Origin of the sequence: uncultured Chitinophaga sp., from assembly GCF_902168175.1 — a bacterium.
GTDB lineage: Bacteria > Bacteroidota > Bacteroidia > Chitinophagales > Chitinophagaceae > Chitinophaga.
On the sequence record NZ_CABHOU010000025.1, the window covers coordinates 576,715 to 634,385 of the forward strand.

General features: G+C 46.8%; 55 protein-coding genes and 1 tRNA gene (2 of these 56 only partly in view). 25 read left to right on the top strand and 31 right to left on the bottom strand.

Features of this window, described 5'->3' with window-relative positions; all coding sequences use genetic code 11:
* Positions 1-581: the 5' portion of an NIPSNAP family protein gene (locus QZT80_RS05920; protein ID WP_295119051.1), read on the bottom strand. Its footprint begins 202 nt before the window's first position; only the first 581 of its 783 coding nucleotides appear in the window; it begins with the start codon at positions 579-581; its stop codon lies beyond the left edge, outside the window.
* A 111-nt stretch (positions 582-692) separates the two neighbouring features.
* Between QZT80_RS05920 and QZT80_RS05925 the strand changes: the two genes are divergently transcribed.
* The 3 genes from QZT80_RS05925 (at position 693) to QZT80_RS05935 (ending at position 6,594) form a co-directional block, all read left to right on the top strand.
* The gene (locus QZT80_RS05925) at positions 693-959 is read left to right on the top strand and encodes a hypothetical protein (RefSeq protein WP_295119054.1); all 267 of its coding nucleotides are present in this window, start codon (positions 693-695) and stop codon (positions 957-959) included.
* Positions 960-1,026: 67 nt separating this feature from the next.
* The gene (locus tag QZT80_RS05930) at positions 1,027-4,005 is read left to right on the top strand and encodes a prolyl oligopeptidase family serine peptidase (RefSeq protein WP_295119057.1); all 2,979 of its coding nucleotides are present in this window, start codon (positions 1,027-1,029) and stop codon (positions 4,003-4,005) included.
* A 384-nt stretch (positions 4,006-4,389) separates the two neighbouring features.
* Positions 4,390-6,594, top strand: coding sequence for a hypothetical protein (locus QZT80_RS05935; protein WP_295119060.1), 2,205 nt, complete (start codon positions 4,390-4,392; stop codon positions 6,592-6,594).
* A 226-nt stretch (positions 6,595-6,820) separates the two neighbouring features.
* On the opposite strand, the gene QZT80_RS05940 is transcribed toward QZT80_RS05935, so the two are convergent.
* Positions 6,821-7,348, bottom strand: a complete 528-nt coding sequence (locus tag QZT80_RS05940; protein ID WP_295119063.1) for a DinB family protein — start codon at positions 7,346-7,348, stop codon at positions 6,821-6,823.
* Between the two features lie 172 nt (positions 7,349-7,520).
* On the opposite strand from QZT80_RS05940, the gene QZT80_RS05945 reads away from it, so the two are divergent.
* Both QZT80_RS05945 and QZT80_RS05950 read left to right on the top strand, forming a co-directional pair.
* On the top strand, positions 7,521-8,936 hold the full coding sequence (locus QZT80_RS05945; RefSeq protein ID WP_295119066.1) for an aldehyde dehydrogenase family protein: 1,416 nt from the start codon (positions 7,521-7,523) through the stop codon (positions 8,934-8,936).
* A gap of 58 nt (positions 8,937-8,994) precedes the next feature.
* A complete protein-coding gene (locus QZT80_RS05950) occupies positions 8,995-9,801 on the top strand; it encodes an AraC family transcriptional regulator (RefSeq protein WP_295119069.1) in 807 nt (268 codons plus the stop codon).
* Here the strand turns inward: QZT80_RS05950 and QZT80_RS05955 are convergent.
* Complete coding sequence (locus QZT80_RS05955; RefSeq protein WP_295119071.1) at positions 9,791-11,230, bottom strand: IPT/TIG domain-containing protein; 1,440 nt, start codon at positions 11,228-11,230, stop codon at positions 9,791-9,793. The genes QZT80_RS05950 and QZT80_RS05955 overlap by 11 nt on opposite strands.
* A gap of 249 nt (positions 11,231-11,479) precedes the next feature.
* Here QZT80_RS05955 and QZT80_RS05960 point away from each other — a divergent pair, with 249 nt between their 5' ends.
* From QZT80_RS05960 to QZT80_RS05970, 3 genes are read left to right on the top strand one after another with little or no spacing between them, the layout of a single operon-like run.
* Complete coding sequence (locus QZT80_RS05960) at positions 11,480-11,812, top strand: YegP family protein (RefSeq protein ID WP_295119074.1); 333 nt, start codon at positions 11,480-11,482, stop codon at positions 11,810-11,812.
* 39 nt (positions 11,813-11,851) lie between these two features.
* Entirely contained in the window at positions 11,852-12,226 is a 375-nt protein-coding gene (locus QZT80_RS05965; protein ID WP_295119076.1) for a hypothetical protein, read from the top strand.
* A 12-nt stretch (positions 12,227-12,238) separates the two neighbouring features.
* Entirely contained in the window at positions 12,239-12,589 is a 351-nt protein-coding gene (locus QZT80_RS05970) for a DUF4180 domain-containing protein (RefSeq protein WP_295119079.1), read from the top strand.
* Here the strand turns inward: QZT80_RS05970 and QZT80_RS05975 are convergent.
* The 10 genes from QZT80_RS05975 to QZT80_RS06020 form a co-directional block, all read right to left on the bottom strand.
* Positions 12,586-12,864 (bottom strand): hypothetical protein, encoded by a 279-nt coding sequence (locus QZT80_RS05975; protein WP_295119082.1) that lies wholly within the window; start codon positions 12,862-12,864, stop codon positions 12,586-12,588. The genes QZT80_RS05970 and QZT80_RS05975 overlap by 4 nt on opposite strands.
* Before the next feature lie 456 nt (positions 12,865-13,320).
* Positions 13,321-13,983 (bottom strand): peroxiredoxin, encoded by a 663-nt coding sequence (locus tag QZT80_RS05980; RefSeq protein ID WP_295119085.1) that lies wholly within the window; start codon positions 13,981-13,983, stop codon positions 13,321-13,323.
* A gap of 98 nt (positions 13,984-14,081) precedes the next feature.
* Positions 14,082-14,726 carry a Crp/Fnr family transcriptional regulator gene (locus QZT80_RS05985; RefSeq protein ID WP_295119087.1) on the bottom strand — a complete coding sequence of 215 codons (645 nt, stop codon included), beginning with the start codon at positions 14,724-14,726 and terminating at the stop codon, positions 14,082-14,084.
* A gap of 213 nt (positions 14,727-14,939) precedes the next feature.
* Positions 14,940-15,698: a hypothetical protein gene (locus QZT80_RS05990; protein ID WP_295119089.1), complete on the bottom strand. Its 759-nt coding sequence runs from the start codon at positions 15,696-15,698 to the stop codon at positions 14,940-14,942.
* A 29-nt stretch (positions 15,699-15,727) separates the two neighbouring features.
* A complete protein-coding gene (locus tag QZT80_RS05995) occupies positions 15,728-16,627 on the bottom strand; it encodes a hypothetical protein (RefSeq protein ID WP_295119091.1) in 900 nt (299 codons plus the stop codon).
* Positions 16,627-17,862 (bottom strand): hypothetical protein, encoded by a 1,236-nt coding sequence (locus QZT80_RS06000; protein WP_295119094.1) that lies wholly within the window; start codon positions 17,860-17,862, stop codon positions 16,627-16,629. The genes QZT80_RS05995 and QZT80_RS06000 overlap by 1 nt, the downstream gene beginning before the upstream one ends.
* 3 nt (positions 17,863-17,865) lie before the next feature.
* The gene (locus QZT80_RS06005; protein ID WP_295119097.1) at positions 17,866-18,270 is read right to left on the bottom strand and encodes a hypothetical protein; all 405 of its coding nucleotides are present in this window, start codon (positions 18,268-18,270) and stop codon (positions 17,866-17,868) included.
* Between the two features lie 87 nt (positions 18,271-18,357).
* Entirely contained in the window at positions 18,358-18,684 is a 327-nt protein-coding gene (locus QZT80_RS06010; RefSeq protein WP_295119100.1) for a YegP family protein, read from the bottom strand.
* Between the two features lie 18 nt (positions 18,685-18,702).
* On the bottom strand, positions 18,703-19,797 hold the full coding sequence (locus tag QZT80_RS06015; RefSeq protein ID WP_295119103.1) for an SUMF1/EgtB/PvdO family nonheme iron enzyme: 1,095 nt from the start codon (positions 19,795-19,797) through the stop codon (positions 18,703-18,705).
* Between the two features lie 20 nt (positions 19,798-19,817).
* Positions 19,818-20,759, bottom strand: coding sequence for a caspase family protein (locus tag QZT80_RS06020; protein WP_295119106.1), 942 nt, complete (start codon positions 20,757-20,759; stop codon positions 19,818-19,820).
* A 247-nt stretch (positions 20,760-21,006) separates the two neighbouring features.
* Here QZT80_RS06020 and QZT80_RS06025 point away from each other — a divergent pair, with 247 nt between their 5' ends.
* From QZT80_RS06025 to QZT80_RS06045, 5 genes are all read left to right on the top strand, one after another.
* Positions 21,007-21,513, top strand: a complete 507-nt coding sequence (locus QZT80_RS06025; protein ID WP_295119109.1) for a hypothetical protein — start codon at positions 21,007-21,009, stop codon at positions 21,511-21,513.
* 136 nt (positions 21,514-21,649) lie between these two features.
* Positions 21,650-22,225, top strand: a complete 576-nt coding sequence (locus tag QZT80_RS06030) for a hypothetical protein (RefSeq protein ID WP_295119112.1) — start codon at positions 21,650-21,652, stop codon at positions 22,223-22,225.
* Positions 22,195-23,016 (top strand): ATP-binding protein, encoded by an 822-nt coding sequence (locus QZT80_RS06035; RefSeq protein ID WP_295119114.1) that lies wholly within the window; start codon positions 22,195-22,197, stop codon positions 23,014-23,016. The genes QZT80_RS06030 and QZT80_RS06035 overlap by 31 nt, the downstream gene beginning before the upstream one ends.
* Positions 23,013-23,681 (top strand): response regulator transcription factor, encoded by a 669-nt coding sequence (locus QZT80_RS06040; RefSeq protein WP_295119117.1) that lies wholly within the window; start codon positions 23,013-23,015, stop codon positions 23,679-23,681. Before QZT80_RS06035 ends, QZT80_RS06040 begins: the two co-directional genes overlap by 4 nt.
* 69 nt (positions 23,682-23,750) lie before the next feature.
* Positions 23,751-24,164: an ADP-ribosylation/crystallin J1 gene (locus tag QZT80_RS06045; protein WP_295119119.1), complete on the top strand. Its 414-nt coding sequence runs from the start codon at positions 23,751-23,753 to the stop codon at positions 24,162-24,164.
* Between the two features lie 91 nt (positions 24,165-24,255).
* Here the strand turns inward: QZT80_RS06045 and QZT80_RS06050 are convergent.
* A tRNA-Met gene (locus tag QZT80_RS06050) sits at positions 24,256-24,329 on the bottom strand.
* A 66-nt stretch (positions 24,330-24,395) separates the two neighbouring features.
* Positions 24,396-26,501 (bottom strand): thiamine pyrophosphate-dependent enzyme, encoded by a 2,106-nt coding sequence (locus tag QZT80_RS06055; RefSeq protein ID WP_295119122.1) that lies wholly within the window; start codon positions 26,499-26,501, stop codon positions 24,396-24,398.
* A 77-nt stretch (positions 26,502-26,578) separates the two neighbouring features.
* On the opposite strand from QZT80_RS06055, the gene QZT80_RS06060 reads away from it, so the two are divergent.
* Entirely contained in the window at positions 26,579-27,016 is a 438-nt protein-coding gene (locus tag QZT80_RS06060; RefSeq protein ID WP_295119125.1) for a MarR family transcriptional regulator, read from the top strand.
* A gap of 60 nt (positions 27,017-27,076) precedes the next feature.
* Here the strand turns inward: QZT80_RS06060 and QZT80_RS06065 are convergent, their stop codons facing one another.
* The 4 genes from QZT80_RS06065 to QZT80_RS06080 all read right to left on the bottom strand — a co-directional run bounded on the left by QZT80_RS06065 (position 27,077) and on the right by QZT80_RS06080 (position 30,122).
* On the bottom strand, positions 27,077-27,688 hold the full coding sequence (locus tag QZT80_RS06065; RefSeq protein ID WP_295119128.1) for a fumarylacetoacetate hydrolase family protein: 612 nt from the start codon (positions 27,686-27,688) through the stop codon (positions 27,077-27,079).
* 199 nt (positions 27,689-27,887) lie between these two features.
* A complete protein-coding gene (gene pth / locus QZT80_RS06070; protein ID WP_295119131.1) occupies positions 27,888-28,457 on the bottom strand; it encodes an aminoacyl-tRNA hydrolase in 570 nt (189 codons plus the stop codon).
* A gap of 84 nt (positions 28,458-28,541) precedes the next feature.
* The gene (locus QZT80_RS06075) at positions 28,542-29,132 is read right to left on the bottom strand and encodes a 50S ribosomal protein L25 (RefSeq protein WP_295119134.1); all 591 of its coding nucleotides are present in this window, start codon (positions 29,130-29,132) and stop codon (positions 28,542-28,544) included.
* 42 nt (positions 29,133-29,174) lie between these two features.
* Positions 29,175-30,122, bottom strand: coding sequence for a ribose-phosphate pyrophosphokinase (locus tag QZT80_RS06080; protein WP_295119137.1), 948 nt, complete (start codon positions 30,120-30,122; stop codon positions 29,175-29,177).
* 140 nt (positions 30,123-30,262) lie between these two features.
* Between QZT80_RS06080 and radC the strand changes: the two genes are divergently transcribed.
* Entirely contained in the window at positions 30,263-30,982 is a 720-nt protein-coding gene (gene radC / locus QZT80_RS06085) for a DNA repair protein RadC (protein WP_295119139.1), read from the top strand.
* 159 nt (positions 30,983-31,141) lie between these two features.
* Here the strand turns inward: radC and QZT80_RS06090 are convergent, their stop codons facing one another.
* Positions 31,142-32,125: a Gfo/Idh/MocA family oxidoreductase gene (locus QZT80_RS06090; RefSeq protein WP_295119141.1), complete on the bottom strand. Its 984-nt coding sequence runs from the start codon at positions 32,123-32,125 to the stop codon at positions 31,142-31,144.
* Between the two features lie 312 nt (positions 32,126-32,437).
* Between QZT80_RS06090 and QZT80_RS06095 the strand changes: the two genes are divergently transcribed.
* The gene (locus QZT80_RS06095; RefSeq protein ID WP_295119142.1) at positions 32,438-33,880 is read left to right on the top strand and encodes a glycoside hydrolase family 140 protein; all 1,443 of its coding nucleotides are present in this window, start codon (positions 32,438-32,440) and stop codon (positions 33,878-33,880) included.
* 151 nt (positions 33,881-34,031) lie between these two features.
* On the opposite strand, the gene QZT80_RS06100 is transcribed toward QZT80_RS06095, so the two are convergent.
* The 4 genes from QZT80_RS06100 to QZT80_RS06115 form a co-directional block, all read right to left on the bottom strand.
* Positions 34,032-34,715, bottom strand: coding sequence for a 2-C-methyl-D-erythritol 4-phosphate cytidylyltransferase (locus tag QZT80_RS06100; protein ID WP_295119145.1), 684 nt, complete (start codon positions 34,713-34,715; stop codon positions 34,032-34,034).
* Positions 34,716-34,780: 65 nt separating this feature from the next.
* Entirely contained in the window at positions 34,781-35,830 is a 1,050-nt protein-coding gene (gene queA, locus QZT80_RS06105; protein WP_295119148.1) for a tRNA preQ1(34) S-adenosylmethionine ribosyltransferase-isomerase QueA, read from the bottom strand.
* A 64-nt stretch (positions 35,831-35,894) separates the two neighbouring features.
* Entirely contained in the window at positions 35,895-37,646 is a 1,752-nt protein-coding gene (locus QZT80_RS06110) for an ABC transporter ATP-binding protein (protein WP_295119150.1), read from the bottom strand.
* Positions 37,646-38,416 (bottom strand): AMP nucleosidase, encoded by a 771-nt coding sequence (locus QZT80_RS06115; protein ID WP_295119153.1) that lies wholly within the window; start codon positions 38,414-38,416, stop codon positions 37,646-37,648. The genes QZT80_RS06110 and QZT80_RS06115 overlap by 1 nt, the downstream gene beginning before the upstream one ends.
* Positions 38,417-38,480: 64 nt before the next feature.
* Between QZT80_RS06115 and QZT80_RS06120 the strand changes: the two genes are divergently transcribed.
* Positions 38,481-38,924: a type I restriction enzyme HsdR N-terminal domain-containing protein gene (locus tag QZT80_RS06120; protein ID WP_295119156.1), complete on the top strand. Its 444-nt coding sequence runs from the start codon at positions 38,481-38,483 to the stop codon at positions 38,922-38,924.
* 403 nt (positions 38,925-39,327) lie between these two features.
* Here QZT80_RS06120 and QZT80_RS06125 read toward each other — a convergent pair whose 3' ends face one another.
* The 5 genes from QZT80_RS06125 to QZT80_RS06145 form a co-directional block, all read right to left on the bottom strand.
* Positions 39,328-44,229, bottom strand: coding sequence for a PKD domain-containing protein (locus tag QZT80_RS06125; RefSeq protein WP_295119159.1), 4,902 nt, complete (start codon positions 44,227-44,229; stop codon positions 39,328-39,330).
* A 230-nt stretch (positions 44,230-44,459) separates the two neighbouring features.
* Positions 44,460-45,899, bottom strand: a complete 1,440-nt coding sequence (locus QZT80_RS06130) for a Glu/Leu/Phe/Val dehydrogenase (protein WP_295119162.1) — start codon at positions 45,897-45,899, stop codon at positions 44,460-44,462.
* Positions 45,900-45,935: 36 nt separating this feature from the next.
* Complete coding sequence (locus QZT80_RS06135) at positions 45,936-46,166, bottom strand: CcmD family protein (protein ID WP_295119165.1); 231 nt, start codon at positions 46,164-46,166, stop codon at positions 45,936-45,938.
* Positions 46,159-46,794, bottom strand: a complete 636-nt coding sequence (gene ccsA, locus QZT80_RS06140; protein WP_295119168.1) for a cytochrome c biogenesis protein CcsA — start codon at positions 46,792-46,794, stop codon at positions 46,159-46,161. The genes QZT80_RS06135 and ccsA overlap by 8 nt, the downstream gene beginning before the upstream one ends.
* A gap of 387 nt (positions 46,795-47,181) precedes the next feature.
* A complete protein-coding gene (locus QZT80_RS06145) occupies positions 47,182-47,844 on the bottom strand; it encodes a heme exporter protein CcmB (RefSeq protein ID WP_295119170.1) in 663 nt (220 codons plus the stop codon).
* An 88-nt stretch (positions 47,845-47,932) separates the two neighbouring features.
* On the opposite strand from QZT80_RS06145, the gene accC reads away from it, so the two are divergent.
* Complete coding sequence (gene accC, locus QZT80_RS06150) at positions 47,933-49,408, top strand: acetyl-CoA carboxylase biotin carboxylase subunit (protein ID WP_295119172.1); 1,476 nt, start codon at positions 47,933-47,935, stop codon at positions 49,406-49,408.
* Positions 49,409-49,479: 71 nt separating this feature from the next.
* Positions 49,480-50,016, top strand: a complete 537-nt coding sequence (locus QZT80_RS06155) for a GtrA family protein (RefSeq protein ID WP_295119175.1) — start codon at positions 49,480-49,482, stop codon at positions 50,014-50,016.
* Here QZT80_RS06155 and QZT80_RS06160 read toward each other — a convergent pair.
* Positions 49,998-50,567: a thymidine kinase gene (locus QZT80_RS06160; RefSeq protein ID WP_295119177.1), complete on the bottom strand. Its 570-nt coding sequence runs from the start codon at positions 50,565-50,567 to the stop codon at positions 49,998-50,000. The two genes, QZT80_RS06155 and QZT80_RS06160, sit on opposite strands and share 19 nt — an antisense overlap.
* Before the next feature lie 91 nt (positions 50,568-50,658).
* Between QZT80_RS06160 and QZT80_RS06165 the strand changes: the two genes are divergently transcribed.
* Positions 50,659-51,516, top strand: a complete 858-nt coding sequence (locus QZT80_RS06165) for a hypothetical protein (RefSeq protein ID WP_295119180.1) — start codon at positions 50,659-50,661, stop codon at positions 51,514-51,516.
* Here QZT80_RS06165 and QZT80_RS06170 read toward each other — a convergent pair.
* Entirely contained in the window at positions 51,486-52,754 is a 1,269-nt protein-coding gene (locus QZT80_RS06170; protein ID WP_295119183.1) for a glycosyltransferase N-terminal domain-containing protein, read from the bottom strand. The genes QZT80_RS06165 and QZT80_RS06170 overlap by 31 nt on opposite strands.
* Positions 52,755-52,860: 106 nt before the next feature.
* Between QZT80_RS06170 and QZT80_RS06175 the strand changes: the two genes are divergently transcribed.
* The 5 genes from QZT80_RS06175 to rfbC all read left to right on the top strand — a co-directional run.
* A complete protein-coding gene (locus QZT80_RS06175) occupies positions 52,861-53,988 on the top strand; it encodes a DegT/DnrJ/EryC1/StrS aminotransferase family protein (RefSeq protein ID WP_295119185.1) in 1,128 nt (375 codons plus the stop codon).
* A 7-nt stretch (positions 53,989-53,995) separates the two neighbouring features.
* Entirely contained in the window at positions 53,996-55,306 is a 1,311-nt protein-coding gene (locus tag QZT80_RS06180) for a UDP-glucose/GDP-mannose dehydrogenase family protein (protein ID WP_295119188.1), read from the top strand.
* A 13-nt stretch (positions 55,307-55,319) separates the two neighbouring features.
* Positions 55,320-56,267, top strand: a complete 948-nt coding sequence (locus QZT80_RS06185) for a UDP-glucuronic acid decarboxylase family protein (protein WP_295119191.1) — start codon at positions 55,320-55,322, stop codon at positions 56,265-56,267.
* A gap of 76 nt (positions 56,268-56,343) precedes the next feature.
* Positions 56,344-57,399, top strand: a complete 1,056-nt coding sequence (gene rfbB / locus QZT80_RS06190; protein ID WP_295119194.1) for a dTDP-glucose 4,6-dehydratase — start codon at positions 56,344-56,346, stop codon at positions 57,397-57,399.
* 10 nt (positions 57,400-57,409) lie between these two features.
* Positions 57,410-57,671 carry the beginning of a dTDP-4-dehydrorhamnose 3,5-epimerase gene (rfbC, locus tag QZT80_RS06195; protein WP_295119197.1) on the top strand. It continues 299 nt past the right edge of the window, so the window shows 262 of its 561 coding nt (coding positions 1-262); its start codon is at positions 57,410-57,412; its stop codon lies off the right edge, out of view.

A 57,671-nucleotide genomic window follows, 5' to 3' on the forward strand; every position in this document is an offset into this window, starting at 1 on the left:
TAAAACACAGCATTGAATCCCAGCTTCTTAAAAATGCCTATCTCATCACCCTTATTGAACATATCTACCTTATTACGGAAATACTTTTCGGTAGGACCTTCGTAACTGCGTAACTCGTACACACGGTCGCTTTTAGGGGAGGTAAGCTGCGGCATAGCCATGGCCGGCATGCCTTCGAACGCCTGCAACAGTATAGATTCGAGGCGGGCGAAGGGCACATTTGTGTATTGCGCATCGAGGTAATCTTTACCGGCTTCGAGGTATGTTTTATCGGCAGCCAGTTGCGATTCCAGTTTGGCAAACTGATCGGCGGTGCGGAAAGGGATCAGCACATACACACGCAGATCAGCTGTGTCCTGCGTTACCGGCTTAAATACGCCCACCTGTTTAATACCGGCGCGGTGCAGGGCAGGCAGATAAGCATCTTTTAAATATCCTGTTACCCTCTGTTCCTGCCCGGCAGTTTTAAGATGATAGATTTTGATCTGGTAAAACTGCCTGGCCGGGCCTTTATCGCCCGCCATTACCAAGCCAGCGCTCAGCATGCAGCAAAACAGCAGCAACCACGTGGATGTTCTCATTTTCATAAAATTGATAAAAAGGTGTGCTGAAAAATAGCGTAAAATTTCCGTGTATACCAGCCATTTATCAAAAAGCTTTCAAATACGGCCGCTGCCCCCTAACTTGCGGTTATGAAGATAGCACAGGATAAATGGAAACACTTTTACGTAGGTATTGTGATGGGTATAGTGTTACAAGCCGCCGCCGCATGGCTGCTCCCCTCCCTGTTATGGGCAGTTATCGCTTCCCTGGCTGGTTCAATAGCCATTGCATATGGCTTCGAACTATTTTCGCTGTATACGGGTAAAGGCCATTATGAAGTAATGGATGCCATAGCCTCTGTGCTGGGCGCCATACCGGGCATAGCGATGGCCTGGACTTACCAGTATTACGCGTAGCCGCTTTTACACCATTTTTCGTTATCTTCCGTACCTGTCAACTTCCAAACCTGCCATAAACGTAACTATGATCAAGAAAAAGACATTACTTTTTGTGCCACTACTATTGGCACAACTGGCCGTAATTGCGCAACCCGAGAGCGATACGGCTAAAACTCCCCGGCCTATGAGCTGGAAAGACATTCCCTCCTGGCGCGCGATTTCGCCTTACACCGTTACCCTTTCGCCGGACGGCAAATGGGTAGGTTATGCACTGTTGGCGCGCGAGGGCGATGGCGATCTCTATATTAAAAAAGTAAAAGACACGGCTCAGAAGGTATATGCCTTAGGCAGCCCTGCTTTCCCCTCTTTTAGTTTTTCGGAAGATGGGAAATGGCTGGCTTACAAAGAAGCTGTTCCTTTTAAAGAAAAGAAAGCGGCCGCCAAAATACCTGGCAAACAACTGTTCGAAAAGTTGCACCTGGTGGAATTGTCGACGGGAAAGAAAACAACTTTCGAAAAATCAGGCAGCTTTGCCTTTAACGGCAAAACTGCCAGTCACCTCGCCATCAATGTTACCAAAGAACGCAGCGGCCCTCCCCGGCCCGACGAAGCACAGGGCAGCGATTTGCTGATCGTTGAATTATCGTCCGGCAAAAGCCAGAACATTGGTAACGTAAGCGAATTTGCATTCAACAAACAGGGTAACCTGCTGGCTTACACCATAGATGCTGCAGGCCAGGCAGGCAACGGTGTTTACCTGTATACACCAGCCAATCGCAGCACCTCGGTGTTGGATAACGACAAGGCCACTTATAAAAGCCTGGGCTGGACGAAAGACGGTGACGGCTTTGCCCTGTTGAAAATGGTGAAGGATGAAAAGTTCAAAAGCGATAAAGGAGCCGTGATCGGTGTAAAGAATTTTGCCGGCACGCCAACAGTTACGATTTACGAAGCCGCAAAAGACTCCGTAGCGTTCCCGAAAGGCATGACCATCAGCGCTAACCGCAAACCTGTATGGGGTGAATCGCTGGACCGCCTGTACTTCGGTATTGCCGCGCTGGAGCCAGCTAAAAAGGATGCGCCTAAAACCGATACCGCTAAAAAAACACCACCCACCAAGCCTTCGAAAGAAGCTGAATTGGCCAGGATCGAAAAGCTGAGAGGTGATACCAGCATCAAATCGATCGACGACCTGAAGAAGGCACTCGCGAAACTGGATACCAGCAAAGGCCCGGCACCAGCAGCACCGGCGGTTAACAAGGATGATATCGCGAAACCCGATATGGCCATCTGGCACGGTGGCGACAAACGCCTCCAGAGCCGCCAGCAGGTGCAGGCCATGGGTGATAAAAACTATACTTACGCTGCCGGTTACGACGTGGCGGACAAGAAATTTATCCGTTACAACGATAGCAGCATCCGCTCGGTAAATGCATTACCCAAACAATTGTACGCTTATGCTTACGACGACCAGCCCTACGAACTGGACCAAAACCTCGATGGTCAGAACTATGCCGATGTGTATGTGATCGACCTGAAAACCGGTAGTAAAGAAAAGCTGTTCGAAAAGTTTTATGTACCGTCTTACAGCGCTATGCCAACCCCCTCGCCAGATGGGCTGAAATTCACTTATGGTAAAGACGGGCATTATTACGTGTACGACATCCCTTCGAAAACGAGCATCAACATCACCCAAAACATACCTACTTCTTTTGTAGATACTGATGATGATCACAACGTGAAGAAACCGCTTACCCCCGTTATCGGCTGGAGCAACGACAATAAATACGTGTTGATCCGCGACCTCTGGGATATATGGCAGATACCTGCAAACGGCAAAGGCAGTGCCGTTAACCTGACTGCTAACGGCCGTACTGAGAAAATACGTTACACCAACCGCTACTCAGTAGACCCGGATGAAAAAGGTATTGATCTTAAGAAACCCATTTATGTAAGGCAATACGGTGAGTGGAACAAGAAAACCGGTATCGTACGTTTACAGGCCGGCAAATCCGGAGGCACTGTACTGGCCTGGGATGATGCTGCAATCAGCTCGCTCAGCAAAGCTAAAAATGCCGATGTATACATGTACGCGAAAGAAACGTTTAACACGCCTACCGAATTTTTCGCAGGCGACGAATTGTTGAAAAATGTTGAACAGGTTACAAAGAACACACCTGACGCCGCTAAATACACATGGAGCGCCGGTACCCAGCTCGTGGATTACGTTTCAGACAAAGGCGACACGCTGCAGGGAGCATTATTTTTACCTGCGGGTTATGTAAAAGGACAAAAATATCCTACCGTAGTATATTATTACGAGAAACTCTCCCAATCACGTAACAGCTACGCGGCGCCCGACTTTTCCGGCACCGGCTGGAACCCGAACATGTATACCAGCAACGGCTATGCTGTATTTATCCCGGATATCGTTTACAAAATGGACGATCCCGGTATGAGCGCTGTTTGGTGCGTATTACCGGCTGTAAAAGCGGCTATTAAAACGGGTGTGATCGACGAGGAACATATCGGTATTCACGGGCATAGCTGGGGTGGTTATCAAACTGCGTTCCTTGCCACTCAAACTAATATGTTTAAAGCGGCAGCAGCAGGTGCAGCACTTACGAACATGGTAAGCATGTACGATCTTATTTACTGGAACAGTGGCGGCGGCAACATGTCTATCTTCGAAGCATCGCAGGGCCGTTTTACCGGTGCGCCCTGGGAAAACTGGGATTCGTACCTGCGCAACTCGCCCATCTATCATGTTAAAAAAGTAAACACGCCGCTGTTAATCCTGCATAATGATAAAGATGGCGCAGTAGACTTTACACAGGGCGTTGAGTTTTACAATGCGTTACGCCGTCTTAAAAAACCGGTAGTAATGGTGCAGTACAAAGGAGAGAACCATGGTCTGAGCAAACCGGAAAACAGGAAAGACTACAGTGTGAGAATGATGGAATTCTTCGACTACCACCTGAAAGGAAAACCAGCCCCACAGTGGCTTAAACAAGGCATCGACCACCTGAAGCTGGACGATGAACTGGAAGAGCGGAAATTTTGATTAGCATATCATCATAGTAAAAAAGAGCAGGCTTTAAGGCCTGCTCTTTTACTTTAAAAACATCTATACTCACTGCTTCCCTTCCTTTACTCTTTCCAACCCATCATGCAGTATCACTGCCGGGCATAAAGATGATACCGTTAAGAAACCGATGTGGCAACACACATCTATCCCCCTAAAAATCACGTAATTATACGCGTTGTCGTTTCGAATTATTACCTACATTTGCAATTCAGAGCATTGGCAAATAACAGCAGCTTAGCAAAGAATAGCACCCCAAATTATCTTCCTTGATTTAATACGTATATCGGACCTGTCTCCCCAAAAACTTACTACGGACAGGCGACGCTTGTTTTTTTTACGATAACCTCAAAACTCCAGCACATGGAAAAACTGAAGATCCCGAATCTTTCGGCGATACAACTGTCGGAATTGCTCAGTACACGGCAAACCTTCCTGCTGACCCGTTTTTACCTGAAAGCGGCAGCCCAGCAAAGCATTACGCATTGGGAAGAAATCACCTGCGTAGGTTACCACCCCGACAAAGGGAAACTGGAAGCCATTGTGAGCATCAAACAATCTGTTGGTTACAGCGGAGGCCTTTGCACCAACGGCTCTAAAGAGTACGTTCGTTTCTTCGTTGACTTTAAAGATGGCAGCGGCTTTCAGGACATGGGTTACACCAGCTTTAAAGTAGCCGACATTTCTGAAGTGCCCCCCGGCCCGCAGCACCCGCTGAAGTACATGACGCATTTGTTTATCGACGACGAAAAGTACCGTCGTTTCCTGAACTGCGACACCGCCGTGGTGCCCACCGTACGCGCCGTACTTCAGTGGAACAGCATCCCTTCTTCTAACCCCAACGACATTCCGTACTACGGTAATGTGCTGAATGCCGATATCCAGTTAAAGAGAAGAAGGCTTTTTATCTGGAAAGATATTTTTGATGCCCTGCAGGTAAAAGAGCTGCCGGACTTCCTCAAAAACATCAACCTGAAAGAAGAAGTAAAGATCCCCCTGCCTCCCCTTCCCCCCATTCAAACATTAGCCGCGGCTTATAAAAAAGCCCAGGTGCCCGATCATCGTACTTTCTTTTCGGCCGTGGCGCCATCTATTAAAAATGGTACCAAGTTTAAGAGCCTGGTTAGTTACAACCTGTTCGATGTGCAAAAATTAAAGATCGATGTAAAATCGATCGCCGACCTCTTACTAAAACCGGTAGACAAAGCCGATGTGCAGTTCGAAGAACTGATGTGCGTGGGTTTAAACACCCCGCTGGATACATTAGGCGCGGTGATCAAAATCAAAAAAAGCAGCGGCTTCAGCGGCGACCTCTGTACCCAGGGATCGCAGGAACACGTAGCATTTTGGGCCGACTGGGATAACAATGGCAGCTTTGACCAGTACCTTGGCACCACCAGTATTACGGTGTACGACATTGGCAACATACCAGCCGGTGGCCTGCACTATAACGTAGACCTGCCCATCAATCTGACCTCGCGCATCAGGAGTTGCGTAACACCTAACGTCATCCGCATACGGGCCGTACTATCCTGGCAATCACTCCCATCTACCACCGACCCCAATCAACTTAACACCTGGGGCAACCGTGTAGATGCAGTAGTACAGATCCGGCCTGCACAGGCAGCCCGCGTGGAAGCCGAACTTACCCACGTAGGCAGTGTAGACCGCGACCTGATAGACCCTGTAACCTTCCTCGTAAACTCCGACACCAGCAATCCAACCATGAACAATAACCGTCCGTACGGCGGCTGGGTTAGTTTCAACGGGATTATTAACAGGAGCGGGTTTAACGGCGTTATTAAATACAAGATCGAGTACAAGAAATTCGGCGCGTCCGATGCTACGTACGCCGCTGTTTCCACTTCAGAGTCCTTCTCCATGATCGACTTTACGCCCGATCCTAATCTTGAGTTTATTGACACGCAGGCACCTGCAGATGGTTGGTTCATCTATAAAGAGAACCCCGCTATCGGTTTGTATAATGAAACACATTACCTGGCAGGCTGGAGTACCGGTGGGTTAACAGACGGTATATATACCATCCGCTTTACGCACACCGATGCGCTGGGCTTAGAGCAGGTAGCCGATACCTTCTCGCTGATCATCAACAACCAGCAAATGAGCATCAGCACCACTGCTAATACCTCGGTAGATCTTACAAAGAGCCTCGACCTGGTGATAGACGGCGGCGACTGCCATTGTTACGATAAAACTGCGACCAACCACACCGTTAGTGGCCATCTACGGGCAGTGCATCCTTACTTTGCGGTATGGAGCCTCGACCTTCAGCCATCGTCGCACACCCATGGCACCGTGCCCAATCCATCACACCGTTACTACGACGCATTACCCAATGCAGGCGATGTAGGCAACCTGGGCATCAATAATGATGATGGCGATGAAAACGCCCCATGGAGTGTAGACGTAAGCGCGATGGATAATTGCGGTTATACTGTAAGCCTGGCTGCGCGTTCGCGTGTAATACTTAACAGCTCCACCACGTTCCCATGGTATGGGGTGAAGGCGGTAGGATTTTCTGTAACGGATAAATGTCCGAACGTTTAATTACTGTTAGCGATACATTTACCGGCCGGCAGCCTGACAGGAGCTGCCGGTTTTTTTGTGTTATAGTTTAAAGCCCGGTTGGTTGGGGTGTGGGAAAGCGAATATTCTCTTATAATGAGATGAATGCAGACAAAACAAGTTTAATGACTGGTTGAGGTATCTCAGCAAATTACCGGGATACCTCAACCTTATAGTTAACTCCAAACGAATCTTTGAACCGCAATGGTTACTTACCATACACATTATAGAAATTATAATCCGTCATCGGCGCATCTGTAAAACCAAGCTGGCGACCGATAGTAATTACCTGTCCACGGTGATAGGTGCCATGGTTAATTACCTGGATGATGTATTCGAAGTTCTGGAAGTCACATTCAAACCAGGGGTTTACGATCAGGGTTTTATCTTCTATCTGGGTGGCAGACATGGTTGAAATATAGTCGGCCAGCTCCTCAGAGTTATCAATCAGTATATCCATTATTGCTGTTGCAGTACCTGTAAACTCCTGCGGTGCGGCAGGCTCTTCCCGTTTGAGCATGGCCAGCCAGTACACCTGTGTTTGCCAGATATGTACCAGCGTGAGTTTAATGCTTGGGAAGCTGGAGGCTACTTCCTGGTCAAGCAGTTCGGCCGGTTTGGTTTTAAGCCATTTAACCAGGGTGCTTACAGCCCAAAAGTTATAGTTCGCGTAGTTTTTCATAGCAGCGGCGATAGAAGCCTGACCAGTTGCGGGGGTAGTGAATTCCTGTACCATAGTGTAGTGTTTTTGTTTGTTGATACAAAGAAACTAACGGCTTGTGACAACAGTATGTCAGTAGGATTTAAGAAAATAATGAACTTTTGAACAAAGTAAACTTGGACTTTCCAACAAACCAGCCAGGCGGTGTTCCAACCTACCTTTGTTGTACAAACAAAAAAATAAACACATGAAAACGATAGATAAGATTTACATCAATGGTGCCTTCATTACACCACAGGGTACCGACACATTTGAACTCATCAGCCCAACTACCAATATGGTTATTGGCAAAGTGCGGCTGGGAAATGAAGAAGACACCCGTAATGCGATTGCTGCCGCGAAAGCTGCCCTGCCTGCCTTTTCAAAAACAAGTAAAGAAGAACGCATCCAGTACCTGCGCCAGTTACAGGAGGCGGTAGCGAAGAAAAAAGAGGAAATGATCAAGGTGATGATAGCGGAATATGGCGGAACGTTACAGTTCAGCCGCATCAGCATCCAGTTTGCCATTGGCAACTTTTCAGAAGCCATCAAAACATTGCAGGACTTCGAGTTCGAGAGAATAGTTGGCAGTTCTAAAGTAAGGCTGGAGCCGGTTGGCGTGGCGGGAGTAATTACCCCCTGGAACGCAAACATCGGCTTTATTACCGGAAAACTGGCCACGGCCATTGCAGCAGGTGTAACCACTGTTATTAAACCGAGTGAAATGAGTGCCCTGCAAACACAGGTGCTGCTGGAAGCTTTACACGAAGCGGGTTTGCCTGCCGGCGTATTTAATATTGTAAATGGACTGGGCCACGTAGTAGGTGCCGAACTTACGCGCCATCCCGATATTGCAAAAATATCTTTCACCGGCTCAACGGTAACCGGCAAAACCATCGCCCGCGGTGCGGTGGATACCATGAAACGTGTTACGCTGGAGCTGGGCGGCAAATCGCCCAATATATTGTTGGACGATGCTGACCTGACGAAGGCTATTCCGTTAGCGGTGGCAGCAGCTTATACCAATAGTGGCCAGGCCTGCATAGCAGCCACCCGACTACTGGTGCCGGAAAAGCTGCTGAACGAAGTTAAAACACTGGTAAAAACAACCGTGGAGCAGCTGAAAGTGGGCGATCCTGCACAGGAAGACACCGTGGTTGGGCCTATGGTGAGTAAAAAGCAATGGGAAAGAGTACAGTCATATATTAAACTTGGATTGGAAGAAGGCGCAGAACTGCTTGTTGGTGGTGTTGGTCAGCCTGCGGGATTAGAAGCCGGCAACTTTGTAAAACCTACCGTGTTCGTGAACGTTCGTAATGATATGCGCATTGCCAGGGAAGAAATTTTCGGACCAGTGTTATCCATCATCAGTTATAAAAATGAAGAAGAAGCACTACAAATAGCCAATGATACCGATTACGGTCTTTCCGGTTACGTGAGTTCCGGCAGTGAGGAAAGGGCGTTAAAAATAGCAGCACAGATCAATGCAGGGCGGGTAATGGTGAATGGGTTTAAACATGATCCGCAGGCTCCGTTCGGCGGGTTTAAACAATCAGGCATTGGAAGGGAGTTCGGGGTTTACGGACTACAGACTTTCCTGGAGCCTAAAACCATACTGCTTTAAGTTTTATCTTTATAATAGCCGGAAGTGCCTTCCACGCTTCCGGCTTTAAATAATTGATATGAGTACAGAAAACAACCGCCCGGCCATTCAATATTCCTGCTACTTTTCGAGAAGCAGGGCCGGCGAGCAGTTTGTACCGGAACATGCGGTGAGTTATATATTATCGGGCAACATCGAAATAAACGATGGCGCCAGCAATTATGTTTTTAAAGAAGGCGACCTTTATTTTTGCCGCCGTAACAGCCTGGCCAAATTCACCAAACTTACCGGTGCCGGCGGCGAATTCCGTTCCATCTCCATCTTTTTTGACCAGGACGTACTACGCAGTTTTGCGCTGGAATATAATTATGGCCCCGGAAAAAATCTGCGGCCTCCCTCCTTTCTACCTATTGCCACCGATTCAGTATTGGGCAGTTACATGGAATCGTTAAAGGCTTATGAAGATGCGTTTAAAGGCCCGGGCGCAGAAAACCTGCTTGCAGTAAAGCGGAAAGAGGCGTTACTGCTACTTCTGCAAACCAGGCCTGAACTAAAAGATGTACTGTTCGACTTATCCGAGCCAGGCAAAATTGACATTGAAGCCTTTATGCAGCAACACTACCACTTTAATGTGGAGATCAAAAAGTTTGCATACCTCACCGGCCGCAGCCTGTCGACCTTTAAACGCGACTTCGAAAAAGTATTTCATGAAACGCCAAGCCGCTGGCTGGTGAGTAAACGTTTGCAGGAAGCCTATCATCTTATTAAAGACAAAGGCAAAATTGCATCCGACATTTATCTCGACCTTGGCTTCGAGGACCTGTCGCACTTTTCGTTCGCATTTAAGAAACAGTACGGCGTGGCACCATCGTTGCTTACGGCTTAAAGCGGAATTCGAATAACCTTCCGCTGCCCGTCCAGCCATAAGGTACGCCATCTACCACCTGCACAAAAGAGATTACCGTTGCCCCAGGCTTATCGAGTGCTACGCGCCAGGTGCCTCCATTAGCGTCAGGTGTATACTCCCACACCTTCGTGCTTACGACAAAGTAGGCTTTCCCATTTAATGCGAATGCTGGTGTGGAAAGGCCCACCAGTTGTTCGGGCATATCGGTCACACGTACGAACAAATTGGGGGCGGTGAAGCGGAACATCGCCTGGCGGAAACCGTTCAAATCCATCAGCGCGCGGCCTATATAAGCATTATCGCCAATTACCACCGCATTTGCGTGAGATATTTCGCGAAAATCGCCTGTGAGCGCCTCGTCCCAGGCACCGTTACCCGCAGTATTGAATTTATACAGCTTTTTGTTTACGCCACCGAAGCCCGTGTACAAAGTACTATTGAGTACAAACGAAAGCGAGAATGTAGTAGCGGTGGGCAGGTCGGGCAAAGTTTCCGCCGTATTGTTATCCGGGTTATAACGCCACCATTTGCCAGTAACATCATTAGCCAGGGCCGAACCGATGTATACCTTGTTATTGAATACAGATGCCGTGGCATTTGTTTGCTCTGGTCCTAACATGCCATCGGGAAGAAAATCGAACACCCATTGTGGGTTGGCTGATCTGGGATCGCAAGTCATGAAACCAGCCTTGGTTTCGTTGATAGTAAGTTTGGTGAAGCCCCAGTACAACTTATTATTATAGGCGAAAGACGACCCGTTAATAAAAATAGCTGCAGGCGCTGCGTTAATCGTTTTTTCGATCCATTCGGCCACCGGCCCGGCAGAACTTACCGTAAATGATTCGGCCGATTGCAATACACTATTATCTACCTGTACAAAGATCTTGTACGTATTAATATTGGTGAACGAGGGCGTTTTGAACTTTATTTCGGTATCGCTGTGGCTGACGAGCGGCATTGTACGGTTATCCACCTTCACGACAGGATCGTTGCCAAAGCCGGTGCCCGTTATCGTAACCACTGTGCCATATGGCCCCGTTAAGGGCGCAAAGCCGGTTAGTTTGGGGCCTGGTATATCTACCGTAAAATCAGTGGCAGAAGTGCCGGTTTGTTGCCCCACCGTCACCTTTAATTTCCCAGTTGTAGCACCTGCAGGTACTTTCACTTTTAGTTGCGTGGCGCTATAGGTGATTACATTGGCTACCGTGGTGTTAAAGGTCACCCGGTTACCGTTTTCCTTAGTGCTGAAGTTTTTACCGGTGATGGTTACTTCGGCATCAGGCAGACCGTGATCGGGTGTAAAGCTGGTAATTTCCGGAACAAGAACGGGTTGTTCGTTGCGTGGCTTATCGTCTTTTTTACACGCGATGGCACACACCATAAGTAGGCTTGTGATAATCTTTCTCATTGTTAGCATGGTTTTTTGGGGTGCTTCCGGGGATTTCTCTGGCATCAATTTGCAACCGTAAAACTACTTATAAGCGAAAGCAAATAGGCCCACTAAACTACCAATTGCTATAATTCATTTATGAAATGCTGCCTAGCAGACCTGAAATGAAATTGCCAATTGATGGTAACTGCCGCCCGGAACTACAGCCCTTTATTGCCTGATAATCAGAAATAATCGGTAAATTCCATCTACCAAAAACAATTTCCTATGGGTACATTTGTTATCACCAAAAGCAATGCCGACGGCCAGTTCTACTTTGCGCTAAAAGCCGGTAACCAGGAAAAGATTTTAAGCAGCGAGGGTTATACCACCAAGGCCTCCTGCATAAGCGGTACAGACGCTGTAAGGGTTAACGCCAAAGACTATAGCCGGTATGTGAAAGCAACCGCCAGTGACGGCCGCTATTACTTTACCCTCACGGCCGTCAACGGACAAACAATTGGTACCAGCCAAATGTATGAAGGTAGTTCGGGCAGGGAGACCGGCATTGCTTCTGTAAAAGCAAACGCCCCGGATGCTGCGGTCGACGATCAGGCTTAACAAACATATCCACATAGAACATTAATAAATACGCCTTACATGGAAACAAATAAGGGGGTTGAGGCTTTTTATGCCAAAAACCGCCAGCAATGGCGGAAGTGGCTCGAAAAGAACAGTCAGACCAAGGCCGAAGTATGCCTGATCATCTACAGAAAAGGAATGGACACACCGGGCGTTACTTACGATGAAGCCGTGGAAGAAGCCCTCTGCTTCGGCTGGATAGATTCGCTATACAACAAACGCGACGACGAAAGCGGTTATCAGCGGTTTTCTCCACGTAAACCAGCCAGTAGCTGGAGCAAATCAAACATAGAACGGGTGGAAAGGATGATCAGCGAAGGGTTGATGACAGAATATGGTGAGCGCATGATCGAAATCGCGAAACAGAACGGGAAATGGGACGCCGCAAAATAATTATATTAGCGCATGACATTTGAAACGCATCATACTGAAATAGCCGAAATCACTTCGCCCGGCATCGTCATTAATCATGTAGAAGACGCCATAGACGTGATAGGCAATCTGTCATATCAGGGCTTCGATAAAATTATTATACACGAACGAAACCTTTTGAGCCAGTTCTTTGATTTGAAAACAGGTTTGGCGGGTGAGGTGTTGCAGAAGTTTTCGAACTACCGGGTACGCCTGGTAATTGTTGGCGACTTTTCATTGTACACCAGCAAAAGCCTGAAGGATTTTATGTACGAAAGCAATAAGGGAAAGCAGGTGAACTTTGTGGGCAACACGGCAGAAGCACTGCACAGGCTCCAAGATTAAAAGTTTCTTATCGCCATAACAATCGTACAGATCAGCGTTATTACACCAATCATCAACAGCAGCCTGTTGCCGGATGCAGTTTGGATCAGGAAAAACAGGTTAAGCACTAATAAATATAACCCAACGCCTATCAGCGTATACATCTTAGTAAGATCGTAACCTCCTCCGCCAATACCGGAAGCCGCATCCAGCCGGTCCCTTATAAACATTACGTAAACCAGCAAGAGGATTGGCAGGGCCAGCAGAACAATTTTGATAATTTGGCTCGATTTCATTAAACGGAAGATAGTAAAATTTGATTGGATCCGAGGTGTTCGCAAACACCAGGTATACGCTTTTACGGAAATGAAATTTCCTATAAACAGGGCGGTACTGTGTGGAACCGCTGCCGGAAAATGATGCTGGTTATCCCGGGTACAACGAAGCTGGCGGCACATACATCGCTCATCCCACTAAAAAAAGAACCGGACCCTTTTCCCGGGTCCGGCCCTAACCGGTGAATTCGAAATATTTATCAGGCTGAAACCTTTTCTGATTGCCGACCGAACAATTTGTTGATCAAGAGCTGACTAGGGCAAAAACCCATTAACGTTGCCATTGTAAATCCCGCGGCAGGCAGGTATACCAGCCAGCTCACCACAGAAAAACCAGTGAAATAGATACCTGCCCAAACGAAGGCAGCCATAACACCGTACCATACGCGTAGTGGCATTGAAGCTTTCATAATCCGTTTATTTAGTGGGTTGAGGAATAATGCGGAGATAAGGCTTAACGGTTTTCCAGCCTTCCGGGTACTTCTCTTTAGCCTCTGCATCCAACACGGCCGGAACAATGATCACATCCTCACCATTCTGCCAGTTAACAGGGGTGGCTACTTTATGGGCAGCGGTTAACTGCATAGAGTCAAGCACACGCAGAATTTCGTTGAAATTCCGGCCGGTGGTCATCGGGTAAGTTAACTGTAATTTGATTTTTTTATCGGGCCCAATTACAAATACGGAACGTACTGTTTGATTGGTGGCGGCAGTTCTGCCTTCTGAGCTGCCTTCGTCCCCGGCGGGCAACATGTCATACAATTTTGCGATGGCCAGCGTGGGGTCGCCGATCATTGGGTAATTCACCGCAGCACCCTGGGTTTCTTCAATATCCTTTTCCCATTTCAGATGGCTATCTACAGGGTCTACACTCAGTCCGATAATTTTGCAGTTACGTTTCGTAAACTCCGGCTGAATGCGGGCCATATAGCCCAATTCGGTGGTACAAACAGGTGTAAAATCTTTAGGATGCGAAAAAAGCATCGCCCATCCATCACCAATCCATTCGTGAAAATTGATGGTGCCCTGGGTAGTGTCTGCAGTAAAGTCGGGTGCGGTGTTGTTTAATCTCAGGCTCATAATATCTGTAGTTTTTGTGTGTTTAAATTAACACTACAAATATCCGGCAGCCTGTTGCCAATTTCAGTAACAACGGTTACAAACGGTCGTAACAAATGTTACAAATCCTTCAGCAGCTTGATCTGTTTATTGTAAATGAGCAGTTTATTATCGTTCTCCAACTTCTTGAGCAGCCTGGAAATCACTACACGGTTAGTGCCCAGTTCATCGCCAATTTGCTGATGGGTAAGGTTAAGCACCGCAGATTTGGCGATAGCAGATTTATCTTTCAGATACTTAACAAGTCTTTCATCCAGCTTTTTAAAAGCCACCTCATCGATACACTTCACCATTTCCGTGAACCGGCTCATCATGTTAGACATCACGTATTTTTTCCAGGAAGGATACTTCGTCATCCATTCATCCATCGCCTCCTGGGGCACGCAAAGCAGCACACTATCTTCCTCTGCCACGCCTTTGATAACACTTGCCTGGGCGAGCATGCAGCAGTTAAAAGTCATCGCGCAGCTTTCGCCCGATTTCACGTAGTACAACAGGAGCTCCTGCCCCTCGTCGTTAATACGGCTCACCTTCACCGTACCGCTCACGATCAGTGGTATCGCCCTTATTGTTTGTCCCATATTGATCATCACGTCGCCACTTTTCACTTCCATGATCATTGATTTTGTTTCAAATTCTGCCAGCAGTGCGGGCTCAAAGAAATCTGAAAACGTATCTATATAGTTTACGGGTTGGGTAAGCATGTTAAATTATATTGAGTATGAAATAGGTTTTCAGGGAATACGGTTAATGGGAGGTGAATTTACGAAGTTATAGCGGAAATTCTAGGGGCCTTTATATCTTTAGCATATGGATAAGCAAATCACGCTTTTAATATCTGAAAAGATAGTCGGCGCCACTGTTGCTACGCCCTATATATAAAGATGGGCTGCCGCAACCCTGGCAGCCCGAATCAGTTAAGCTTTTTTCAATCTGAGCATCCCCCTAATCACATTTACTGCCTGCTCTGCTCCCGTTGGCCGTAGCTGTGCCTTTTCCCGTTCAGCAATGGTGTCCAGCGCAATCACCACTTTTATACTTTCGCCACTAGCCACCGACAAGCCAAATTCCTTTACATGAATGAGCTTTATCCCCTCCGGCAAATGATATTTCACGATAGCCTGCTGCGTGCTTACGGATACAATATCCTTATAATGGTACTCACTGGTTTTTTCATAAAGTGCCCCATTGCGCATAAAATTGTAATGGCAGATGTAGGCACCGGTAAGCTGTTCCTGCATATGAAAAATCGTTACCTGGTATATCGAAAAGCGGAGCATCTTGTCTTTACCCTTTCGAAACACCATTTCCTTCAGCGACACTCCCTCCAATTTCCAATATACAGGCGAGATGATGACAAGAGGCTCGCGTACTTCCTCTGTTCTATCCATCCCCAAACGTTCATACGATTGTTCAATAATTTTTTTTACATCTTCCTGCAACCAGTTATCCACTGTTTGGTCCGTTGGGGCATAGTGCCCTATTACTAACCAGTAAGCTAACGGGACACCCAAAAACAGCATCAGAAACAGAACGGAACCATCCATGCCTGCGGCGAATGAATTACTCAGCAGGCCGAAAAGTAGCAGCGACAACACCATTACTAACCCAAGCGCCCTCAGTCTGAAAGCATAAAAATACAAGAGCAACTTTATGGATCTATTTTGAGCATTCATATCAATAATGTTTTGTGACAAAAATTTTCTTATCCTTTCAAAAAACGTTCAACCTTCTGCATGGTCATTTCAGGTAAATCGCTGCTAAGTACCTTAAACCTCGCCACCTTCATTTCACCAAACCATTTTTCCATCACCTTTCGGATCACATCTTCATCATTTTTATTCCTGGCAGATGGGGAAACCTCCAGCACAAGCACCTCCAGTTGCTGCAAATCTGCCCGTGTACTAATCAGGCCAAAATCCTGCTTGTCCATTTCCGCAGCCCAGCTCTGATTATTCCGCAATTTGTATTTATCAAAGAGATCAGGCAGAAGATAGGCATAACGATTGGCGGTTACATCCCTGGAGTCCTGGTGGTAGATATAACCGTCAGTGAAAACAACGATGAGGTTACGGTATGCCTCATCTTCATCTACAGCAATCTCCTTAACATCATTCTTGAAAAAGCGCCAGATGTCGGATCCGGGCCAAACAGCCTGGCGGACAGCGGTACGATAAATACTACTGATGTTTTCGGTAACCGTATGTCGAAGGTTGTCATAAATCACTTTCTTGCCTTTCGTATCCATTTTCGAAAGGTCTATATTCAGGTTCTTCACCGCCTGGTTAATACCGGCATCCGGTGGGTTGGGATGAAAAATGATCCGCATTTTTCCTTTCGCCATAAAACTGCCTTTTTTTTCCATCTGATCTAAAAAATACTTGGTGAAGTAACTGATCAGGATACTATCGCGGTCGATATGTGCTGGTACCGCGGAGTTCAGCTTCGGATCAATCCTATCGGAAAGGTCGAGGAGAATAGTGAGGTTTAGCTGTTTTTCAGTTTTAGACGCAGATGTGGGTGGTTTTTCGTCGGAAGTTTCGGGTGATGTCTGTCCGCAGCCAGCGCCTAATAGCCATAAGACTAAAAAAATAAAATGTTTCATTAGTTATAGATTTCGGGATAATTGTAAATAGCATCGCGTACAAATTGATGCACCGTTTCTGAGGCGGCATCCATCCTGTCGGGACCTCCACCATTCTCTTTCATCCATGCCAGCCAGCCGGCCATAAAAGCAAAAGCGATCTGTTCAAATTCCTTTGGAATGATGGTGCTGTGGATAGACTCATTCAGTTTTTTCACCCTGGTTTTGGTGATATCGATCTGGTGCGTCATCTTTTCTACTTCCAGGTTCAGCTCCAGGATTTCGGCCTGTAGGTCTATGATCGTTTTCTCTTTCTCACGCAGTGCCACCTTTACTTTATCGAGTTTCCCGAAAGCGGCGAGTACAAAATCGAGTACAAAGCCCCATATCAGGTATACGATGAAACCGGCAAAAATGATGATCCAGAAATTGATCGAACTGATGGCGAGGCGGATCGAGTATTCTGGCAGATTGGCGCCAAAGCTGTTACTAGACTTAATCTCGTAAATTTTCTCTGTGATATCATAAGCTAGAAATGCATCGAAAAGAAAGGTCACAACTACTAACATTGCGATCTTCAAATACCGGGAGTACCCCTTTCCCTCCTGCATTTTATGTATAAGGTATCCTAGTCCCAGGAACACGAAGGGGATGGTGAGGATCAGCACCAATTCCATCACCCCGTCCTTAAATGCTTTAGACAACGCCTGCGCATCGAAAATTGCATTTGCCACCCCAATCGCGCTCAGGGAGAATTCTTTAAAAAATGCAGAATAGGAAGCAGAACTATAAAAGGTAAAAAGGTAAACCGTTAAAAAAAGTAAAATGATCAAACCGATATAAAAGCTAGGTTTATCGCCAGAGTCGCCGATAATGTCCTGCGGATTTTTCCTGATGTGGGCTGCTTCTTCCTTACTGATTTCGATGCGCTGTTTCAAGGCGGGTACTTTTTCATCAACCACCATCCTGATCCTGTTCTCCCAGCGGGAAATATGTCCCTTCTGCTCTTCCAGCGACATTCTTATCGGCCGTTTCAGTTCTTCCTGTTTACCATGGTCATCTTTGATCTGGTCTTTAAAAGTGAAATACAATTTTTGGAGACATACTTTTAAACCCGCCAGGCTGCCTCCTAAAAGTCCGGCCTGCATATGCCCTTCTTCCTGCGGGTTACCTGGTTTGGATGGCCGTTTTGCCGCGGAAGTCGGCAAAAGTTCTTTAAGGGCGAAAAGCCCCTTGGTTATTTTCGTTAAACTCATAACTTAAAGATTATTTGATACAGTTAGCAGAATCGCTTCTTTAGGCGTTTTTTTGAAAGCCTCATCTAAGAGGTAATCGCAGATAGGGCCAACGTTCTGGTCTTCAAATCCGAAGCGGGAGCAGAATCGTTCCAGCGTTCCGCGCTCTTCAGGATCGAGGCGACCATCCGACCAGGCGATAAGACTAAGATCATAAAGACAATCTATCTTCTCCAACACTGACTGCGGAGGAAGAATGTCGACATTGCCAGATTGTAATAGCAATGCATCGATCTCTTCCCGGGTAATACCGCGATCCTGGCCAATGAGGTAGAGGGCCTCCAATTCCTTGAGGCCTATATCAGCATCAGAAAGTGCCATTTGATAAAGATGGAGAAAATGATTTTTCAACTCGGGAGTAAGCGCCATAAAAGCAATTTTTACGATCATTAATTAAAAAAAAACAGGAAATGGACGTAGGGATAATAAACGGACAGACCTGGATAACAACATCTATTAGCTCAAATCCAATATATTAGCGATTGGGGCATTCCGCTTAACAGCTTCAATACCTCGGTCCCGGCTGTATAAAGTTGCATAACTTTCGCTGCGGCCTATGACCAGGCCGTTTGCCGCACGCAGGTTAAAGCGGTAATTACCATCGGCATCCTTTCGCTCATAACGCTCGTCCAAAGGCGCGTTTCGTTTTACTGTTGCAATTCCATCACTGCAAGACTGGTTGGTAGAATATGTCTCGCTCGTTAATATGATCTCTCCGTTTGGAGCTTTTAGGTTGAAGCGAAACTGTGTAGTTTTTCTGATCTCAAATTTGGGATTGTTCATATTTATCTATTTTGAAGGTTAATTTTTACTTTTCCATACCACACGGAAACCTGTACTCTCCGATCTGCTATCTGGCTCCTGCTTACCGCGAAATTTAACATCAAGTCCGTTTACCGGCTTAACCGTGCTGGTATATGCGCCACCTCTCACCACTTTATAGGTTATTGTTCCCCCATACCAGTCTTCGCACCACTCTCCAACATTGCCCGTCATATCATACAAACCGAATTGGTTTGCTGATTTCCGTGCAACGTTATCGGGCTTTTTTCGGTTATAAACAGCGACTTTAGATGCGTTATTGCCCCCACTGTAATTTGTGTTGCCTCCCCCTGTGGCCGCATACTCCCATTCATGTTCTGAAGGTAATCGGCCACCCGACCATTTGCAGAAAGCATCCGCCTCATACCATGTTACATTTCTCACAGGTCCGCCTTCGCGGGAGGAATACGGTTGCGGCGGGAATGTAATTTTCTGGTTATCACAAAAAGCCCTGAATTGAGCAACTGTTACCTCAGTATTGCTGATGTAGAAAGAATCGATGCCGGAACTGTCCGTTGCAGGCATCACAATTAATACCTGTTCCAGCCGGCGAGCCGGGGTAATATCTGTTTGCGTATCCCTCCAAAAGAAAGATGCAATGAGGCCCGCTATTAATGCTACCGACAGCATTGCCCAAACAGATCTTCGTTCCGCTTTCTTTTGAGGAATGATTTTTCGCGCAAGCATATCGGCTATTTCCGCCGGGTTATTATCCCAGTTTACAGATACCAGGTGTTTGGAGATACCATCGACAGGGGTACTATCGAGGCGTAGCTGCAAAATATGTTGCCTGTTCCGTACCGGTTTCGCAATAGCCACCTGTCGTTCGATGTTCGACCAGTACTTTTGCACAAACACCCCGCTGGTAATCAATAACACAAACCTGGACCGCTTTCCATAGGCATCATTTGTGAGACTGATAATATGTTGTCCCCAACTTTCTGCCGCCCTTTCTTTATAATAATAGTAACGGATATTGCGTTTCTTAAGCTCCGTGGCTATTTGTTCTGCAACGTGCAAATCCTCCTCCGCAACAGAGATCGCAACATCGTACTTATAATAGCGTGCTATCATTAGGTGTTTTTTGGGGAAGACTAGATCCTGTTATTACTAAGGAGTTTCCAATAATAGATACCAAGCGGTGTTAACCGGCAACTTTTGTTTTTCATCGCAGCCCAATACATATACTCCTCTCCGACAGGTTCTACCAGGCCTATAAGCTGCAAACGCCGGAGCAACTTGAAAGTATTGATGTTTATTTCGTTGGGTTGTTCGGTCGTGTATTCATAGCTGGGATCTAAAGGAAACTCCGATTCCACCTTGGGGAAAACAGAGATCAGCTTACGCAGTTCCGGCAAAGGCACAACAGGCGTTACTTTACGCAGGCAAACCGATCTTACAATATTCGATTTAAAAACCGGGCGTTGCGCCCAACTACCCAACGCCTTCTCTATATAACTATAAATACTGCCCACACTAATATCGCCGGCAATATCGGCCGCCCCGCCCTTAAGTGCTTCCAGTAATAAACTGGTAAATACACCGTGCCCGCCTACCTCTATTGATGATTCAGTAATTCTGCTCGAGGCTAATACCACCACTCCTTTTTCCAGAAAAGCCGCCGTATTTTCTGATATTGCCGGGGTTCCCATTGCGCCTGAATGACAACAATCGAGGATCACGATCTTATGCCGCGCTTTTGACAAACTCACCATTTTTAGGACATCGTCCATTGAAATACCTTCGTCGTTCCGATTGAAATCAGGCGTCATGATATATCCCCCTGAATCCGTTACACAACCATGGCCCGAGAAATAAAAGAGGCTCATCTCGTCCTCGGCTTTAAATACATCCAATATCAGCGAGCGCAACGAACCCTTCGATTTAATATCTGTGCATAACATCACATCGAAATTCGGCGAGCCGTCCGCATTACTGTTCAGCAATTCGGCAACCTGGGTTGCGTCATTAACGCAGCCCATAAGCCTGGCGCTTCCTGGATAGTCGTTAATACCTACGACAAGTGCTTTCTTCATTAAAAACTGTTTAAGGTGAGGGGCCTGTTTTTCTGTTTACGCAACAAAGGTGAGAATGTATGAGGTAGGAAAAAACCTGTATCAGAGGGGGAAAAATCCCCTTTTTCGAAACGTACCGGATATTCCCCTTAAGCCAGGGGGGATTTTTCCTGTATTCAAAGTCAGGTGATTTTTGTAGTCAAAATCATCGATAGTTTCGCTTCGTTAAATTCATTTAAACCTCATTCTTTGAACAAAAAACTACATTATGCAACGTTATGTAACAGCCAAGCCCCTTCCCTTTTTCTATGTTGGAAAACAGGTGTCTAACGACAGGATTACCCGCTTTAAAAATCAAAAGCACACACTGTTGAGCCAGGCACTGGGCAAGTCCGACACCAGGTCGATCTGGTACTCCAAAGAACATTTTGTAAAGCTGTTGGAAGAAATCGAATTTGCCGGTGGCGATGGTGTCAGGATCTCAATGGGTATGTATGAAGAAGGGCACGAGTTTGCCGGACAATTATGCCTGTTATTTAACAGTACTCGCCCGGAAACCGTTGGGAATACACTTATTCATAGCACTGTTGTGCTGGAAAACGAACCGGACTTCGCTGAAAGGTCATCTTTGCCAAGGGAAATCATTCAATTTCCTGGCGATGGCACGACCACAGACATCCGGGACTTCAATTTGGGTTCCCCTTGTCCACCCCGCTGTGAGGACGATGGAGATGGTGACGATGACGGGGAAGGCGGAGATGGCGGAGGTAATTAGTAAATAACATTTTGTAAATTAGAAGATGCTGCATCACCTCCTGGGATATGAATATGCATATCTTCTTCCACTGTTGCTTAGCGCCATTTTTTGTCTGAAAATGTTCCGGCAAAAATGGCCTAAGCAATATCGGACTTTGGCCATACTTATCATTGTATCACTTGCAATAGAAGTTTTTGCCATTGCATGGAAATGGTATCTGTACGACATGTTCATTCCGGCTTATAAAAAGAGTAATCTTTGGATTTACAACGTGTTTGTTACTATCAGGCTTGCCATATTACTGGTGCTTTTTTTCCAGAGCATGGAGTCTAAAAAGATCAAAAAAGTAATATTACTTGGCGGGCCTCCAATAGTACTTTTCGGCCTTGTTAACTATATCAGTATACAGGGCCCTCACCAGTACAATACCTACAGTGTGATCTTCGCACATATTCCGATCATCGTTCTGTGTCTTTGCTACTTCAGGCAATTATTAGGGGCAGATAAGATACTTGAACTGCACAAAGAACCTATGGTATGGCTGGTGTTAGGCACTTTTGTTTACCATGTTGCATCGCTGCCGTTCCTCATTATGCTTAACTTTCTTAACATGAAAAGTTCGAACTTATCTATGCTTTTTCTCCCAATAAACGACACACTCAATCTCATAATGTGTTCTTCCTATCTAATTAGTTCAATATGCAACCCACAACAGACTCCACAGCGCTAACGATTATCGTATCTACCCTCACATTATTATCCCTTTGTATAGCGATTATATGTTTCCTTTTTCTCTACCAGCGAAAAAGGTTTCGACATCAACATGAGCTGATGGAAGTTCGGGAAGCCTACAATCAAGCGTTGTTTGAATCAAAATTCGCGATCCAGGAGCAAACCCTGGACCATATTTCGAAGGAACTGCATGCCAATTTCAGCCATCTCGTTTCACTTATCAATATTAATCTTTCCGAAATATTACCACAGATACCCGATAACCAAAGAGAGAACGTGATTGAAACAAAATCGCTGGCCAAGCAATTAATGAGCGATCTGAAGGCATTAAGCGCTAATCTGAACACAGACCATATTATTCATATCGGAGTTGGCAAGGCGCTTGAGAACGAACTAAACCGGCTTTCAAAAACAAAAAAATACAAGATAACCTTCATCGTTACCGGCGACGCATATAGATTATCAGCTGAACATGAAATAATACTCTTCCGACTCTGCCAGGAAGTGCTTAACAATGTGGTAAAGTATTCCAAAGCCTCTGCAGTTTCGGCCACTCTCGCCTTTTCCAACGATCACTTTTCATTGACTATTTCCGACAATGGAATTGGCTTTAATGTAGAACGTGCATTGAATCAAAGTGGAGATAAGCAGAGTACAGGTTTATTGAATATGCAGAAACGGGCCTCCCTGATAAATGCAAAATTCAGCATCCTTAGCCAGGTAGGAAAAGGTACGTTGGTGACCATTGATACCCCTAACCCGGAAATACAAAAAACATCCATTTTATGAGAACAGGCAACACAAAGCTAAATATTGCAGTAGTCGATGATCATAACTTATTTCGTAAGGGGTTGATCAAACTAATTATGTTGGGAGATACTAAAAACAAATACAACATTTTATTTGAAGCGGAAAATGGCATCGACCTCCAAGGAAAAATGATGCAACCCCCATTTCCCCATATTATTTTGATGGACATTGACATGCCCGATGCCGATGGATTTGAGGCGGTGGAATGGTTACAACGCACCCACCCCGACATCAAAGTACTGGTAATCTCTATGGTGGAGGCCGAAGCATCCATTTTGCGGATGCTCCGGCTTGGCGTAAAGGGCTATCTTTCAAAAGATATTGAAGTAGAAGATATGCATATGGCGTTGGAAGCAATTGCCAACAATGGGTTTTATTATTCAGATGTAGCGGCAGAAATACTAAATCAAAATTTAAGTAAATCCGGTAAAACGGAAAGCACTTCTATATATCTATCTGAAAATGAGCGTGAGTTCCTAAAGCTTGCTACCACAGACATGACCTATCAGCAAATAGCCGACAAAATGCACTTAAGCTTTAAAACAATTGACGGTTACAGAGAGGATTTGTTTAAGCGCCTGCATGTGAAAAACAGAGTAACGCTGGCACTTTATGCGGTGAAGCATGGTATTGTTACGTTGTGATGGAGGAGTGGGATGAGGTTAGCTTATGCTGTACTTATTGATATCCTTTGTACATTTAGATTATCTATTATGAAAACAGTCACCTTATACCGCCCCATAGGATTACAAGAGTTTTTACTAATTGCGAATGCTAAATTTAAAGCCTTCCCTCCAAGGCTATCCTGGCAACCGATCTTTTACCCGGTATTAAATCAACAATATGCTGAGCAAATTGCCTTTGAATGGAATACGAAAGATAGCGGCTCCGGCTATTGTGGTATCATCACACGTTTCATCATCAGCGAGTCATTATACCAGAAATATGAAGTGCAGAACGTAGGTGGCGATATTCACAATGAATTATGGGTACCGGCTGAGGAGTTGGATGCTTTCAACAATGATTTACAGGGGGATATAGAAATTCTTAAAACATTCCTGGGAGAAGAGTATGTTGCGCCGGCGGATTTAGTTTTGGCAAAGATGATAGCGGATCTGGCTCGATGATTAAGATGTAGATGGGATCCGTTCTGTAGCTTTTTTTACATTGCATTCAAAAACAAAAGGCTTCCAGAATATCTGAAAGCCTTTTACCGTGTAGCGAGATCGGGAGTTGAACCCGAGACCTTTGGGTTATGAATCCAACGCTCTAACCACCTGAGCTACCTCGCCATTTCCCCTTAAGGGAGTGCAAAGATAAAGGCAAAAATTTATAAATCAAAAGAGATTTTTGAAAAGTTAATAATTCAGTATCTCACGGATCAATGCTGTTACCTTTTCGGCGTTGGGTAACATCTGTTTTTCGAGCTCCATATTTAGTGGTACTGCCGGTAAATCCTGCGCGCCGAAGGTGTAAACGGGTGCGTCCAGTTGGCGGAAACAGATTTGCTGGATGCGGGCGGCCAGGGATTGAGCGAATGAGTTGTTGAGTTGCTCTTCTGTAAGTACCAGGCATTTCCCATGTTTCTTCACGGTTTCAAATACCAGCGCTTCGTCTAGTGGGAACAGTGTTCGGAGATCCACTATTTCTATACTGCCGGGAAAATGGGCGGCGGCGGCTTTGGCCCAATACACACCCATGCCGTAAGTAATGATGCACATTGAATTTCCATTCTGCATTTCCGCGGGCGAAGCTGCTAATACCACGTTTCCTTTCCCAAGAGGAATTATATAGTCTGCATCCGGCTCTATTGTCATAGCGTCCTGGGTGCCGGGGACTTTGCTCCAATAAAGACCCTTATGCTCCAGCATGATCACAGGGTTGGGATCGAGGAAGGCGGCTTTCATGAGACCTTTCATATCGGCCGCGTTGGAAGGATAAACGACTTTGATACCTTTGATGCTCAGCAGCGTTGTTTCCACGCAACCTGAGTGATAAGGGCCACCGCCGCCGTAGGCACCAATGGGCACGCGGATAAGGGTTTGCACGGGAAACTTGCCGGCGGTGAGGTAACAGGATTTGGACACTTCGCACACCAACTGGTTAAAACCCGGATAGATGTAATCTGCGAACTGTACCTCTACGATCGGCTTCGCCCCTACTGCGGATAGTCCTACGGTACTGCCTATAATATATGCTTCCTGGATGGCGGTGTTGTACACGCGCTGCGCGCCGAATTTGTCGCCAAGCGTAGCAGCTTCCCTGAATACGCCTCCTAAACGTGCGCCCACATCCTGTCCGTACAAGATAGCCTCCGGATACTGTTGCATAATTTCTTCTACTGCGTGAAGTGCCGCATCCACCATCACCACTTTCGCTGCCCCTGCTGGCTTACGAACTCCTTTTTCGGCTGTTACAGGTGTTGGAGCAAATACATGATCACGCACCGTACCTACGTCCGGATCGTCGGCGAGGCGGGCCATTTCAAATTGAGACGCAATATATTTAACTGTTTCTGCCTGAATATCGGCCAGTACACTTTCCTGTACATCCTTTTCCAGCAAACGGTGATAAAGCCGGCGGAAAGGGTCATTTTGGGCGTGTGAGGCAAGGTTGTCGGGGCTTCTGTACCATTCTTTACGAACGCCTGAAGTATGGTGGCCAAGTAATGGCACTTTTGCATGCACGAGTATCGGTTTTCGCTCGGCACGAACATATTCGATGGCGGTTTGCATGGCGTGGTAGCTTTCTTCGAAATCGCTGCCATCTACCCTTAACCTTTCCATTCCTTTGAAACCTGCTGCGTATTCATATGCGTCCATCGCGCGGGCTTCCGCTCCGGTTACAGAAATCCCCCAGTCATTATCCTGCACCAGGTAGATAACAGGCAATTGCTTCAATACGGCGAACTGCCACGCTTCGCTCACCTCTCCTTCTGTAACGCTGCCGTCTCCTAAGGAACATAATACCACAGGCCGCTCTTCTCCCACCATCAACCCACTATTTTCCAAATATTGGACCCCCTGTGCCATACCCGTAGCGGGAATTACCTGCATTCCTGTAGCACTGCTCTGGTGTGGGATCTGCGGTTTATCAGCCTGCCGACTCGACGGATGGCAATAATACGAACGGCCGGCGCTGAACGGATCGTCTTTTTTGGCGAGTAGTTGCAGCATGAGTTCGTAAGGGGTAAATCCCATAGCCAGCATCATACTATCGTCGCGGTAATATGGACTAACATAATCGCAGGGTTTCATTAAAAGCCCGACCGCTATCTGGATAGCTTCGTGGCCGCGGGAGGTAGAATGAACGTATTTACAAATAGTGCGGTTGGCCTCATACTTTTCTGTCATAGCCGAAGCCATGCACATAAGCCGGTAAGCGCGAAGTAATAAAGCCTTCTCGCGGTCGTGGCGGCGATGCGCCGCTTTCAAAGTTGGAGTGCTTATACTATCTTTAATCACTGTAAGACTGTTTTGGTGGAATCAGTAACAAAAAAATAGTTGTCTTAGCAACTATTGCTACTACAAACATAAGCAATATGCCCGATACTTTTGTCAGTAATCCATCTTTTTTTAAGCTGGATGCGACCCTGAAAAAGCTGCGTAACTATTGGCAGAAAACCTTCGATGATCAGAAAAAGGACATCACGGTAGACCAATGGCTGCTGCTGGAAAACATTTATAAGTTTAAACGAATTACGCACAATGAGCTTGCGCGCGAAGCGGCGAAGGATATTACCACGGTATCGCGGATCATTGAACTGCTTGTAAAAAAGGAGTTAGTGGAGAGAGAAGTATCGAAGGAAGACCGAAGGAAGGTGTTTCTTACGCTCACAGAAGCCGGGGTGAGCAAATACAAGGACGTGAGGCCAATTGTACTGGATATGCGTAAAATTGGATGGAAAGATCTTACTGAGGATGATTATAAAGAACTAACCAGGATACTGGATGCTATTTATGCAAATGTTCCGACCTGAGTAAAACGATAAAAAGGGAGAGAGCATTGTGCATGTTCTTCTCTCCCTTTCTACATGATGCTATTTGATCATAAATTCCAGCAAGCTGTCGTTTTCGATAAAAGCCTCAAGTTTATCGCCTATTTGTACTGGTCCAACACCTTCGGGCGTACCAGTAAAAATGAGATCTCCAATGTTGAGTGTAAAGAACCTTGAAATGTAAGCTACCAGTTGATCGAATGAGAAAAGGAGATCTTTCGTATTTCCTTGTTGTGCAATTTCCTTGTTTTTGTAAAGGCAGAAATTGATATCATTCTTTTCAGTGGTTTGCTCTAATGGAATAAATTTACCTACTACCGCCGAGTTGTCGAAGGCTTTGGCAATTTCCCAGGGGAGCCCCTTTGCTTTTTGTTTTTCCTGCAAATCGCGGGCTGTGAAATCAATACCTACAGATATAGCATCATAATACCGGGATGCGAATTTTTCCTGGATATGCTTCCCATTTTTGGAAACGCGTAAAACCAGTTCGCATTCAAAATGAAGATTGTCCGTAAACTCCGGATAGTAAAATGGATGGTTATTTTGCAATAAAGCATTCTTGGGTTTCATGAAAATCACGGGCTCGGATGGCACTTCGTTCTTTAATTCTTCTGCATGTTTGGCATAGTTTCTTCCAACGCAGATAATTTTCATAATGCGTATTTTGTAAGGTTAATAAAGCCTATGGTTAAATCCATAGTCCATCTTTAATGTACCATTCTGTGCGCTAAAACCCACCCTCGCTCAAAAGCGCGGACCGGATCATTATACTGTCAATGAAACATCTATCATGGTCTATAGTGGTTAAGGTTGGGGGAACCTTTAAGCATGAAATATACAATTTCCTCACGAATCAAAAAGTGAGGTTATTGTAATTATTCATAGTTCGTTGTGTTCCAAGGGCTGCAAAGCTCTCAATGATTTCGCAGCTCTTATCTATTTTCTGTAAAACGAGTGGCATTTCATCATTTTTCCACTTTCCCAACACAAAATCTACCTGGCGTCCTTTGGGATAATTATTGCCGATACCAAACCTCAGCCTGGGGTATTGATTGGTGCCCAATACTTCCTGAATACTTTTGAGGCCATTGTGTCCGGCGTCGCTACCACCGGGGCGAATACGTATTGCTTCGAGGGGCAGGGCCAGATCGTCCACAATCACAAAAATGTTCTCTACAGGAATCTTCTCCTTGTCCATCCAGTATTTAACTGCTTTCCCGCTTAAGTTCATGTAGGTGGTAGGCTTAATAAGCAAAAACGTTTTGCCTTTCCATTTACATTCAGCGATATCGGCAAGCCTGTCCAGATTAAAAGAAACGCTGTGCTTACGGGCGAATGCATCTACCACATCGAAACCGATATTGTGACGAGTGTTCGCATACTCCATGCCAATGTTTCCTAATCCAACAATTAAATACTTCATAAACAGGTCTTCGTAATCTGCTATCAAAAATAAAAAGCCCGGCGAACAATATAGCCGGGCTTAAAATATAAATATTTTATCAATTTATTTTTTCTTGGTATCCTTATCAGCAGCCGCTTCTTCCTGACGCAGCTGACGGGTCATCACCACAGAAGCTACAGGGATACGGGGAGAGTTGAGGATTTCCACGTTCTCGAGTTTGATATCTTCAACACGGATGTTGGCGTTCAGTTCGAGGTTATCGATGCTAACTTCGATGTTTTCGCGGAGGTACTGAGGCGTAGTTTTCACTTTCACAGCAGCCATTTTAGTAACCAGTTTACCACCAGCTTTAACACCTGGAGACTGACCTACGAATTTCAGCGGCAGGGTAGCTACAATAGCTTTGCCTTCGATGAGTTCCAGGAAGTCGATGTGTGTCAGCTCGTCGGTAACGGTATCAAACTGCATATCCTTCAGGATACACTTGTAAGTTTTGCCGTCAACTTTGATTTCAGCGATCTGGAAATCAGCGGTGTAAACGAGTGGTTTGAAAGCGGTCGCCGGAGCTGCAACGCTCACGGTTTCTGCACCCCCGTAAATAACACAAGGCACTTGTCCCTCAGAACGAATCGCGCGGGTGGCTTTTTTGCCGTATTCGCTCCTGAGAGTTCCTTCGATGGTTATTGTTTTCATTGTTTAAACATTTATGTTTTAAAATAAATCCGTTGTTGATGATCAACCTTTCCGCTGACTGTGAACGAACAGGCTGGTGATCGATCTGTTTTCGTGCATGTTGCGGATGGCTACTGCGAAAAGTTCGGCAACACTGATCTGTTTGATCTTAGCGCACTCCTGTTTCAACGCGATGGTATCACATACCACCAGCTCGTCCAGCACAGAATTTTCGATATTTTCGTAAGCTTTACCACTTAATACCGGGTGCGTACAGAAAGCCCTGATGCTTCTTGCTCCTTTCTCCATCAGCAATGCTGCTGATTTTGTAAGCGTACCTGCTGTATCTATGATATCGTCTATTAACACAATATCTTTGCCTGTAACATCCCCTATAACCACCATGGAAGCGATTTCATTCGCCCTCTTACGGTGTTTGTCGCAGATTACCATTTCGGCGTTAAAGTAGGACGCTACCTCCCTAACCCTATTGGTACTACCCACGTCGGGGGACGCAAAGGTAAGATTTTCCAGCTTCAGATTCTCTATGTAGGGGATAAAAATCGCCGAACTATCCAGGTGATCTACCGGGATATCGAAGAAACCCTGGATTTGCGGAGCATGCAAGTCCATGGTAATCACCCTGTTAGCTCCAGCGGTCGTAAGCAGGTTGGCTACTAACTTAGAGCCAATTGCTACACGCGGTTTATCCTTCCTGTCTTGCCGGGCAAACCCAAAATAGGGAATTACGGCAGTGATATAGCCCGCAGAAGCACGCTTCGCAGCATCTATCATCATGAGCAGCTCCATCAGGTTATCTGTGGGAGCGTTTGTGCTCTGAACAAGAAAAACATAGTCTCCACGAATACTTTCGAGGAAAACCGGCTGAAATTCACCGTCGCTGAATTTCTGGATGTTAACTTTACCAAGACCGTTACCGTACCTGGCGGCAATCTTCGCGGCCAGAGCCGGATTGCTGTTTCCTGTGAAGATTTTGACAGATGGATTCATAATGGAAAAGAAGTTGCGAAATTATGACTTTTCAGGCCATCTCGCCCATTTTTTTTTTGAATACTAAATAAAGGGAGATAAGAAAGAGAAGAATTGCTAAATTTATTAGCAAATTGTATATTCGTGGAAATTTGGAGAAGATGAATGTTAACCTGAAAGAACAAAGGAATCAAGGCCAAACCGCACCCATCAAAGACTGGGCACCGAACGACCGGCCACGGGAAAAGCTGCTTACACAGGGGCCACAGGTGCTTAGCGATGCCGAACTGCTTGCTATTTTGCTTGGCACAGGATCGGCACAGAAATCTGCAGTAGATACAGGACGGGAGTTACTATTACAGGCAAAGAACAGCCTTCATGAACTAGGCAAACGCGATGTTCAGTCCCTAAAAGATGTGAAAGGCATCGGAGATGCCAAGGCTGTTACGATTGCTGCCGCCCTCGAGCTGGGCCGGCGGCGGGCGGGCGAACAAGGCGAAGAAACGCGGGCACTTACCTGTAGCAAAGATGCCGTAAAAATTCTACGGCCACTTATTGGCGACCGGCATACTGAACACTTGTATGTACTGTTTCTGAGTCGCAGCAATAAACTTTTACATCACGCCTGCATCAGTCACGGCGGTACAACCAGCGCTATAGTAGATCCCAAAGTGATTTTTGGGCAGGCCCTTCTATACAAGGCCGGCAAAATCATGCTGGGGCACAATCACCCGTCCGGCAACCTTACTCCTAGCCAGTCGGACCTGGTAGTTACCCGTAAAATAAAAGCTGCCGGGGAACTTCTTGAGATAGATTTACTGGATCATATCATACTTTCGGATGAGGGATATTATAGCTTCATGGAGCATGGGGATTTGTAGCGGACGCATATTTACGCGGGGGAATAGCTGGGGAATAATGCCCTTTTTGACCCAACCTGGAAGTTTTTAGTATCGTCGCCAGGCTGAAATGAGATATCTGCAAAACGAAAGAAACGGCATACCCAAGGGCCGCCGCTTCCTTTTATTTAACAGGAAGAACTAGTTTTCAGTCTGTCCTTTCCCGATCTTCTGTAAAATCTGGTGAGCAACTTCCAACGCCTGGAAACCGTCGATAACGTTTACCGGAACTGGCTTCTGCAGTAGTATACTATCCCGAAAAAGCTCCAGTTCCATCCTTATCGCGTTTACCTGCTTAATTTCAGGGTTCTGTATAGCGATCGTTTTGGGGCCGTCGTTGGTAGCGATATCGAGGGTAAACAAACCTTCGTCTGCGGGCGTTTTCAGTTTAATGATCTCTGTTTTCTTGTCCAGGAAGTCGATACCGATGTACGCATCTTTCTGGAAAAGACGCATTTTGCGCATTTTTTTAAGAGAAATGCGGCTGGAGGTCAGATTGGCTACGCAGCCATTGTGAAACTCGATACGAACGTTGGCGATGTCAGGCGTATCGCTCATTACCGCTACTCCGCTTGCAGAAATGCGGCTGATCGACGATTTAACGATACTCAGTACGATATCGATATCGTGGATCATCAGGTCGAGGATTACACTCACATCGGTACCACGGGGATTGAACTCGGCCAAACGGTGTACTTCAATGAACATCGGTTTAAGGTCGTACTCTTTCAGCGCAAGGAAGGCGGGATTAAACCGCTCCACGTGCCCTACCTGGAATTTGATATTGGCTTCTTCCACCAACTTCACGAGGGTTTTACCTTCGTCAATGGTGTTGGTCATCGGCTTTTCAACAAACACATGTTTGCCGTTGCGGATAGCGAGTTGGCACAGCTCAAAGTGGAGGGTGGTAGGAGCTACAATGTCAATTGCATCTACAGCCATAATCAGCTCTTCTGCACTCTCATACCTGCGCAGGGTTGGATAAAGTTCATGCACACCTGCGGCGTTAGCATCGCTGGGGTCATAGAAGCCCGCCACTTCCACATTTAACATCGTGGAAAGTTGCGAAAGATGAATTTTGCCTAAGTGCCCTACGCCAAACAAACCTATTTTGAGCGTTGTCATTGGATCAGTTTTGATAATATGCCTGGATACGATAAAATAATAGTTTGCAAAGTAATGGTGTTATTACTTAACAATAAAGAAAAATATTATACAGGAACATAATCCGGCAAAACCGGGTGGGTCGCTATAGAAACATGTTCTCTTAAAAGAGATCAAAATAGTTACATTTCCCAATTCCCATACATCCTGAAATCCCCTAGCCATATCCCCAACCGGATTTACGGTTTTGGGCCTGAGTTGCGGAGAATTTACATTTTCAATATGTTTCCTCATTTCTCCCTATCTTATCGTCGCACATCAACTACCACGTACATGCAAAGCGCTATAACGATCCTTCGAGGGCGACTTCTCACATCCCTTATCCTCATTTTCCTCACCTTACCTGCTACGGCACAAATAAATGTGCATGAGGGCAAGCGATACCTGCAAACAGAGAAAGGCCAGCCTTTCTTCTGGCTGGCGGACACTGACTGGGAATTGTTCCACCGCCTCGACCGCGAGGAAATAGCAACAGTGATCACCACCCGTAGTCAGCAAGGATTCAACATCCTGCAGTGCGTAGTCCTGGCCGAAGAGGATGGCCTGCGACAACCCAACCGCCATGGCGACAAACCTTTTAAATCAGACAACCCGCTGGAGTGGGACACCACGCATGGCAATAACCCTACCGACCAGGCGCAATACGATTACTGGGACCATATCGACTATACGATACAACTTGCGGCGAAAAAAGGCCTTTACATCGCACTGCTACCCACATGGGGCGACAAAGTAGCACACCTGTGGGGTGTGGGGCCGATTATATTCACGGCCGAAAATGCAGGTCCTTATGGCCAGATGCTGGCAAAGCGATTCGGAAAGTATCGTAACATTATTTGGGTGCTGGGTGGCGACCGGCCCGCTATTTATACTGGCAAGGACAACAAAAAATATGACGACCGCCCAATTTGGAGGGCGATGGCCGCCGGTATACGCGAGGCAGAAAATGGCAACCGCCACTTTATGACCTACCACATTTCGGGGGATATAACGCAAACCACCTCACAACAACTGGCCAACGAAGACTGGATAGAAATGAACACGATGCAGTCGGGCCACGGCTCACGCGAAACAAAGATCTGGGAGTTCATAGCCCGCGACCTTGCCACAAAACCCACCAAACCAACTGCCGATCTGGAACCATGTTATGAAGATCACCCGGTAAATCCCTGGGACGGAAAATGGACACGGGCCAGGGGCTATTTTTCCGATTACGATGTTCGGGTGAGGATGTACCGGAGTGTATTTGCCGGCGCTTGCGGAGTTACTTACGGTCATCACCAGATTTGGCAATTCTTAGATACTTCGCGGTACAAACCGGTTAATATAGGCGACACGATCATTGGCTGGAGAAAAGCACTCCGTTCGCCAGGTGCATTCCAGGTGCGTTTCCTGAAAGAGCTGATGATGAGCCGACCTTACTTCTCCCGCATACCGGACCCGTTACTTGTAGTGAACAATGGCAATGACTGGACCAATTACATTACTGCCACCCGCGACTACGAGGGCAGCTATGCATTTATACACCTTCCTGAAGCTACTCCCGTAACTTTAAATATGGCTTTACTAAAAGGGAACCGTAAAAAGGCCTGGTGGTTCAACCCTGCGAATGGCAGAAAAACGAAGGCTTTGGTAAGTAACCACACTGAGAACAGCACCTTTACACCTCCTGCAGGCGGGCGCGACTGGGTGCTGATAGTTGATGCAGAACTATAGAATGTGAAGTTTTGATGGCTTTCCGTGCGTTATTGTTGCGTTCGGAGTAATCAGAATATAGGTTTTTGCTTTAATCTGGCTCCTTCCTCTATTGCCCAATGTTGCTACTGCAGCTGAAGGGAGTGACACAACGGCGGCCAAATAGTAGTACCTACGCCTGCTCCCCCATCAATGCTTCTGCCACTACAAGATCTTCGGGGCGGGTGATTTTGAGGTTACGCTCCTCGCCTTCTACGAGGTGTACTTTATGGCCAAGCCGCTCCACAACAGTCGCCTCGTCCGTAAACAGCGGATCGTAGGGCAAGTCGAAGGCGGGCAGCAGGATGTTGGAAAGGAAGGTTTGCGGGGTTTGAATGATGCGGAAACGGGAACGGTCGGCGGCGGTGTTACCATCGGCATGCACTTCACGGATACTATCTTTGAGATCGATGGCGGGAACGGCACTGCCGAACTGCAAGGCTCCATCGTGGCAACGGCGGATCAAATCGCCGGAAACCAGGGGCCGAACACCGTCATGTACAAATACGACTGAAGGTGCTGTTACTTCAGCCAGGCCGTTCTTTACGGACTGGAAGCGGGTATCGCCACCATTAACCACTTTCATCAGGGGAAAATGATCGAAAAGACGGATTACCTTTTCGGCGTAAGCGCGGTGTGCTTCGGGGAGTACCAATACAATTTTCATATCACCGTATGCCTGCGAAAAAGCGGTAAGCGTGTGCTGCAATACAGGTTTGCCATGCAACTCGAGGAACTGCTTGGGGATGGAAGTGCCCATCCGCTGGCCTGAACCGCCTGCTACAACGATGGCTATTTTCTGGTAAACGAGTGTCATGGAGCTAATTTAGGAATAAAAAAAGTCCCGCACGGGCGGGACTTAGCATATTGACGGTCTGAATATCAAATTATCAGCATGGCATCGCCGTAGCTGAAGAAACGGTATTTCTCTTTAATTGCCTGCTGGTAAGCTTCCATTACCAGGTCGTACCCTGCAAAAGCACAAACCATGATCAACAGGCTGGTTTTTGGCAGGTGGAAGTTAGTAACCAGTGCGTTAGGGATAGAAAAGTCGTAAGGAGGATGGATAAATGTGTTAGTCCAACCTTCTGCCGCTTTCAGATGATCCTGGGCGGTGGTAGAAGATTCCACGGCACGAACAGTAGTAGTACCGATCGCGCACACTTTACGGTTCTCTTCTTTTGCTTTATTTACAATCTTCACCGCATACTCATCGATGTGGAAATATTCCGCATCCATTTTGTGCTTGCTCAGGTCTTCTACCTCAATAGGGCGGAAAGTACCAAGACCAGTGTGAAGGGTTACTTCGGCGAACTTAACACCTTTGATCTCGAGGCGTTTGATCAGCTCACGGCTGAAATGCAAACCCGCAGTAGGAGCAGCAACAGCACCTTCGTATTTAGCGTAAACTGTCTGGTAACGTTCTTTATCTTCTTCTTCAGGCTTGCGTTTAATGTATTTAGGAAGGGGCGTTTCACCAAGACTGTCGAGTACTTGTTTGAACTCTTCATCGTTACCTTCGAACAGGAAACGGATGGTACGGCCACGGGAAGTAGTGTTATCTATCACTTCTGCCACCAGCGATTCGTCATCTCCAAAATACAATTTGTTACCTACCCTGATCTTTCTTGCGGGATCAACGATCACGTCCCAAAGGCGGTTGAGCTTGTTGAGTTCACGTAACAGGAACACCTCGATCTTAGCACCAGTTTTTTCCTTGCGGCCATACAGTCTTGCGGGAAAAACCTTAGTGTTATTAACGACCATTACGTCTTTGTCGTTAAAGTAACCGATAATGTCTTTGAAAAGTTTATGCTCAATTTTGCCTGTTGCGCGGTTAACGATCATCAAACGTGATTCGTCTCTGGTCTTAGAAGGATGCTGTGCAATCAGATTTAAAGGAAGGTCGAACTTGAACTGTGATAGTTTCATATTACGGTATGAATATAATTTAGGTGGGCGAAGGTACGCATAATATTAACAACGGCAAAAAATATCAGGAGGCCGCCATACCTGGTATGGAAGCGATGAGCTTCTGGGTATAAGGCGAGGCCGGGTGGCGGTACACCTGTTCTGACGGACCGATTTCCTCAATTTTCCCTTTGTTCATTACCATCATCCTGTCGCTCATGAAGTTAACAACAGACAGGTTATGGGAGATAAAGATGTAGGTAAAGTTAAATTCCTCGCGTAATTCCATCAGCAAATTGAGTACTTGAGCCTGTATACTTACGTCCAGGGCAGATACAGATTCGTCGCAGATGATGAACTCGGGATGCAGGGCCAGGGTGCGGGCAATAACGATGCGCTGACGCTGACCACCGGAAAACTCGTGTGGATAACGATCGAAATGTTCCGGGCGCAACTGGACCTTATCCAGCAACAGGCGCGCCTGCTCGCGGCGGGCCTTATCGTTGCCGTGCAAACCATGCACCTTCATTGGCTCCATAATAGCCTGCCCCACAGTTAAACGTGGATTGAGAGAGGAATAAGGGTCCTGGAAGATGATCTGGATATTACGCCGTGCATCGCGCAGTTCAGCGGGTGAAAAGCGGCAGAGGTCTTTGCCTTTGTAAAGGATGCTACCATCTGTAGGCTCTATCAGGCGAAGCAGCGTGCGACTAAGGGTCGTTTTACCACAACCCGACTCTCCTACCAGTCCGAGGGTTTCGCCTTCCATTACGTCAAAGCTCACATCGTCCACGGCTTTTGCCCAGGACTCCACTTTTCCGAATATATTTTTCTTAACGGGAAACCATGTTTTAAGCCCCTTCACCTCCAGCAATGGAGAACTTTTTTGCAGTTGTAGCTCTCTCTGCTGCTGCGTTAGCGGGTCTAGTACGAGGGAGTTGACGAATGCTGATACGTTGGTAGCCCTTTCCGTAATAGCGCCATCAGGAGTGATCTCCATAAAGTCGCGTATCATGGGCAGCCGGCGGAGGCGTTGCACCAATGGCGGCCGGCATGCCAGCAGGCCTTTAGTATAGGGGTGTTGGGGGTGATGGAATACGTCGTTCACCGGGCCCTGTTCTACGATATTTCCTTTATACATGACCGTTACCCTGTCTGCCAGGTCTGCAATTACGCCGAGGTCGTGGGTAATGAACACAATGCTCATATCCATTTCGGCCTGTAACTCCTTTAACAGTTCGAGGATGGTCTTTTGTACGGTGACATCCAGTGCGGTAGTAGGTTCGTCGGCAATGAGCAGTTTAGGTTTACAACTGATGGCCATAGCAATCATAACCCGTTGCTTTTGGCCGCCAGATAACTCGTGTGGATAACGCCCCCAAATCTGTTCTGGCGATGGCAGTTTTACTTTTTGGAATAGTGCGATGGTTTGGGCCTTTGCTTCTTTTGCCGACACTTTTTTGTGCAGCCTGATAGCTTCGGCCACCTGTGAACCGCAGGTGAACAGTGGGTTCAGAGAGGTCATGGGTTCCTGAAAGATCATACCGATCTCATGACCCCTAAAACTCCTCATCTCTTTTTCCGGCAACGCCAGCAGATCGATTGGCTGCTGCTTTCCGTACCAGGTAATGCTGCCACCGGCAATGCGGCCGGGCGACTGTATAAGGCGCATCAACGTAAGTGCTGTTACCGACTTGCCGGAGCCACTTTCGCCTACAATACCCAGTATTTCCCCCTTATTTACAGTAAGGGAAATGCTGTTTACAGCGGTAACTGTACCGGATTCTCCGGTAAAATCGACCCGCAGGTTATTGATGACGGTTAACGGTGTTGGCATTAAAACCGGAGGTGCTTTACGGTGAGGTGACTGTTAATAAGGTTATTGAGCGAGTCGATACCCACTTTCAGGTGGCGTTCTACGTAGTCCTTCGTCACCTTTTTATCGCTTTCCTCTGTCTTCACACCTTCCGGCACCATGGGTTGGTCGGATACCAGGAGTAAAGCGCCGGTAGGGATCTTGTTATAAAATCCAACGGAAAAGATCGTTGCCGTTTCCATATCGATGGCCATAGCGCGGATGCGTTCGAGGTATTTTTTGAACTCCAGATCGTGTTCCCATACGCGACGGTTGGTACTGTAACAGGTGCCCGTCCAGTAATCGCAGCCATACTCCCGGATGGTGGTAGAAATCGCTTTCTGTAATGCGAAGGCGGGCAGGGCCGGCACTTCGGGAGGAAAATAATCGTTAGAAGTACCCTCGCCGCGGATAGCCGCTATAGGCAGTATCAGGTCGCCAATATTGCTCTTCTTTTTTAGTCCGCCGCATTTACCGAGGAACAACACAGCTTTGGGTGAAATGGCACTCAGTAAGTCCATAACAGTAGCTGCTCCGGGGCTGCCCATACCAAAGTTGATGAGTGTAATATCGTTTGCTGTAACGGATTGCATGGGCCTGTCGGTACCGATAATTTCGGCATTGTTCCATTCAGCGAACAATTTGACGTAGTTGGAAAAATTGGTGAGCAGGATATGCGAGCCGAAGTCTTCCAGTTTTTGGCCTGTGTAGCGGGGAAGCCAGTTAGATACAATTTCTTCTTTTGTCTTCATAGCTTTTGACAAGTAAATATAATGTTTTTGGGCGAATAAGGACAGCGTTGCCTAGTTTTGCACTATGATCGCCATCGAATTTCCCCCACCGGACTTTAAGGTTATTAACGAGGGTAGTGTGCAAATGATATTTGACGCATACCGTAAGAAGTATGTGGTGCTTACCCCTGAGGAGTGGGTGAGGCAGAACTTTTTAAACTACCTGGTAAAGTCGCACCAGTATCCATCGTCGCTGATGGGGGTGGAAAAGGAAATACACCTCGGAGAATTGAAGAAGCGTTGCGATATCGTGATCTACAACCGCGAGAGTAAGCCCTGGATGATCGTGGAGTGCAAAGAGATGGACGTGGCGTTGAACATGAATGTGCTGGAGCAGATTGTGCGGTACAATATGGCTTTGCCTGTTCCATTCCTTGTCATAACTAACGGCATCAATACTTTTTGTTGCAGGTTGAAAGGGAGAGATAATGCACCGGAGTTTATGACGGCGTTGCCGGCGTTTGGGTAGCGGTGTATACACCGAATATATAACCAGCGGGCAGGCGGTGTATACTGATCGTATCCACTTAAAATAGTTAGGGAAGATGTGGGTGCAGGAGATCGACTCTTACGGGCATGAATAGGATTATCTAAAATAGTTTTTCAGGGAGATAGGGGTTGTCAGGAATCGACTCCACGCGTGTGACCAGGATTACGCATCAACCTTAATAATCTACAATAGTTTTTCAGGGGAGATGCGGCTTGTCGGAGAGCAACTCTTACGCGTATTGACCAGGATCACACTTCAAATTAATCTCAACCCTTACGCATAAGCAGAACCAGAGCGGTGTATCACCACACCAGCAAACATCCGCAACATAAAAAAAGCGCAGGCCACCGCCCGCGCTTCTTAATTTATCAACCTGAATAATTTACCTCACCAACATAATCACTCCTTTATACTCGAACAACGTTTTCTCCTCACACTCCGCCTCTATGAAATACAGGTAAGCGCCCGACTCCGCCTTTCTGCCATGCCACGTACCATCCCAACCCACGCTGCGGTCGTTCACCTGGAAACGCTGACGCTCGTACATCAGGTTGCCCCAACGATTGTAAATACGCATCGAACGGATTTCGCGGATGCCACTGCCTTTTGGAAAGAAAAGATCATTAACACCATCGGCATTCGGCGTGAAAGCGGAAGGAATGAACACCGCACCCTGGTTACAGACCAGTTGTACCAGCACATCATCTGTGGCTTTGCAGCCGTAGGCATTTTCCACTGTGATGGTGTAAACGGTAGATTTATTCAGCAATACCTGCGGGTTCAGACAAGTGCTGCAATCGAGGTACTGGCTCGGCGTCCAGTTAAGTTTGGCGATATCGTTACTGGTTTGCGGTGTTAATGTTACCGCTGCCCCGCCAGGCGTAATAATATCCGGACCAGCATTTACCGTTGGCCTGCGCTGCACCGTTACACTTAGTTCTTCTTCATCGCTAAAGCAGCCATCATTATCCGAACCGGTAACCTTGTAGGTATATATACCAGCATCTACCGGCCTGGCAATAGGATCAGGGGATGTTGGATCATTTAAATCATCGCCCGTCCATATGTAATGATCGGCACCGGTGGCATGCAGCAACAACGGATCACCAATACAAAAATCTGTTACCGGTTTAATTGATACCGTGAGTGGGCGCACCACACGCACCGTCACCTCGTCCGTATCCTCACAACCATAACCATTGGTTACAGTTACCCTGTAAGTAGTCGTGTTTTCGGGATTAGCTACAGGCGTTGCGATGGCAGCATTATTTAACGAAGCCGCATTGTCCCACAGGTAACCCGTTCCACCCACTGCTGTTAACGAAACACTTTCCCCCAAACAGATATAACTGGCCGATGCGCTCACCTTAACAACGGGTAACGGTAAAATATTGATGGCATGATCGGCAGTGTCCATACAGCCATTATCGCTGGTTACAATCAAACGCACATCGTGGTTCCCCGCCACTGTAAACCGCTGTGCCTGCGGTGTTGCCACCGAACCGGAACCCTCAGTACCAAAAGTCCAGTTCCACTTAGTAGTGCTTTGGTCGGCTTTCGTTAGTACTGAAACGAAAAGCACATCTTCTTCTGCACAGGCCTCCAGAGGACCAGTAAAGCTGACTACAGGTTTTTGCAATACTTTCAGCGGTTGGGTAACGGTTTGCTCACAACCAAACGCGGTAAGCACATGTAATTTCACTTCGGGGCTACCAGGTTTGTTGCCGTACAAAACTGGCGTAGGTGTACCTTCTCCAGTCATTGTAAGTCCATCCCCCAGCGTCCAGGTGTATACACCGGGCATGTTTTGCTGATCAATAGAAAAACTATTATAATCTACTTCAAGGTAAAACCATCCGCTATCGCATACCGAAATAGGTCCGGTACTAAGTTTCAGATCGAGGTTATCAATAATGATCGGATCGTCGAGGTAAGCCACGCCCTTACAACCGGAACCATCGCCGAGAATCAGGCGGGGATTGTATATACCTGCATTTCTAAAGGTATGGGCGATCGACTTGTCTGTCGTTTCTTTCACCTGGCCATCCGTAAAATCCCAGGAATAACCGGTTACATTACTGGCCTGCACATTAAACGTAATTTCTTTCGTTAAACACCCGCCGGGTGCCGAAGCGGTAATACTTCCTTTAGGCCCCTTAATTTCAATCGTTATTTCCTTTTCATCTGTATTACCCGCCTGTCCTGTTACCGACATCTTAATTTTATACACGCCAGAATATATGTAAGTATGTTCAGGCGAAAACTCCCGTGATGTACCACCATCTCCAAAATCCCAGAATACTTCCTTCGCATTTAAGGACTTATCCCCGAAGAAATACTTTACGGGCGGGCAGCCTGAAGTTGGATTTACATACGCTGATGTATAGATAAAATCGGCACTTACATCAGATACTTTAATCTGCTTCTGCAATGTATCAGTACAGCCATTACCATCTTTTACGGTGAGCGTAACGTTGTATATACCTTTAACCGTGTAAGTGTGTGGAGCAGGATCTTTTACAATAGATGTACTCCCATCGCCAAAATCCCATTTATAAGTTACCGGGGCTGTGCTTAATGAAACATCGGTGGTATTACCAATATTGGCCTTCATACCGGGACCAACTATCACCGGTGCTGTAAAATCTGCATTCGGACCTTTGATGACGACCTGCCCGAATTTGGTAGCACTATGGTAACAACCCGTTTCATCGGTGACCCGCATCGTAACGGTGTAATAAGCGGCACTGTCATAAATATGCGAAAACGGGCCGGCGTTTGCGTACGTCTGCTCTTTGGAGCCATCGCCATAGTTAAATGTCCACGTTTTAAGCGGCGCACTATACTTTGTATCGGTGGCATCTGTAAAAATCATCGGTGTGCCATGACATATGTTGGCGTTACTAAAAGAGAAATCAGCAACAGGGCCGGTTACGGCTACTTTAATTTCATGGGAGCTGTCTATACACCCTACTTCATTGTAGGCGTATGTTTTCAGTATCGCTGTACCAGGGTCCAGGTTGGAATACACTTTGGTGGCGTTACGATAATTGTTATCGTACGAGCCATTTCCGTTATACAGCCAACTGTACAAGTCACGCACTACACTTGGGTCGTTTGCCGCTACGAGGGTCACTACATCATTGCGACAGATGGTAGATTTATCGGCGGTGACTACGATCGGGCTGGCAGCAATAATCTTTACTACTTTGGTTAGGGAGCTGGTACAGGTGCCATCGGAAACAGTCATCGTAATATTGTAGTTCCCATTTTGCGCGTACACATGCGAAACAACGGGTACGGCCGGCGGCGTGTTGTAGTCGATTGTTTGTCCATCTCCAAAATCCCATTTATAACTGGTGGCACCAAGTGTTGCATCGGTAATCTTCACCTCCATCCTCTTGTCGCAGTCCACCGAGCCGATGTTGAACTTCGGATACGGCGCCAATACCGTTACCGTTTGCTGGGCAATTTCGTAACAGGTTTCATTAAACAGCATGAGCGTTACCACAAAATCACCCGGACCGTCCGCAAAGCTATGTCCCTGATCTGCCAGTCCTGCTCCGGTACTCGTACCATCCCCCCAGTCCCATGAGCGGTGGGTGAAAGGAGGCAACGAAATATCTTTAAACAGTGCCGGATTGTTACCACATACCTTTAAAGGCGCTGTAAACACAGGTTTGGGCGTTTTATAAATATCGATCGTTCTAAAATAACTGATGGTTCCGGTACATCCGTCCTGCGTAGTGTATTTCAGGGTGATGGGGTACTTGCCTTCTAACGGATAAGTATGTACGGGCGATGGATCGTTGGATAAAGGCGAACCATCGCCAAAATCCCACTCAAAACTGGTGATAATATCGCCTGTGGTAGATGTATAGCCGAACGACACATTGGCCCCTTCGCAATATTTATTGAAAGGTTCCGAGGCTACTATCTCTATTCTGGGTTCTGAGATATTAATTGTTTTATTATTCTGCGATGCAGAGCAACCGTCCGCATTGGTCACCTTAAGCGTTGGATAATACACGCCTGCTGCGTTAAAGGTAAATGTTGGCTCCTTATCCACAGAAGTTTCACCCGCCCCCGAACTCCATTGCCATTTAGTGGCACCGGGGGTATTATCAGTAAACTTTATAGTAATAGGCAGCGTACAATAAGGTTTGTTTTCTATCACATAATCGGCCACTGGTACCGGGTTTACCTGTATCTCCTTTTGCACTTTCGCCTCACAGGCACCAAATAATGCACTTAGGGTGATGGTGTGCTTACCGGGGCTATACATCAACGTAGTAAGATCATTACTGGTACTCACTATATATTCGTCCACCATCCAGTTAACAGATGTAGCGACAGGACTCAATACGGCCGTCGTAGTTAGCAGATCGTTCTGGCAAATAGTAGGCGGAATAGAGAAATCAGCACTAAAATTAGCTACATTAATTTGTACCGGAAATGTTTTACTGGCCTTACAACCAATACTGTTGGTGACATCCAGCTTCATCGTATAACTTCCTTTAGTGGCGTAGGAGTGATTGAGCGGCTGCTCCAGGGTACTGGTTGTACCATCTCCAAAATCCCAAACGTAGCTGAGGTCGGGGCCGGTAAGCAGGTTGGTAACAGGTACAGTTCCCGGTGCAGCGCATAAATAAGTGCTGGCCACGGTAAAATCTGCTTTTAGTTCCGGCGATACGGTAATAGCCTTACTGATTGTTTTAACATTAGAGCAACCTCGATTAGTGGTTACCGTGAGGCTCACGTTATACGACTGCGCATAATTATAAGTATGTGAAGGGTTAGCGCCGGAGCCGGCCGCCCCATCGCCGAAATCCCAGGCATAACTAACAATAGCCCCATCGCCCGGGGCGGACTTATCGGCAAAGTTAACGCCTAAGGGCACGCAGCCTTGCGATACATCGAAGCTAAAGTCCGCTACCGGGTTCTTATACACGGTAATTGTTTTAACTGCTTCGCTGGTGGTGCCGGAGGCTCCTTTTGCCACCAGCTTAACGGTGTATACACCTGGATTGGGAAAACTTGCGCCGGCAGTGCCCATAAGGTCGGACGTAACGCCGTTCCCGAAATCCCAGCTTACGCTGGTAGCGCCCACTGATGTATTTTTAAAACTTACCACAAGCGGCGCACAACCACTGGCCACAGAGCCAGGAGAGAGGTCGAATGCCGCAGTTACCTGGGCATACGCGCCGCTGGTGAATAACAAAGCGAATAAAGCCAACCAAACCACTCTGCCAATCAGGTTCAAATAGGGTACAGTGTATTTCACGGTCAATAGGATATCCGGTAAAAATACTATTTAACTATCATATGATATTTTTATTAACATTAATAATGGGATTAATATTGTGTTACGTGTTGATAGGGATTGAGTACCAGGAGGATAATATTGCCTTGATATGCAAAGGAGGCTTCAGACTGGCCTAAGTGCTCCTCTCTTAAAAGCAAAACAGTCCCACCAACTGGCAGGACTGCTTTAAATCGATATACAGTAAAATATTATGGGAAGATACCGAGTTGCTCGTACGCCACACCAACTTTGTTGATCGCGCATACATAAGCTGCGGTACGCATGTCTTTGATATCTTTATTAGCGACCATCACGTCGCGCACTTCGTGCAGCGCGGCGATCATGGTTTCTTCGAGGCCGGAGTATACCAAATCCACCTCATCGGCACCATGGGCAATGAACTTACGTTCTTTATCCGACACCTTCCGGCCTGTCATTTCTTCAATAACGCTCAGGATGTGGAAGTTCATATTCTCATCGAAGCGTTTGCCCAGCCTTCCGTAACGTACGTGGCTCAGGTTTTTCAGCCATTCGAAGTACGAAACAGTAACACCGCCTGCGTTCAGGAACATGTCCGGAACAACGATCACACCTTTCGCATTCAGAATTTCGTCGGCTTCGGGAGTGAGAGGGCCGTTAGCCGCTTCACCAATGATCTTCGCTTTTATGTTTGCTGCGTTACCACCATGGATAACGTTTTCGAGTGCAGCCGGGATCAGGATATCGCAATCCTGCTCAAGACCGTCCGTGTTTTTAGCCAGGTTCTGAGCGCCCGGGAAGTTGATGATAGAGCCGGTATCGTTGCGGTGCTTCAATACTTCGTCAGGATTGAGGCCAGCCGGGTTGTAGATAGCGCCATCCCATTCGATGAGACATACTACGATGGCACCTGCTTCGTGGAAGTATTTGGCAGCGTGGTAACCCACGTTACCCATACCCTGAACGATTACACGTTTACCTTCGATACCTGCTTCCAGACCCAGTTTCTCCATATCTTCCTTTACGTTGCACAGTTCGCGCAAACCGTAGAATACACCGAGACCGGTAGCTTCTTTACGGCCACGAACACCGCCCAGAGCCACTGGTTTACCAGTAACACAACCTGCGCCGTCTATTTCACCGGGGCGAAGGCTGGTGTAAGTATCCAGTATCCAGCTCATTTCCCTTTCGCCGGTTCCGTAATCCGGAGCGGGTACGTCTACACCGGGGCCAATGAAGTTTTTCTTCACCAGTTCCGCTGTATAACGACGGGTAATGCTTTCTAACTGGAAAGGAGTGTAGTGGCGGGGATTAATTTTGATACCACCTTTAGCGCCACCGAACGGCACGTTAACGATAGCACATTTGTAGGTCATGAGGGCAGCAAGGGCCATCACCTCATCCTGGTTTACTTCGTCGCTGAAGCGGATACCACCTTTACACGGCAGTTTGTGGTGCGAGTGTTGCACACGGTACGCTTCAATAACTTCAATCCTGTTACCTTCCATTCTAACGGGGAATTTCATGCGGTATACCGCATTGCACGCCTTGATCTGCTCAAGAATACCTTTCTCCCATTTGGTGAATTTGGCAGCCTTGTCAAAACTTTGTTCCACACTCTGGAAAAAGTTATAATGAGCTTCTTGCACTGGCGCTGTAGCTGTTGCCATAAAAAATTGTTTTGGATATTGTTTTGGATATGTGGATTACTTCTCGTGTTCCAGTTTGTTGATCTTACGCTCCAACCTTACCAGGTATAACACAATTCCGGCGAAAATGATCACCAGCACGCCAATTACAACATTGATCTTGCCATTGGAACGCATCATTTCATTCACAGCCCCGGTTTCGGTGTTCTGTTGTTGTGCAAATGCTACGGCACTAAACAACATGGAGAAAATATTAAGCAGAATAAAGGAGAATGATTTCTTACGCATGTATAATCTTTTTAAGCGCTATTTTTTTATACCTAACCCTGAGTGAATACAGCCATACGCTAAAGAGCGCCCAACCGATCATCGCGGGATAAAATACCCGCATCATAGTTCCGTCCGTATCGTTCTTACTAAAACCAGGACTACTGGTGCTGCCGGGATGGAGCGAGTCGACCATTCTTGGAATGATATAGGTAAGCGGTATGAGTAAGGCAAAGGCAAATATGTTAAAGATGGCCGATACGCGGGCTCTCTTGTCAAGGTCGTTGAACGAGAGGCGCAGTACCAGGTAGGCCAGGTAGATAAGTATTGCCAGCGCAGTGCTTATCTGTTTCGGATCGTCGGTAAGCGTACCACCCCAGGTATAAGTAGCCCAAAGTGATCCGGTAGCGAAACCCAATAACCCAAAAAACACCCCAATGCTACCTGCGCTCGAAGCCCAGATATCTTTCTTAAGATCGTTGGATGCCAGGTACATCACCGAAGCCACCACCGAAATGGTAAACTGCGTATACATGGCTATCCACATCGGTACGTGGTAAAAAAGGTTACGGGACGTTTGCTCGTTATTCGCGATAATAGGAATCTTTACACTTAAACCTATAATGATTGTGTAAAGGATAATTATCACACTTAAAATTTTCCACCAATGTTTTGCCATTATTCCGATGCTAAATGTGGGGGCAAACCTACAGGTTTTAAAGGTAACGGCAAAGAACTTCGGGGATTTTAGTGTACATGCAAAACGGATGGAATTTGTTAATGAAACATCCATCTAAAGCATGAGTTTATTGAAAAAGATAAAATGAAAGAGGTTAATTAGTAATACTTTAACACTTTTTAGCGAGGCTTACAGGGTTTCCACATCTTCCTAAACCACCCTTGTTTAGCTAACTTGTATGAATTGGTATAAATGATAGATGAATATTGGCCCGATCCAGCGCAAAACGCTTCCGGTTCTTTCACTAGTTAAAAATTGGGGAAGGATGATGGGAGTCAACGGGTTAACGGACCACTACTAGTCTTTCCACAAATAAGGGAACAGGATTAAGGCAAGCGCTATCACCAGCACATCCAATCCACCCAATAACATAAACATACCGGGCAGGCCGGGCTGTAACACCGGCTCAAACGCGCTGCGCGAGATGCTGGAAAGCAACATCAGCACGGGCATGATCAGCGGGAAACCCATAATAGCCATCAATGCCGCGTTCTGACTCGCCTGTGCCGCAATGGCCGCCAGCATGGTAAACACCAGGGAAAGACTAACACCGCCCAGCATTACCACCCCGATAAAGTACAGCGGATTGGTAATTGGGTTACCCAGGAACATCATACAGCAGATCAGTGATATGACACTCATCAGCAGCATCAGTATTAAATTGTAGATCAGTTTAGCGAGAATAAAGTGCCGGGGATGCACTACGGAATAATAATATAACAAGCGACCACGATTTTCCTGCATAAAACTTTTAGCCACGGCATTCACACACACAAACAACTGGATAATCCAGAACAGGGCGTTCCAGATTTTATCCTCCGGTTTCATCATCATTAAATTGATAACGAATACCGTAGTGAAGATGTACAAAAGAATGCCGAAGAAGGCATGTTTCTGGCGCCATTCCAGCACCAGGTCCTTTTTTACAAGTGTTATGATTTGTGCGAGCGGTGTTTTCACGCCTGCAAAGGTAACTGCTAAAAGCCATTTTAGGAACGGGACTGCAGAAAGGTTTCAAATCCCTATCTTTATCCCTTTACAATAACTCATGAAAAAAATACTCGTAGCCAACAGGGGCGAAATTGCCTTACGTATCATGCGTTCGGCCAAAGAAATGGGAATAGCCACTGTAGCCGTTTATTCGGAAGCCGATCGCGAAATGCCCTTTGTACAGTATGCCGATGAGGCAGTATGTATTGGTCCCGCTCCATCTAATCAATCATACTTAGTGGCTGATAAGATTATTGCCGCCGCCAAACAAACTGGTGCTGATGGCATTCACCCCGGTTACGGATTTTTAAGTGAGAACGCCGCCTTTTCCAAACAGGTGGCCGAGGCTGGCCTTACTTTTATAGGCCCCTCTCCCTCTTCTATCAGTACAATGGGCAGCAAACTGGCTGCTAAACAGGCCGCCCAGCAATTCGGCGTGCCCATGGTGCCTGGTACCGAAACGCCTTTGCGTAGTGTAGAAGAAGCAAGAGAAGTAGTAAAACGTACGGGCTTCCCCATCCTTATTAAAGCCTCTGCCGGAGGCGGCGGTAAAGGTATGAGGGTGGTAAATAAAGAAGAAGAACTGGAAGAACAGATAGGCATGGCCAAAAGTGAAGCGCTGAATGCTTTTGGCGATGATGCCGTATTTATAGAAAAGTACGTGGCAGCCCCCCGTCACATAGAAATACAGCTGCTGGGCGACAAACACGGCAATTATGTGTACCTCTTCGAACGCGAATGCAGCATTCAGCGCCGCCACCAGAAACTGATCGAAGAAGCCCCGTCGAGCTGCCTTACCCCGGCCATTCGCGCTGCCATGGGTAAATGTGCGGTAGACGTGGCCCGTGCCTGCGACTACTATGGCGCTGGTACCGTCGAATTTTTGGTAGATGATCAACTCAACTTCTACTTCCTTGAAATGAACACCCGCCTGCAGGTGGAGCATCCGGTTACAGAAATGATTACCGGCCTCGATTTGGTGAAGGAACAAATAAATATTGCCCGGGGCGGGCAACTCAGCTTTAAACAGGAAGACCTGACCATCAACGGTCACGCTATAGAATTACGCGTTTGCGCAGAAGATCCCGCCAACAACTTTTTACCCGACACCGGCAGACTCGAAACGTATATTCGTCCGCAGGGCAACAATGTACGTGTGGATGATGGTTACGAGCAGGGTATGGACATTCCCATTTACTACGATCCCCTGATCGCCAAACTGATTGCCTGGGGCCAGAACCGTGAGGAAGCCAGGGAAAGGCTGATCCGCGCGATCAATGAATACCGGGTGAAAGGCATTCGTACCACACTCTCGTTTGGCAAATGGGCGTTGCAGCAACCCGCGTTTATCAACGGGCAGTTTGATACAAACTTTATCGCTACCTATTTTACGCCCGCATCACTGCAGTCGGAAGACGTTGAAGCGGCACGCGCTGCGGCCATACTGGCAGTACAGTTATGGCAACGCAACAGTGTGGCACAACAGCCTGTACCTCAGCCATCTAACTGGAAGCTGAGAAAAAATTTACGTTAAAAAAGGATTAAAAAGTTTGTTCCGGAAGGGAAAGCGTGCAAAAAACCAGCTAAATTTGCACCGGACATTTTATGCAACAGCTGATTTTAAATATCATTCAATTCTTCCATAAGCCATTTGAGAAGATTATCCCTTTACAAACCTTTAAGTACCTGGTTTGCGGAGGAGGTAATACCTTATTGGACATAGTGATCTATTTTATCAGCTATAATTTTATTCTGGACAAGCAGAACACCGACCTGGGCTTTATGGTGATATCGCCCTATATTATGGCCTTCATCATTTCATTCTGCATCACCTTTCCTTCGGGCTTCCTGTTATCCAAATACATCACCTTTGCAGAATCTAATCTGAGGGGAAGGGTACAATTGTTCCGGTATTTCCTGCTGGTGGCATTTTGCATCCTTTTCAACTACGTATTCCTGAAAGTGTTCGTGGAATACTGCCATTTCTACCCCACTATTGCCAAAATACTCACCACGATCATTGTTGTATCGTTTAGCTACGTAACACAGAAACGTTTCACCTTCAAAGAACAGCCAGTGCCCGTTAGCGAACCACAGGCACTGGAAGCGATGGCTGCTGACGATCAGTCGCCTATGTTATAGCAACTGCGGCAACGAGGTTCATATACATCTTTTTCTCCCAACAATACTTTTCCCTTATCGGCCGATTTACGGTAAGAATAGTTGGCGATATTGCCACACTTCACGCAGATCGCATGCAGTTTGGTGATATAATCCGCTTTAGCCAGTAATTCCGGTATAGGGCCAAAAGGTTTACACTGGAAGTCCATATCCAGGCCGGCCACGATTACCCGTATACCTTTCAGCGCCAGTTGCTCACACACCTCAGGCAGCCCGGCATCAAAGAACTGCGCTTCATCTATTCCCACCACATCTACCCCCTGCCCTAACAACAATATTTGCTGGGAGCTGTCTACCGGCGTCGACAGTATTTTATTCGTATCGTGCGACACGATATTCATTTCATCATAACGGGTATCCATACCCGGCTTAAATATCTCTACGCCCAGGTTTGCAATGCGTGCGCGCTTCAGCCTGCGGATGAGTTCTTCCGTTTTACCAGAGAACATGGAACCACAAATCACTTCGATCCATCCGCTTTTACGACCTGCCATCACCGGCTCAATAAACATATGATACTATTTTGATCATCAGATAATTATAAAATGTCTAACTTTATGCAAATAAAATAATTTTACCATCAGCACGTTAAACAATTAACGCATGGAAAAAATTAATGCCTTAATTGACAAGTTACAGGAGTTAAAGAATTCACAAGCAAACCTGCAAACTATATCCTACTATTCGCAGTTACTGCAAGCTGAACTTTTACATCAGCGGAATATTTTGCAAAGAGAACGTGATTTAAACTCTGGTTCACACGGCCACGTAGCAGTAATATTACCTGCACAGGCTGCTGTGATGCAAACTGTTATAGAAGAAAAACCTGTTCCCGCACCACCACCTCCGCCGGAACACAAGGAATACCTGCCCCCGGTGCAACCACAACTGATACAGCCTGCTACACCTCCGCCCGTTACTGAGCGAGTGGTAGAAACACCAGCTGCTGCCTACGGTGAACCGCGCCGGGACAATGGGTATCATCCAGACCGTATTCCTACTAAAGCCAGGCAAAATGAGGAACCGAAGAGGCCTACCCTTTTCGATGCACCCGAAAAACCGCATCACAACGGCGATCATTCCGAGAATTTACGGAAAGATATCAATGAACTGGTCAATAAAACCAGCAATGCGAACGGCAACAGCAATGCGAACGGCAGCACTTCCCTTAACGACCAGCTGCGCCAGTCGAACGTAGAAATCGGCCAACGCCTGGGAGAGATGGGTGTACAGGACCTCAAAAATGCCATTGGCATTAACGACCGGTTCCGGTTTATTGAAGAACTGTTCCGCGGGGAGAAAAACATGTACGAACGCTCTATTAAAACCATCAACGAATGCACCTCGCTGACGGACGCCAACAACTGGATCGAGCGCGAGCTTAAGATCAAGGAGGGCTGGCTGGACGATAACCCGCTTGTGCAACACTTCTACACGATGGTGAGGAAGCGTTTTTCCTGAATGTAATGCATAATCCGTTCCGTAGCGCCCTGGTTATCTTCGATAAACCTACCGGCGATGGAGGCCTTTTGCCCGTATTTTTCCGCATTTTCTAACATGGCCACCGTCGTTTGCAGGGTTTGCGCATTGGTAATGACCATCGCCCCGCCCAGTTCCACCAGCATAATCGCTTCGTGAAACTTATGGTATACCGGCCCGATAATCACCGGTTTGCTGTAAGCGGCGGGTTCCAGCAGGTTATGAATACCGTCTTTCCCAAAACCACCGCCCACAAATGTGATGTCGGCATAACGGTACAGGGCCGATAGCATACCCACATTATCTATTATTAACACTTTTGCCGCTTGGGCTTCGTTACCGGCAGCGAGGGCAGAATAGCTAACCGAGCCGGGGAAACGCTCTTTCAGCCTGGCAATATGCGAGTCGGAAATTTCATGAGGAGCTATGATCAGCAGACGATGATGTCCTTCCGGCACAGCTTGCCACCACTCCTCCAACACCGCCTCGTCATCGTCCCAGGTACTGCCTGCTACCAAAACTCGTTGATCTCTACAGAATTGCGCGATGAGCGGCAACTCCAATGGATGTTTCTGCAATTCCCATACCCGGTCGAACCGCGTATCGCCGGCAAGGGTAACGTGTTGTACACCAATATTTTGAAGTAAAGCCACTGAATCGCGGTTCTGAAGAAAGATGTGCTCCATCTGGCGGAGCAGCTTGCGAAACATGCCGCCGTAAGATTTAAAGAATACCTGGCCCGGGCGAAAAATACCGGATATGAGCAGCACCGGGGCCTGGTAATGCCGCAGGGCCTCCAGGTAATGATACCAGAACTCATATTTAATAAATATAGAAAGCGCCGGGTTCACCGTTTTCACGAAACGACGGGCATTTGTGTGGGTATCCAGGGGGAGGTAGCACACGTAGTCTGCTCCTTTATAATCCTTCCGCACCTCATAACCCGAAGGCGAGAAAAAAGTCAATAACAACTTATAATCAGGATATTGCAAGCGAATAGCCTCCATTACGGGACGGCCCTGTTCAAATTCACCCAGCGAGGCCGCATGTACCCATACCACCTTGCCGGCGCCTTCCATAGCACCGCCGAGGCTGGCCCATACGTTACGGCGGCCATCAATCCACTTCTTCGCCTTTTTATTGCCCATCAGGGCCGCTGCACCAACTCCCAGCCGATACAGCCGTATTCCCGCATTATAGATAATTACCGATAATCCCACGAAATTGTCACTTTATAGGATAAATTGAATATCTCACAAAGATAATCGCCTGCCTATCTCAAAATTTGTAAATTTGCAAACTTAAAAAATAAAAATATATATCCAGATGGTTCCTATTCAGATGGTAGATCTTAAACGCCAGTATGCGAAAATCAAGTCAGAGGTAGATGTTGCTATTACAGATGTACTGGAAAGTTCCGCTTTCATCAATGGAGGACCCGTTCAGCAGTTTTCATCGGATCTCCAGCATTACCTGGGTTCCAAACATGTAATTCCCTGTGCAAATGGTACCGACGCCCTGCAAATCGCGATGATGGCGTTAGGCTTACAGCCTGGAGATGAGGTAATTACACCTTCTTTTACTTTTATTGCCACAGCCGAAGTAATTGCGCTGCTGAACCTGAAACCAATTTTCGTAGATGTAGATCCTCAAACGTACTGCATAGATGCCGCTAAGATCGAAGCGGCCATCACGCCTAAAACAAAAGCCATTGTTCCTGTACACCTTTACGGCCATGTGGCTGAAATGGAGCAGATTATGGAAGTGGCCGCCAAACATAACTTATTTGTAATCGAAGATAATGCCCAGGCCATCGGCGCCAATTATACCTTTAAGAATGGCGAAGTAAAAAAAGCAGGAGCTATTGGCCATATCGGCTGTACTTCCTTCTTCCCTTCCAAAAACCTGGGTTGCTATGGTGATGGTGGCGCCATTTTTACCAATGACGACGCTATTGCCGCTCAAATACGCATGGTGGCCAATCATGGTCAGAGTGCACGTTACTACCACGATGTGGTAGGCGTTAACTCCCGCCTCGATACCATCCAGGCGGCTATTTTGAAAATTAAACTACCGCTGCTGGACGGGTACATTGCCGCCCGCAGAGCTGTAGCCGACGCTTACGATAAAGCCTTTGCCGACATCCCGGAGATCGTTACTCCTTACCGCGCACCTTACAGCTACCACGTATTTCACCAATACACCCTCCAGCTGCAAGGAGCAGACAGGAACAAACTGCAGGCTCACCTGCAGGAACGTAACGTACCTGCTATGATCTATTATCCCGTACCTGCGCATCGACAAAAAATGTTCGCTTCTTTTGGAAGCAGTGAGTTTGATTTACCAGTGACCGATACGCTAACCGGAAAGGTAATTTCTTTACCTGTTCATACGGAGATGGATGCCGATCAGCTTGAACATATCATCGAATCTGTTAAATCATTCTTAAAATAAGCCCCACATGAAAATTACCGTAGTAGGCACCGGCTACGTTGGACTAGTATCCGGCACCTGTTTCGCTGAAACAGGCAACAACGTCACTTGTGTAGACATCGACGTAAAAAAAGTAAACAAACTCTCTAACGGCGAGATTACGATCTATGAACCCGGTTTAGAGAAATTATTTGAGCGTAACCTGAAGGAAGGCCGCCTCCACTTCACCAACAACCTGGAAGAAGGTATTGCCGATGCGAAAGTGATTTTCCTCGCACTGCCTACCCCTCCCGGTGAAGACGGATCTGCCGACCTCTCTTACATCCTGGGTGTTGCCGAACAGCTTGGCAAAATCATGAAGGATTATAAGGTGATCGTAGACAAGAGTACCGTACCCGTTGGTACTGCCGAAAAAGTAACGGCAGCTATTGCTAAAAATGCAAAAGTGGAGTTTGATGTAGTATCTAACCCCGAGTTCCTGCGCGAAGGCGTAGCGGTGGAAGACTTCATGAAACCCGACCGCGTAGTGATCGGTACCTCTTCCGAACGCGCCCGCAAAATCATGGGCGACCTGTACGGACCATACGTACGCCAGGGTAACCCTGTAATTTATATGGACGAGAAATCGGCCGAACTGACCAAGTACGCTGCTAACTCCTTCCTCGCTACCAAAATCTCTTTCATGAACGAGATCGCGATACTTTGCGAGAAACTGGGTGCTGATGTAGATATGGTGCGCCGCGGCATTGGCAGCGACGACCGTATTGGCAAACGCTTCCTGTTCCCGGGTATTGGCTACGGCGGCAGCTGTTTCCCTAAAGACGTGCAGGCCCTCGTTAAATCTTCTGAAGAAGTAGCTTACGAGTTCCGCATCCTTAACGCCGTAATGGACGTTAACGAGAAACAAAAGCTGTTCCTGATGCCCAAGATCTTCAATTACTTTAATAACGATCTGAAAGGTAAACACTTCGCACTGTGGGGCCTGGCATTTAAGCCAAATACCGACGACATTCGTGAAGCACCAGCCTTATACCTGATCGAGGAACTGACTAAAGCCGGCGCCACTGTTACCGTATTCGATCCCGAAGCGATGAACAATGTAAAAGGTGTAATTGGTGATAAGGTGAAATATGCAGACCACCAGTATGAGTGCCTGCAAAATGCAGATGCGCTGATCATCGCTACCGAATGGAGCGTGTTCAGAACGCCTGATTTCGACCAGATTGCCAGTACACTGAAGAATAAAGTTATCTTCGACGGCCGTAACCTCTTTGAGGTACCACGTATGAAGGAACTGGGTTACTATTACGAAAGCGTTGGCCGCCTGGCTACCAAATAAACTCCTGTTACACATGAGCGATAAAAAAAGAATATTAATTACCGGCGCTGCCGGTTTCCTCGGCTCGCATCTGTGCGACCGTTTCATAAAAGAAGGTTACCATGTTATTGGCATGGATAACCTGCTTACCGGTAATATCAAAAACATCGAACACCTTTTTAAATTAAAAGAGTTCGAATATTACCACCACGATGTATCCAAGTTCGTACACGTGCCCGGTAAGCTGGATTACATCCTGCATTTCGCCTCTCCCGCCAGCCCTATCGACTACCTGAAAATGCCTATCCAGACATTGAAAGTAGGTTCACTGGGCACCCACAACCTGCTGGGACTGGCCAAAGAGAAAAAGGCCCGTATGCTCATCGCTTCTACTTCCGAAGTATATGGCGATCCCAATGTACACCCGCAGCCGGAAGAATACTGGGGTAACGTAAACCCGGTTGGCCCACGTGGTGTGTACGACGAAGCCAAACGTTTCCAGGAAGCCATTACGATGGCCTATCATAACTTCCATGGTGTTGAAACGCGCATTATCCGCATTTTCAATACCTATGGTCCACGTATGCGGCTCGATGACGGCCGTGCGCTGCCGGCTTTCATGAGCCAGGCCCTTACCGGCCAGGACCTCACCGTATTTGGCGACGGTTCGCAAACTCGTTCTTTCTGTTATGTAGACGACCTCGTAGAAGGCATTTACCGCCTGCTGCTCAGCGACTACCATCTCCCGGTTAACATCGGCAACCCTTCAGAGATCACACTGAAGGAGTTTGCAGAAGAGATCATTGCGCTTACCGGTACCAACCAGAAAATCATTTATCAGCCTTTACCTAAAGATGATCCGAAACAACGTAAACCGGACATCACCAAGGCGAAGGACATACTGGGCTGGGAGCCGAAAGTAGACAGGAAAGAAGGATTAAAGATCACTTACGAGTACTTCAAACAGGCACTCGGCAAATAGATGAATTATTATACAGAACAGCGCTTCCACGGAGGTGCTGTTCTTGTGTTTAACACCATATCTGTAACTTTATCGCATGAAAAGAAAAATTCTGATAACAGGCGCGGCCGGCTTCATCGGCTCTCACGTAATCAGGCTGTTTGTAAACAAATACCCGGATTACCAACTCGTTAATCTCGACAAACTGACCTATGCCGGTAACCTTGAAAACCTTACCGACATCAAAGACAAACCAAACTACGTTTTTGAAAAAGGCGATATTACAGACGAAACCTTCATCGACGAACTCTTTACCAAATACCAGTTCGACGGCGTTATACACCTGGCCGCAGAAAGCCATGTAGACCGCTCCATCCTTGAACCACTGGAATTTATCCGCACTAACGTATTAGGAACTGCGGTGTTGCTTAATACGGCGCGTAAACATTGGAAAGATAACATGGACGGCAAACTGTTCTACCATGTATCTACCGACGAAGTTTATGGATCTTTAGGAGAAGAAGGTTTATTCACCGAAGAAACGGCCTACGATCCCCGTTCTCCTTATTCCGCATCCAAAGCCAGCTCCGACCATTTTGTAAAAGCGTACTACCATACTTACCACCTCCCGGTTGTATTATCTAATTGCTCTAACAACTATGGCTCCAATCACTTCCCTGAGAAGCTGATACCATTGGCAATCCACAATATCAAAAACAATAAACCGGTACCCGTTTACGGTAAAGGTGAAAACGTACGCGACTGGCTGTTTGTAGAAGATCATGCCCGCGCTATCGACACCATTTTCCACAATGGCCGTATTGGCGAAACTTATAATATCGGCGGCTTTAACGAGTGGAAAAACATCGACCTTATTCATTTACTGTGTAAGGTGATGGACAAGAAACTGGGCAGAGAAGAAGGCGCATCGGCGAAGCTGATCACCTTTGTGAAAGACCGTGCCGGCCACGATCTGCGTTATGCGATAGACGCCACTAAATTAAATAAAGAGCTGGGCTGGGAACCTTCTTTACAATTCGAAGAAGGTCTTGAAAAAACGGTAGAATGGTACCTTGCCAACGAAGCATGGCTGGATAATGTGACCAGCGGCGCCTACCAACAATATTACGATACCCAGTACCAGAAAAGATAAACAACGAGAAATGCCATTTACGGAAACAGGACTTCCTGGATTGCTGGTTTTCGAGCCGAAGGTGCACGGAGACAGCAGGGGATATTTTTTTGAAAGTTATAACGCCAACACTTTTAAAGAGTGTGGTACAGAGTATTTGTTTGTACAGGACAACCAGGCCCGCTCTACTTATGGCGTACTGCGTGGTCTTCATTACCAGCAGGAGCCGCATGCACAAACAAAGCTTATCAGGGCGCTGGAAGGCAGCATTCTCGATGTAGTGGTTGATATCC

Coding starts and splice junctions, on each gene's coding strand:
- QZT80_RS05925 (WP_295119054.1), top strand. CDS start 693: ATGAAGATAGCACAGGATAAATGGAAACACTTTTACGTAGGTATTGTG.
- QZT80_RS05930 (WP_295119057.1), top strand. CDS start 1,027: ATGATCAAGAAAAAGACATTACTTTTTGTGCCACTACTATTGGCACAA.
- QZT80_RS05935 (WP_295119060.1), top strand. CDS start 4,390: ATGGAAAAACTGAAGATCCCGAATCTTTCGGCGATACAACTGTCGGAA.
- QZT80_RS05940 (WP_295119063.1), bottom strand. CDS start 7,348: ATGGTACAGGAATTCACTACCCCCGCAACTGGTCAGGCTTCTATCGCC.
- QZT80_RS05945 (WP_295119066.1), top strand. CDS start 7,521: ATGAAAACGATAGATAAGATTTACATCAATGGTGCCTTCATTACACCA.
- QZT80_RS05950 (WP_295119069.1), top strand. CDS start 8,995: ATGAGTACAGAAAACAACCGCCCGGCCATTCAATATTCCTGCTACTTT.
- QZT80_RS05955 (WP_295119071.1), bottom strand. CDS start 11,230: ATGAGAAAGATTATCACAAGCCTACTTATGGTGTGTGCCATCGCGTGT.
- QZT80_RS05960 (WP_295119074.1), top strand. CDS start 11,480: ATGGGTACATTTGTTATCACCAAAAGCAATGCCGACGGCCAGTTCTAC.
- QZT80_RS05965 (WP_295119076.1), top strand. CDS start 11,852: ATGGAAACAAATAAGGGGGTTGAGGCTTTTTATGCCAAAAACCGCCAG.
- QZT80_RS05970 (WP_295119079.1), top strand. CDS start 12,239: ATGACATTTGAAACGCATCATACTGAAATAGCCGAAATCACTTCGCCC.
- QZT80_RS05975 (WP_295119082.1), bottom strand. CDS start 12,864: ATGAAATCGAGCCAAATTATCAAAATTGTTCTGCTGGCCCTGCCAATC.
- QZT80_RS05980 (WP_295119085.1), bottom strand. CDS start 13,983: ATGAGCCTGAGATTAAACAACACCGCACCCGACTTTACTGCAGACACT.
- QZT80_RS05985 (WP_295119087.1), bottom strand. CDS start 14,726: ATGCTTACCCAACCCGTAAACTATATAGATACGTTTTCAGATTTCTTT.
- QZT80_RS05990 (WP_295119089.1), bottom strand. CDS start 15,698: ATGAATGCTCAAAATAGATCCATAAAGTTGCTCTTGTATTTTTATGCT.
- QZT80_RS05995 (WP_295119091.1), bottom strand. CDS start 16,627: ATGAAACATTTTATTTTTTTAGTCTTATGGCTATTAGGCGCTGGCTGC.
- QZT80_RS06000 (WP_295119094.1), bottom strand. CDS start 17,862: ATGAGTTTAACGAAAATAACCAAGGGGCTTTTCGCCCTTAAAGAACTT.
- QZT80_RS06005 (WP_295119097.1), bottom strand. CDS start 18,270: ATGGCGCTTACTCCCGAGTTGAAAAATCATTTTCTCCATCTTTATCAA.
- QZT80_RS06010 (WP_295119100.1), bottom strand. CDS start 18,684: ATGAACAATCCCAAATTTGAGATCAGAAAAACTACACAGTTTCGCTTC.
- QZT80_RS06015 (WP_295119103.1), bottom strand. CDS start 19,797: ATGATAGCACGCTATTATAAGTACGATGTTGCGATCTCTGTTGCGGAG.
- QZT80_RS06020 (WP_295119106.1), bottom strand. CDS start 20,759: ATGAAGAAAGCACTTGTCGTAGGTATTAACGACTATCCAGGAAGCGCC.
- QZT80_RS06025 (WP_295119109.1), top strand. CDS start 21,007: ATGCAACGTTATGTAACAGCCAAGCCCCTTCCCTTTTTCTATGTTGGA.
- QZT80_RS06035 (WP_295119114.1), top strand. CDS start 22,195: ATGCAACCCACAACAGACTCCACAGCGCTAACGATTATCGTATCTACC.
- QZT80_RS06040 (WP_295119117.1), top strand. CDS start 23,013: ATGAGAACAGGCAACACAAAGCTAAATATTGCAGTAGTCGATGATCAT.
- QZT80_RS06045 (WP_295119119.1), top strand. CDS start 23,751: ATGAAAACAGTCACCTTATACCGCCCCATAGGATTACAAGAGTTTTTA.
- QZT80_RS06060 (WP_295119125.1), top strand. CDS start 26,579: ATGCCCGATACTTTTGTCAGTAATCCATCTTTTTTTAAGCTGGATGCG.
- QZT80_RS06065 (WP_295119128.1), bottom strand. CDS start 27,688: ATGAAAATTATCTGCGTTGGAAGAAACTATGCCAAACATGCAGAAGAA.
- pth (WP_295119131.1), bottom strand. CDS start 28,457: ATGAAGTATTTAATTGTTGGATTAGGAAACATTGGCATGGAGTATGCG.
- QZT80_RS06075 (WP_295119134.1), bottom strand. CDS start 29,132: ATGAAAACAATAACCATCGAAGGAACTCTCAGGAGCGAATACGGCAAA.
- QZT80_RS06080 (WP_295119137.1), bottom strand. CDS start 30,122: ATGAATCCATCTGTCAAAATCTTCACAGGAAACAGCAATCCGGCTCTG.
- radC (WP_295119139.1), top strand. CDS start 30,263: ATGAATGTTAACCTGAAAGAACAAAGGAATCAAGGCCAAACCGCACCC.
- QZT80_RS06090 (WP_295119141.1), bottom strand. CDS start 32,125: ATGACAACGCTCAAAATAGGTTTGTTTGGCGTAGGGCACTTAGGCAAA.
- QZT80_RS06095 (WP_295119142.1), top strand. CDS start 32,438: ATGCAAAGCGCTATAACGATCCTTCGAGGGCGACTTCTCACATCCCTT.
- QZT80_RS06100 (WP_295119145.1), bottom strand. CDS start 34,715: ATGACACTCGTTTACCAGAAAATAGCCATCGTTGTAGCAGGCGGTTCA.
- queA (WP_295119148.1), bottom strand. CDS start 35,830: ATGAAACTATCACAGTTCAAGTTCGACCTTCCTTTAAATCTGATTGCA.
- QZT80_RS06110 (WP_295119150.1), bottom strand. CDS start 37,646: ATGCCAACACCGTTAACCGTCATCAATAACCTGCGGGTCGATTTTACC.
- QZT80_RS06115 (WP_295119153.1), bottom strand. CDS start 38,416: ATGAAGACAAAAGAAGAAATTGTATCTAACTGGCTTCCCCGCTACACA.
- QZT80_RS06120 (WP_295119156.1), top strand. CDS start 38,481: ATGATCGCCATCGAATTTCCCCCACCGGACTTTAAGGTTATTAACGAG.
- QZT80_RS06130 (WP_295119162.1), bottom strand. CDS start 45,899: ATGGCAACAGCTACAGCGCCAGTGCAAGAAGCTCATTATAACTTTTTC.
- QZT80_RS06135 (WP_295119165.1), bottom strand. CDS start 46,166: ATGCGTAAGAAATCATTCTCCTTTATTCTGCTTAATATTTTCTCCATG.
- accC (WP_295119172.1), top strand. CDS start 47,933: ATGAAAAAAATACTCGTAGCCAACAGGGGCGAAATTGCCTTACGTATC.
- QZT80_RS06155 (WP_295119175.1), top strand. CDS start 49,480: ATGCAACAGCTGATTTTAAATATCATTCAATTCTTCCATAAGCCATTT.
- QZT80_RS06160 (WP_295119177.1), bottom strand. CDS start 50,567: ATGTTTATTGAGCCGGTGATGGCAGGTCGTAAAAGCGGATGGATCGAA.
- QZT80_RS06165 (WP_295119180.1), top strand. CDS start 50,659: ATGGAAAAAATTAATGCCTTAATTGACAAGTTACAGGAGTTAAAGAAT.
- QZT80_RS06175 (WP_295119185.1), top strand. CDS start 52,861: ATGGTTCCTATTCAGATGGTAGATCTTAAACGCCAGTATGCGAAAATC.
- QZT80_RS06180 (WP_295119188.1), top strand. CDS start 53,996: ATGAAAATTACCGTAGTAGGCACCGGCTACGTTGGACTAGTATCCGGC.
- QZT80_RS06185 (WP_295119191.1), top strand. CDS start 55,320: ATGAGCGATAAAAAAAGAATATTAATTACCGGCGCTGCCGGTTTCCTC.
- rfbB (WP_295119194.1), top strand. CDS start 56,344: ATGAAAAGAAAAATTCTGATAACAGGCGCGGCCGGCTTCATCGGCTCT.